At 64.6% G+C, this 55,651-nt stretch carries 54 protein-coding genes (1 of these 54 cut by a window edge); 14 read left to right on the top strand and 40 right to left on the bottom strand.

Annotation, left to right across the window (positions count from 1 at the left end; all coding sequences use genetic code 11):
- The 3 genes in view from I6F28_RS14550 to I6F28_RS14540 are tightly spaced (at most 15 nt apart) and all read right to left on the bottom strand, a layout consistent with a single transcriptional unit that may run on beyond the window.
- A protein-coding gene (locus tag I6F28_RS14550; RefSeq protein WP_225140181.1) for an antibiotic biosynthesis monooxygenase crosses the window boundary here: on the bottom strand, window positions 1-421 show its 5' portion. Its footprint begins 563 nt before the window's first position; only the first 421 of its 984 coding nucleotides appear in the window; its start codon is at window positions 419-421; its stop codon lies off the left edge, out of view.
- Between the two features lie 15 nt (window positions 422-436).
- Window positions 437-1,834: a guanine deaminase gene (gene guaD, locus I6F28_RS14545; RefSeq protein ID WP_225125813.1), complete on the bottom strand. Its 1,398-nt coding sequence runs from the start codon at window positions 1,832-1,834 to the stop codon at window positions 437-439.
- A 15-nt stretch (window positions 1,835-1,849) separates the two neighbouring features.
- Window positions 1,850-3,067: a multidrug effflux MFS transporter gene (locus I6F28_RS14540; RefSeq protein WP_225140180.1), complete on the bottom strand. Its 1,218-nt coding sequence runs from the start codon at window positions 3,065-3,067 to the stop codon at window positions 1,850-1,852.
- A 509-nt stretch (window positions 3,068-3,576) separates the two neighbouring features.
- Here I6F28_RS14540 and I6F28_RS14535 point away from each other — a divergent pair.
- Window positions 3,577-4,161 (top strand): DUF1349 domain-containing protein, encoded by a 585-nt coding sequence (locus tag I6F28_RS14535; RefSeq protein WP_225140179.1) that lies wholly within the window; start codon window positions 3,577-3,579, stop codon window positions 4,159-4,161.
- Between the two features lie 64 nt (window positions 4,162-4,225).
- On the opposite strand, the gene I6F28_RS14530 is transcribed toward I6F28_RS14535, so the two are convergent.
- On the bottom strand, window positions 4,226-4,828 hold the full coding sequence (locus I6F28_RS14530; RefSeq protein WP_036001244.1) for a TetR/AcrR family transcriptional regulator: 603 nt from the start codon (window positions 4,826-4,828) through the stop codon (window positions 4,226-4,228).
- A 199-nt stretch (window positions 4,829-5,027) separates the two neighbouring features.
- Between I6F28_RS14530 and I6F28_RS14525 the strand changes: the two genes are divergently transcribed.
- Window positions 5,028-6,272, top strand: coding sequence for an efflux RND transporter periplasmic adaptor subunit (locus I6F28_RS14525; RefSeq protein WP_036001246.1), 1,245 nt, complete (start codon window positions 5,028-5,030; stop codon window positions 6,270-6,272).
- A gap of 182 nt (window positions 6,273-6,454) precedes the next feature.
- Complete coding sequence (locus I6F28_RS14520) at window positions 6,455-9,643, top strand: efflux RND transporter permease subunit (protein WP_225140178.1); 3,189 nt, start codon at window positions 6,455-6,457, stop codon at window positions 9,641-9,643.
- 36 nt (window positions 9,644-9,679) lie between these two features.
- On the opposite strand, the gene I6F28_RS14515 is transcribed toward I6F28_RS14520, so the two are convergent.
- The 6 genes from I6F28_RS14515 to I6F28_RS14490 all read right to left on the bottom strand — a co-directional run bounded on the left by I6F28_RS14515 (window position 9,680) and on the right by I6F28_RS14490 (window position 14,692).
- On the bottom strand, window positions 9,680-10,192 hold the full coding sequence (locus I6F28_RS14515) for a hypothetical protein (RefSeq protein WP_036001249.1): 513 nt from the start codon (window positions 10,190-10,192) through the stop codon (window positions 9,680-9,682).
- 86 nt (window positions 10,193-10,278) lie between these two features.
- Window positions 10,279-10,725 (bottom strand): MaoC family dehydratase, encoded by a 447-nt coding sequence (locus I6F28_RS14510; RefSeq protein WP_036001252.1) that lies wholly within the window; start codon window positions 10,723-10,725, stop codon window positions 10,279-10,281.
- Between the two features lie 484 nt (window positions 10,726-11,209).
- Window positions 11,210-11,632 carry a hypothetical protein gene (locus tag I6F28_RS14505; protein WP_036001255.1) on the bottom strand — a complete coding sequence of 141 codons (423 nt, stop codon included), beginning with the start codon at window positions 11,630-11,632 and terminating at the stop codon, window positions 11,210-11,212.
- Between the two features lie 12 nt (window positions 11,633-11,644).
- A complete protein-coding gene (locus I6F28_RS14500; protein ID WP_007592399.1) occupies window positions 11,645-11,866 on the bottom strand; it encodes a hypothetical protein in 222 nt (73 codons plus the stop codon).
- Between the two features lie 113 nt (window positions 11,867-11,979).
- Window positions 11,980-12,798, bottom strand: coding sequence for a lytic murein transglycosylase (locus I6F28_RS14495; protein WP_036001257.1), 819 nt, complete (start codon window positions 12,796-12,798; stop codon window positions 11,980-11,982).
- A 40-nt stretch (window positions 12,799-12,838) separates the two neighbouring features.
- The gene (locus I6F28_RS14490) at window positions 12,839-14,692 is read right to left on the bottom strand and encodes a flavin-containing monooxygenase (protein WP_225140177.1); all 1,854 of its coding nucleotides are present in this window, start codon (window positions 14,690-14,692) and stop codon (window positions 12,839-12,841) included.
- A 177-nt stretch (window positions 14,693-14,869) separates the two neighbouring features.
- On the opposite strand from I6F28_RS14490, the gene I6F28_RS14485 reads away from it, so the two are divergent.
- The gene (locus I6F28_RS14485; RefSeq protein WP_225140176.1) at window positions 14,870-16,495 is read left to right on the top strand and encodes a long-chain fatty acid--CoA ligase; all 1,626 of its coding nucleotides are present in this window, start codon (window positions 14,870-14,872) and stop codon (window positions 16,493-16,495) included.
- Window positions 16,496-16,526: 31 nt separating this feature from the next.
- Window positions 16,527-17,738, top strand: a complete 1,212-nt coding sequence (locus tag I6F28_RS14480) for an acyl-CoA dehydrogenase family protein (RefSeq protein WP_225140175.1) — start codon at window positions 16,527-16,529, stop codon at window positions 17,736-17,738.
- 21 nt (window positions 17,739-17,759) lie between these two features.
- Here the strand turns inward: I6F28_RS14480 and I6F28_RS14475 are convergent, their stop codons facing one another.
- From I6F28_RS14475 to I6F28_RS14455, 5 genes are all read right to left on the bottom strand, one after another.
- Window positions 17,760-18,668: an amino acid ABC transporter substrate-binding protein gene (locus tag I6F28_RS14475; RefSeq protein ID WP_225140174.1), complete on the bottom strand. Its 909-nt coding sequence runs from the start codon at window positions 18,666-18,668 to the stop codon at window positions 17,760-17,762.
- A gap of 136 nt (window positions 18,669-18,804) precedes the next feature.
- Window positions 18,805-20,238 carry an amidohydrolase family protein gene (locus I6F28_RS14470; RefSeq protein WP_225140173.1) on the bottom strand — a complete coding sequence of 478 codons (1,434 nt, stop codon included), beginning with the start codon at window positions 20,236-20,238 and terminating at the stop codon, window positions 18,805-18,807.
- Between the two features lie 16 nt (window positions 20,239-20,254).
- On the bottom strand, window positions 20,255-21,280 hold the full coding sequence (locus tag I6F28_RS14465) for an ABC transporter substrate-binding protein (RefSeq protein WP_109144102.1): 1,026 nt from the start codon (window positions 21,278-21,280) through the stop codon (window positions 20,255-20,257).
- 39 nt (window positions 21,281-21,319) lie between these two features.
- The gene (locus I6F28_RS14460) at window positions 21,320-22,096 is read right to left on the bottom strand and encodes an ABC transporter permease (RefSeq protein ID WP_036001283.1); all 777 of its coding nucleotides are present in this window, start codon (window positions 22,094-22,096) and stop codon (window positions 21,320-21,322) included.
- Window positions 22,096-22,953, bottom strand: a complete 858-nt coding sequence (locus I6F28_RS14455) for an ABC transporter ATP-binding protein (RefSeq protein WP_225140172.1) — start codon at window positions 22,951-22,953, stop codon at window positions 22,096-22,098. The genes I6F28_RS14460 and I6F28_RS14455 overlap by 1 nt, the downstream gene beginning before the upstream one ends.
- A gap of 193 nt (window positions 22,954-23,146) precedes the next feature.
- Between I6F28_RS14455 and I6F28_RS14450 the strand changes: the two genes are divergently transcribed.
- Window positions 23,147-23,905, top strand: a complete 759-nt coding sequence (locus I6F28_RS14450; protein WP_057028867.1) for a GntR family transcriptional regulator — start codon at window positions 23,147-23,149, stop codon at window positions 23,903-23,905.
- Here the strand turns inward: I6F28_RS14450 and I6F28_RS14445 are convergent.
- Window positions 23,902-24,318 carry a nuclear transport factor 2 family protein gene (locus I6F28_RS14445; RefSeq protein WP_225140171.1) on the bottom strand — a complete coding sequence of 139 codons (417 nt, stop codon included), beginning with the start codon at window positions 24,316-24,318 and terminating at the stop codon, window positions 23,902-23,904. The two genes, I6F28_RS14450 and I6F28_RS14445, sit on opposite strands and share 4 nt — an antisense overlap.
- Before the next feature lie 150 nt (window positions 24,319-24,468).
- Here I6F28_RS14445 and I6F28_RS14440 point away from each other — a divergent pair, with 150 nt between their 5' ends.
- Window positions 24,469-25,704, top strand: a complete 1,236-nt coding sequence (locus I6F28_RS14440) for an amidohydrolase family protein (RefSeq protein ID WP_109144106.1) — start codon at window positions 24,469-24,471, stop codon at window positions 25,702-25,704.
- A gap of 196 nt (window positions 25,705-25,900) precedes the next feature.
- The gene (locus I6F28_RS14435) at window positions 25,901-26,224 is read left to right on the top strand and encodes a hypothetical protein (RefSeq protein ID WP_085968782.1); all 324 of its coding nucleotides are present in this window, start codon (window positions 25,901-25,903) and stop codon (window positions 26,222-26,224) included.
- Here the strand turns inward: I6F28_RS14435 and I6F28_RS14430 are convergent, their stop codons facing one another.
- The 6 genes from I6F28_RS14430 to I6F28_RS14405 form a co-directional block, all read right to left on the bottom strand.
- Window positions 26,225-27,148 carry a DUF1932 domain-containing protein gene (locus I6F28_RS14430; protein WP_225140170.1) on the bottom strand — a complete coding sequence of 308 codons (924 nt, stop codon included), beginning with the start codon at window positions 27,146-27,148 and terminating at the stop codon, window positions 26,225-26,227.
- Window positions 27,148-28,026: a substrate-binding domain-containing protein gene (locus I6F28_RS14425; protein ID WP_225140169.1), complete on the bottom strand. Its 879-nt coding sequence runs from the start codon at window positions 28,024-28,026 to the stop codon at window positions 27,148-27,150. Before I6F28_RS14425 ends, I6F28_RS14430 begins: the two co-directional genes overlap by 1 nt.
- Entirely contained in the window at window positions 28,023-28,736 is a 714-nt protein-coding gene (locus I6F28_RS14420; RefSeq protein WP_225140168.1) for a PIG-L deacetylase family protein, read from the bottom strand. Before I6F28_RS14420 ends, I6F28_RS14425 begins: the two co-directional genes overlap by 4 nt.
- A 64-nt stretch (window positions 28,737-28,800) precedes the next feature.
- Window positions 28,801-29,685 (bottom strand): amidohydrolase family protein, encoded by an 885-nt coding sequence (locus I6F28_RS14415; protein ID WP_225140167.1) that lies wholly within the window; start codon window positions 29,683-29,685, stop codon window positions 28,801-28,803.
- A gap of 31 nt (window positions 29,686-29,716) precedes the next feature.
- On the bottom strand, window positions 29,717-30,424 hold the full coding sequence (locus I6F28_RS14410) for a TetR/AcrR family transcriptional regulator (protein WP_225140166.1): 708 nt from the start codon (window positions 30,422-30,424) through the stop codon (window positions 29,717-29,719).
- Window positions 30,425-30,508: 84 nt separating this feature from the next.
- Entirely contained in the window at window positions 30,509-31,651 is a 1,143-nt protein-coding gene (locus I6F28_RS14405; RefSeq protein ID WP_036001308.1) for a mechanosensitive ion channel family protein, read from the bottom strand.
- A gap of 126 nt (window positions 31,652-31,777) precedes the next feature.
- Here I6F28_RS14405 and I6F28_RS14400 point away from each other — a divergent pair, with 126 nt between their 5' ends.
- Window positions 31,778-33,028 (top strand): DUF763 domain-containing protein, encoded by a 1,251-nt coding sequence (locus I6F28_RS14400; RefSeq protein ID WP_225140165.1) that lies wholly within the window; start codon window positions 31,778-31,780, stop codon window positions 33,026-33,028.
- 35 nt (window positions 33,029-33,063) lie between these two features.
- On the opposite strand, the gene I6F28_RS14395 is transcribed toward I6F28_RS14400, so the two are convergent.
- From I6F28_RS14395 to I6F28_RS14360, 8 genes are all read right to left on the bottom strand, one after another.
- On the bottom strand, window positions 33,064-33,306 hold the full coding sequence (locus tag I6F28_RS14395) for a hypothetical protein (RefSeq protein ID WP_036001316.1): 243 nt from the start codon (window positions 33,304-33,306) through the stop codon (window positions 33,064-33,066).
- A 24-nt stretch (window positions 33,307-33,330) separates the two neighbouring features.
- Window positions 33,331-33,594, bottom strand: coding sequence for a hypothetical protein (locus I6F28_RS14390; protein WP_036001319.1), 264 nt, complete (start codon window positions 33,592-33,594; stop codon window positions 33,331-33,333).
- A 15-nt stretch (window positions 33,595-33,609) separates the two neighbouring features.
- Window positions 33,610-33,837, bottom strand: coding sequence for a hypothetical protein (locus tag I6F28_RS14385; RefSeq protein WP_225140164.1), 228 nt, complete (start codon window positions 33,835-33,837; stop codon window positions 33,610-33,612).
- Window position 33,838: 1 nt separating this feature from the next.
- Window positions 33,839-34,039, bottom strand: a complete 201-nt coding sequence (locus I6F28_RS14380; protein WP_036001325.1) for a hypothetical protein — start codon at window positions 34,037-34,039, stop codon at window positions 33,839-33,841.
- Between the two features lie 14 nt (window positions 34,040-34,053).
- Window positions 34,054-34,239, bottom strand: coding sequence for a hypothetical protein (locus I6F28_RS14375; RefSeq protein ID WP_036001413.1), 186 nt, complete (start codon window positions 34,237-34,239; stop codon window positions 34,054-34,056).
- Between the two features lie 148 nt (window positions 34,240-34,387).
- Window positions 34,388-35,659, bottom strand: coding sequence for a cytochrome P450 (locus I6F28_RS14370; protein WP_036001328.1), 1,272 nt, complete (start codon window positions 35,657-35,659; stop codon window positions 34,388-34,390).
- A 101-nt stretch (window positions 35,660-35,760) separates the two neighbouring features.
- The gene (locus tag I6F28_RS14365) at window positions 35,761-36,084 is read right to left on the bottom strand and encodes a hypothetical protein (protein ID WP_036001330.1); all 324 of its coding nucleotides are present in this window, start codon (window positions 36,082-36,084) and stop codon (window positions 35,761-35,763) included.
- Between the two features lie 190 nt (window positions 36,085-36,274).
- Entirely contained in the window at window positions 36,275-37,048 is a 774-nt protein-coding gene (locus tag I6F28_RS14360) for a ferredoxin--NADP reductase (protein ID WP_036001332.1), read from the bottom strand.
- A gap of 157 nt (window positions 37,049-37,205) precedes the next feature.
- Here I6F28_RS14360 and I6F28_RS14355 point away from each other — a divergent pair, with 157 nt between their 5' ends.
- Window positions 37,206-38,402 carry an amidohydrolase family protein gene (locus I6F28_RS14355; protein WP_036001335.1) on the top strand — a complete coding sequence of 399 codons (1,197 nt, stop codon included), beginning with the start codon at window positions 37,206-37,208 and terminating at the stop codon, window positions 38,400-38,402.
- A 124-nt stretch (window positions 38,403-38,526) separates the two neighbouring features.
- Window positions 38,527-39,228 carry a hypothetical protein gene (locus I6F28_RS14350; protein ID WP_036001338.1) on the top strand — a complete coding sequence of 234 codons (702 nt, stop codon included), beginning with the start codon at window positions 38,527-38,529 and terminating at the stop codon, window positions 39,226-39,228.
- Between the two features lie 4 nt (window positions 39,229-39,232).
- On the opposite strand, the gene I6F28_RS14345 is transcribed toward I6F28_RS14350, so the two are convergent.
- From I6F28_RS14345 to I6F28_RS14305, 9 genes are all read right to left on the bottom strand, one after another.
- A complete protein-coding gene (locus I6F28_RS14345; RefSeq protein WP_036001342.1) occupies window positions 39,233-39,622 on the bottom strand; it encodes a hypothetical protein in 390 nt (129 codons plus the stop codon).
- Between the two features lie 162 nt (window positions 39,623-39,784).
- Complete coding sequence (locus tag I6F28_RS14340) at window positions 39,785-40,240, bottom strand: MarR family winged helix-turn-helix transcriptional regulator (RefSeq protein ID WP_036001344.1); 456 nt, start codon at window positions 40,238-40,240, stop codon at window positions 39,785-39,787.
- Between the two features lie 24 nt (window positions 40,241-40,264).
- The gene (locus I6F28_RS14335; RefSeq protein ID WP_225140163.1) at window positions 40,265-40,969 is read right to left on the bottom strand and encodes an ABC transporter ATP-binding protein; all 705 of its coding nucleotides are present in this window, start codon (window positions 40,967-40,969) and stop codon (window positions 40,265-40,267) included.
- Window positions 40,966-41,757 (bottom strand): ABC transporter ATP-binding protein, encoded by a 792-nt coding sequence (locus I6F28_RS14330; protein WP_036001349.1) that lies wholly within the window; start codon window positions 41,755-41,757, stop codon window positions 40,966-40,968. The genes I6F28_RS14335 and I6F28_RS14330 overlap by 4 nt, the downstream gene beginning before the upstream one ends.
- Complete coding sequence (locus tag I6F28_RS14325; protein WP_225140162.1) at window positions 41,754-43,643, bottom strand: ABC transporter permease; 1,890 nt, start codon at window positions 43,641-43,643, stop codon at window positions 41,754-41,756. The genes I6F28_RS14330 and I6F28_RS14325 overlap by 4 nt, the downstream gene beginning before the upstream one ends.
- A gap of 150 nt (window positions 43,644-43,793) precedes the next feature.
- Entirely contained in the window at window positions 43,794-44,996 is a 1,203-nt protein-coding gene (locus I6F28_RS14320; protein ID WP_225140161.1) for an ABC transporter substrate-binding protein, read from the bottom strand.
- A gap of 32 nt (window positions 44,997-45,028) precedes the next feature.
- Window positions 45,029-45,613 (bottom strand): amino acid synthesis family protein, encoded by a 585-nt coding sequence (locus tag I6F28_RS14315; RefSeq protein ID WP_025035619.1) that lies wholly within the window; start codon window positions 45,611-45,613, stop codon window positions 45,029-45,031.
- A 15-nt stretch (window positions 45,614-45,628) separates the two neighbouring features.
- Window positions 45,629-46,525 carry a UPF0280 family protein gene (locus tag I6F28_RS14310; protein WP_225140160.1) on the bottom strand — a complete coding sequence of 299 codons (897 nt, stop codon included), beginning with the start codon at window positions 46,523-46,525 and terminating at the stop codon, window positions 45,629-45,631.
- Window positions 46,522-47,979: a 6-hydroxynicotinate reductase gene (locus I6F28_RS14305; RefSeq protein ID WP_225140356.1), complete on the bottom strand. Its 1,458-nt coding sequence runs from the start codon at window positions 47,977-47,979 to the stop codon at window positions 46,522-46,524. Before I6F28_RS14305 ends, I6F28_RS14310 begins: the two co-directional genes overlap by 4 nt.
- 265 nt (window positions 47,980-48,244) lie before the next feature.
- Between I6F28_RS14305 and I6F28_RS14300 the strand changes: the two genes are divergently transcribed.
- A complete protein-coding gene (locus tag I6F28_RS14300) occupies window positions 48,245-48,727 on the top strand; it encodes a (2Fe-2S)-binding protein (protein ID WP_225140159.1) in 483 nt (160 codons plus the stop codon).
- Window positions 48,727-52,254, top strand: coding sequence for a molybdopterin cofactor-binding domain-containing protein (locus tag I6F28_RS14295; RefSeq protein WP_225140158.1), 3,528 nt, complete (start codon window positions 48,727-48,729; stop codon window positions 52,252-52,254). Before I6F28_RS14300 ends, I6F28_RS14295 begins: the two co-directional genes overlap by 1 nt.
- A gap of 116 nt (window positions 52,255-52,370) precedes the next feature.
- On the opposite strand, the gene I6F28_RS14290 is transcribed toward I6F28_RS14295, so the two are convergent.
- Entirely contained in the window at window positions 52,371-53,336 is a 966-nt protein-coding gene (locus I6F28_RS14290) for a catechol 2,3-dioxygenase (RefSeq protein ID WP_036001365.1), read from the bottom strand.
- A gap of 369 nt (window positions 53,337-53,705) precedes the next feature.
- Between I6F28_RS14290 and I6F28_RS14285 the strand changes: the two genes are divergently transcribed.
- Window positions 53,706-55,445, top strand: a complete 1,740-nt coding sequence (locus I6F28_RS14285; protein WP_036001369.1) for an ATP-binding protein — start codon at window positions 53,706-53,708, stop codon at window positions 55,443-55,445.
- Window positions 55,446-55,651 lie beyond the last annotated feature (206 nt).

Below are 55,651 nucleotides of genomic sequence, written 5' to 3'. Positions count from 1 at the left end.
CCTCCGCCGCCTGGATGCGCTGCTGCCATTTCAGGAACGCGTCCTCGAGTCCATCAGGGACTTTGAATGAGATGACGGCCGAGACCGCGCTGTCGCGCGGGACGCCGGTGTCGGGCAGGATATGGACGTCCTCCGAACCGACGAAGAAGCGCTGCACTTCCGCGATCAGCTTCGCCCGCACCTCGCTCTGCAGCCAGGCACGTGCCGCAGCGGGGCTCGCGAAACGCAGGATCGTCACCCAGTCCACATGCGCCGGCGGTTGCGGCGGCACCACTTCAAGGCTGAGGAAGCCTGGCCAGGCCTTGAGCACCTCGCCGACCTCACCGTTCCACCGGGCGAACGCAGCAAAGGCGTCGTCGGCGATGCGGCGCTGAATGACGAGAGCGACCGGCTGGCCGGCTGTTTCAGGAGATGCGCGCATCGGCAGCGGTCCGCCTCAGCCTTTCTTGTAGAGACGCTTGCCCATCACCCAGGTCTCGTCGACGCAGCGATCGTCGCCGACCATCATGACGGCGAACAGCATGCTCGCGGCCTCGTCCATCGTGCGCGGGCCGGCGCCGTCGGCGATCAGCGATTGATGCCACGCTTGCGCGACCTGTCCGCCGTTCGGATCGAGCGCGACGAAATCGGCCTCCTTGCCCGGCTCGAAGTTGCCGAGCTTGTCGTCGATGTAGAGGCCTTCGGCGCCGCCGAGCGTGATCGACCAGAAACCGCGATAGGGCGAGAGCTTGTTGCGCTCGGCTTCCGCGAGGTCCTTGCGCGCGGGATCGATGCTGCCGTCGAGCAGCGTGTTGTTGCACATGCCGACCTTGTAGGCGTCGTCGAGCACGGAGATCATCGAGAAGCGGTTGCCGCCGCCGACATCGGTGCCGAACGACATCTTGACGCGATGCTCGGGATCGGTGGCCCGGCCGAGGCGGAACAGGCCGCTGCCGAGGAACAGGTTCGAGCACGGGCAGAACACCACCGCCGCGCCCTTCTTCGACATGCGGCGGAACTCGTTGTTGGAGAGATAGACGCCGTGGCCGCCGGAGAATTTCGGACCGACCAGGTCGAACTTCTCGTAGACGCCGAGATAATCCTGGCAATCCGGATGCTCGACCAGCACGCCGCTGCATTCGGCCGGGTTCTCGGAGATGTGGGTGTTGACCCAGCAGTCCGGATGCTCGTGCTTGAGGCGCTGACACGCTCTCAGCAATTCCGGCGAGGCACCAAAGGCGAAGCGCGGCGTGATGGCGTAGAGATTGCGGCCCTTGTTGTGGTACTGCGCGATCAGCCGCTTGCTGTCGCGATAGAAATTTTCCGGCGTATCGATGAAATCGGCCGGCGCGTTGCGATCGATCCCGGTGAGGCCCGCGATGACGCGCATGTTGCGCCTGCTCGCTTCCTCGAACAACTCCTCGGTCGAAACAGGCGAGGAGCTCGTGAAGGCCTGGCAGGTGGTGGTGCCTGAGGCGAGCAGCGCATCGAGGAAACGCTTCACGCCCTCGCGCGCGTAGTCGCGATCCCGGTATTTGAGCTCTTCCGGGTAGACCCATTTCTGCAGCCACGGCAGGAGCTGCTCACCATAGGCCCCTAACACGCGCGTCTGCGGCAGATGGATGTGGCCGTCGATGAAGCCGGGAACGATGATGCGGTCCTTGATGTGGGTGACCTCGACGCCCGGATGGGCGGCGGCAATCTTGTCATAAGGACCGAACGCCTTGATCACGCCGTCAGTGACGACCATGAGACCATCCTGGTGAAAGCGCGCGGCGGCCGGCTCGTTGCCGACGTGCTTCCAGGGATCGTCGACGAAATCGAAGAACGTGCCGCGAATTCCGACCGTGGTCATGATTTGGTTCCTTATTTAACTGTGTGTCGCTTGCCGCGCCGACGGCAGCGAGATCGCGAGCAGCGTCCCCGCAATGGCGCAGAGTCCGAGATAAAGCCATCCGATCGGCGCCTGTGTCGCTTCGGGCAACACCGCCGTGATCGCCATGGCACCGCTCACGGCGAGATAGCAGAGCGCGCTGATGAGGCCGCCAACCAGGCCATGGTCGCGTTCGAACAGGCCAAGCGCCATGCCGTACATCATCGGGCACAGCACGCCGCAGCCGCCGAGCACCAGCGCGCCGCCGATCGTGATCGACGCAACATCGAGGCCGAGGGTCATGCCTGTTACCGTCAGGACCACCGCACCGGCGAGGAACAGCGCGAAGGCGCCGAAGCCCAGCAAGCGCGCCGGCATGACGCGCGCGAAATGCGCGCAGCCGAGCTCGCCGGCGAGATTGACCCCGCCAAGCCCGAGTGCGACGAGGCCGTAGATGGCCGCCGAATAGCCGAGACCGGTCTGGTAGAAGAACGGCGCGACGACGCCGAACGCCAGCTGCGCGCTGGCCGCCGCGACAAACACCAGCACGAAGGCGAGGAAGCCCGGGCGGACCAGCGCATCGCGCAAAATACCGGCAGTGCGGCGCGGATCGAACGGCGCGCGCCGCTCTGCCGGCAATGTTTCGGGCAGAAGAAATGCGACGATCGCGGCGACGATCGCCGCGGCGACGGCAATGACGACGAAGACGCCGCGCCACGAGGTCAGCTCGACGATGAAGCCACCGGCTGCCGGCGCCAGCACCGGCGCAAGGCCCCAGGCGGCACCCAACAAGCCGGAGATCGCGGTGAGCTCGCGGCCGCGGAAACAATCGGCTGCGACCGCATAGGCGACGACGAGACAAGTGCAGCCGCCGATGCCTTGCAGGAAGCGCAAGCCGAGCAGCAGCGAGGCGCTGGTGGCCATCGCACAGGCGATGCTCATCGCGATCAGGACCGACAGGCCTGCGAGCAGCACGTTGCGGCGGCCGAGAGTGTCCGAGGCGATACCGACCGGCACCAGCGCCAGAGACATGCCGAGCATGTAAGCGGTGACGGTGTTCTGCATCGACGCCGCGTCAGCTGCGAGATCCACCACCATCTGCGGCAGGCCCGGCGTATAGGCATCGAGCGGAACCTGGCTGAACGGCACGACGCACAACAGGATCGGCACGATCCCACTCCTGGCGCGACCGGCGTCCGAAGCAAGTGCAGTCATGGCTTACGGCCCCTCGACTCCCGCCGGCTCCGTCTTTTCGTGCGCGAAATGAGACACGATGCAGGCTGCGGATATTGACGCGCGGAACGTGCCAGAACTGTATGTAAAAACTCTTAGGGGTTCCCGTATCGATACGGTTTGCGGCGCTGGATGATCAGGCTCCGGGCACGCTCAAACAAAAATGCGAAAACAACCCCATGCACAGTACGAATCATTGAAGAATTTCGCGCCGCATGGTGCGGGTCCTGCCGGCGAAGGCCGTTTGACACGTCGGGCAGAACAGGCGCAAAGTTGCATGATCGCCGATCGTGAATCCGCAACTCGCGCCGACGCCCTTAACCGGTCGGAAGCCATGGCTGCTATCAAACGTGAGCCGGCCTCGACATCGGCACCACTGTCGATGGCGCGAGGCTGAACTCTGTGCACGCGCCCGATCGCAGTTTGCACGAGGCCATGCTTGTCCGGCAGATGGATCGAGCCACGGCAGGCATCGGCAATCGAGGTTGGAAATGACTCTCCTCAGAAGTGACGGCGTGTGGTTGAACGAACCGAAACGATGGACGGCAGAGGACGATCGCCTCCAGGTCGTGACGGACAAAGGCACCGATTTCTGGCGCGAAACCTACTACGGCTTTTATCGTGACAGCGGGCATTTCCTGGGCTTTCCAACCGGCGAGGCATTCACCGCCAGCTTACGTGTACAGGGCGACTTCCAGGCGCTCTACGATCAGGCGGGCATCATGGTGCGCATCGACGCGCGACATTGGGTCAAGGCCGGCATCGAACTGTCGGACGGCCGCGCCATGCTTGCAAGCGTGCTAACCGACGGGCGATCGGACTGGGCAACGGCACCCTATGAGCATGATGCCGGAGACTTCTGGGTCCGCGCAACCGTCGCCGACGGCGTCCTTCGTCTACAAGTCTCGGCCGATGGCAAGACCTGGCCTCTCATGCGGCTAGCGCCGTTTCCGGCAGCAAGCTCCTATCTTGTGGGCCCGATGGCCTGCACGCCCGAGCGGGCGGGACTGGAAGTCGTGTTCTCGAACTTTCGTCTGACACCGCCGCTTGGAAAGGACCTTCACGACCTGAGCTAAGCGGCCTTGCGATCTATCGCGCTCCCGAGCGGGCAGATCGTCGTTCAGCGCAGGCCACTCGTCTCTACCCCCTGGCCGACTGCGCTTCCACGGCCTGCACGGCGACATCAGCGACCTGCCGCAGCGCTTCACGATCGGCGCCTGAAGACGCCATCACGCCCATGCCGACCGCCACCGCCGAGACATAGCGCGCGAGCGCGGCCGGATCGGCGCTCTCCTTGAGATCGCCCTCCGCCTTGGCCCGGACGAAACGGTCGCGGAGCTGGTCCTCGTTCTGGGCGCGGCGGGCGGCGAGCTCGAAGGGGACGTTTTCTGAGCCGGTGCCGCAGGCGATGCCGCCCTGCACGAGCAGGCAGCCGGGCGGATTGGCGGGATCGGTCTGCTTGTCGGCGATGCCCATCAGCATCCGCTCCGCCACCTGGCGAGCGGTGGGCGCTGCGACCACCTCGTCCATCCAGATGTTGCGCAGCGTGGTGTAGCGGTCGAGCGCAGCCTTCAGCAGGCCTTCCTTGTTGCCGAAGCAGGCGTAGAGACTGGGCGGATTGATGCCCATGGCCTCCGTGAGCTGGGCAATGGTCGCGCCCTCATAGCCATGGCGCCAAAACACTTCCATCGCCTGGTCCAACGCCGTTTCGGCGTCGAATTCGCGGGGGCGTCCCATGCCCATGTGCCTGTCTCCTCGGATTCGGCGTGCTGTCTCAGCCTAACGCCGGATCCTATCTATTTGTTCTAGCTTTCTTTTTCTTGTGTCTTCCAATCGTCGCGGTATCGGCGTACAATTTTCTTAGTGATTGGTACATAAGTATCTTGCACTGCGGTATCCAGCTCCACATCTGTAGTGAACACTACATATCTGGAGCGCGCAAATGCATCCCTCCCAAAATACCTCCCGCACCGGCCATTTCCGCCGCCTTCTGGGCGGCGTCGCCATCGTGGGCGCCCTCGCCGCGGCCGGCTCGATCGTGACCGGCCGCTATTTTCATGCGGCGCAAGCGACCGCACCCGCGGCCGCAGCTGAACAAGCCGTTTCCGTCACCGTCGCGATGATCGAGCCGCGGCAGACCGTGCTGTGGGACGATTTCTCCGGCCGGCTCGAGGCGATCAACCGTGTCGAGCTCCGCCCCCGCGTTGCGGGTGCGATCATGTCGGCGAACTTCACCGAGGGCGCGCTGGTGAAGGCCGGCGACGTGCTGTTCAAGATTGATCCCGCCCCCTATGCGGCCGAGGTCGACAAAGCTGCCGCCCAGCTCGAGGCCGCCAAAGCGCGCGTCGTCTTCACCCAAAGCGAGCTCGAGCGTGGCGCACAGCTCGTCGGCAACGCCGTGGTCACCCGGCGGGACTACGACCAGCGCGACAACGCCAATCGCGAAGCAATCGCCAACGTCAAGGCGGCCGAGGCGACGCTGCAGACCGCAAAGCTCAATCTCGACTACACCGAAGTGCGCGCCCCCGTGGATGGCCGCGTCGGCAAGATCGAGGTCACCGTCGGCAATCTCGTCGCCGCCGGCACCGCCTCGCCGGTGTTGACCTCGCTGGTCTCGGTCAATCCGATCTACGCCTCGTTCGATGCGGACGAAGAGGTGGTGCTGCGCGCGCTGAACTCGATCGCCGATGCTTCCGGGCAACGCGGCAAGCTCGACCAGATCCCGGTCGAGATGACGACCTCGGGCGGCTTGTCCGCGAAGGGCAACATCCAGCTGATCGACAACCAGGTCAACGGCCAGAGCGGCACCATCCGTGTCCGCGCGGTGTTCCGCAACGACGATGGGCGTCTCATCCCCGGCCAGTTCGCGCGCGTGCGCATGGGCCAGCCGAAGCAACAGGCGCTGGTGATGATCGACGAGCGCGCGATCGGCACCGACCAGGACAAGAAGTTCGTGATGGCAGTCGGCGACGACAGCCGCGCCGTCTACCGGCCGGTCACGCTCGGCGGCGCCGTCGATGGGCTTCGCATCGTCACCTCGGGCCTGAAGTCCGGCGACCGCATCGTCGTCAATGGTCTGCAACGCGTGCGTCCGGGAGCCCTCCTCAAGACGGAGGTGGCGGCGATGGGCGCACGGGGGCCGCAGCAGGCGTCGAACCACAGCAACCAGGACGTGGTGCAGCGTTAATGCACCCCGTCATCCCGGGGCGCGCATCGCGCGAACTACGGTGCGCAATTGCGCACCTGAGAATCTCGAGCGTACGAAACTCCGATCACATCACCTCAGGATTCCGGGTTCGCGCTTCGCGCGCCCCGGAATGACGAGTGGAGGTCTCGGAGAACATCAGGATATTGCCCAGGGGCAAGGCCATGAATCTGTCAAAGTTCTTTATCGATCGTCCGATTTTCGCCGGCGTGCTGTCGGTCCTGATCTTCCTTGCCGGCCTGATCTCGCTGTTCGCGATGCCGATCTCGGAATATCCCGACGTCGTGCCGCCCTCCGTCGTGGTGCGCGCTACCTATCCCGGCGCCAACCCCAAGGTTATCGCGGAGACAGTGGCGACCCCGATCGAGGAGCAGATCAACGGCGTCGAGAACATGCTCTACATGTCGAGCCAGGCGACCACCGACGGCGCGATGACGCTGACGGTGACGTTCCGGCTCGGCACCGATCCCGACAAGGCGACGCAGCTGGTGCAGAACCGCGTGCAGCAGGCCGAGCCGCGCCTGCCGGCCGTGGTGCGCCAGCTCGGCATCATCACCAAGAAGTCCTCGCCCGACCTCACCATGGTGGTGCATCTGTTGTCGCCGAACGGCCGCTACGACATGACGTATTTGCGCAACTATGCCGTGCTCAACGTCAAGGACCGGCTGGCGCGGATCGACGGCGTCGGCGACGTCCAGCTCTATGGCGCCGGCGACTATTCGATGCGGGTCTGGGTCGATCCGCAGAAGGCGGCCGAGCACGGCCTGACCGCAAGCGACATCGTGCGCGCGATCCAGGCGCAAAACGTCGAGGCCGCCGCCGGCGTGGTCGGCTCCTCTCCGAATGTCAAAGGCATCGATCTCCAGCTCTCGGTCAATGCCGAAGGCCGCCTCGCCAACGAGGAGCAGTTCGGCGACATCGTGGTCAAGACCGGCACGCGCGGCGAGGTCGTCCGTCTGCGCGATGTCGCGCGCATCGAGCTCGGCGCGTCCGAATACGGCCTGCGCTCGCTGCTCGACAACAAGCATGCGGTGGCAATCCCGATCTCCCAGGCGCCGGGCTCCAACGCGCTGCAGATCTCCGACAATGTCCGCGCCACCATGGCGGAGATCAAGAAGAACATGCCGGAGGGCGTGTCCTACCAGATCGTCTACGACCCTACCCAGTTCGTTCGCTCCTCGATCGAGGCTGTGATCCACACGCTCTTGGAGGCGATCGCGCTGGTCGTGCTGGTCGTGATCCTGTTCCTCCAGACCTGGCGGGCCTCGATCATTCCCCTGCTGGCCGTGCCGGTGTCGATCGTCGGCACCTTCGCCGTGATGCACGTGTTCGGCTTCTCGATCAACGCGCTCACCCTGTTCGGCCTGGTGCTCGCCATCGGCATTGTCGTCGACGACGCCATCGTCGTGGTCGAGAACGTCGAGCGCAACATCGAGTCCGGGCTGTCGCCGCGCGATGCCACCTATCAGGCCATGCGCGAGGTCTCGGGCCCGATCATCGCGATCGCGCTGGTGCTGATCGCGGTGTTCGTGCCGCTCGCCTTCATCTCCGGCCTCACGGGACAGTTCTACAAGCAGTTCGCGCTAACGATCGCGATCTCGACGGTGATCTCGGCCATCAATTCCCTGACGCTGTCTCCGGCGTTGTCGGCGCTGCTGCTCAAGGGCCACAACGAGCCGAAGGACTGGCTGACGCTGATCATGGAGAAGAGCCTCGGCTGGTTCTTCCGCGGGTTCAACAAGGCGTTCACGCGGTCCTCGGAGAACTACAGCGGCAGCGTCGGCAAGGTGATCTCGCGTAAGTCCGCGATGATGGGCCTTTATGTGGTCCTCGTCGGACTCACCGCATTTCTGTTCCAGCAGGTGCCTGGTGGATTCGTGCCGGGCCAAGACAAACAGTACCTCGTCGGCTTTGCCCGCCTGCCCGATGGCGCCACGCTCGACCGCAGCGAAGAGGTGATCCGCAGGATGAGCGACATCGCGCTGACTCAGCCCGGTGTCGAGAGCTCGGTAGCCTTCCCGGGCCTGTCGATCTCCGGTTTCACCAACTCATCCAATGCCGGCATCGTGTTCTCGACGCTGAAGCCGTTCGACGAGCGCAAGGATCCCTCGCTCAGCGGCCCTGCGATCGCGGCCGAGCTGAACAAGAAATATGCCGGCATCCAGGAAGCCTTCATCGCCATGTTCCCGCCGCCGCCGGTCAACGGCCTCGGCACCATCGGCGGCTTCAAGCTGCAGATCGAGGACCGCGCCGGTCTCGGCTATGACGCCCTGAACGAGGCAACCACCGCCTTCATGGCGGCGATGCAGAAGGCGCCGGAGATCGCGGGCGTGTTCTCCAGCTTCCAGGTCAACGTGCCCCAGCTGTTCGCCGACATCGACCGCACCAAAGCGCTGCAGCTGGGCGTGCCCGTCACCGAGGTGTTCAACACGCTGCAGATCTACCTCGGCTCCTACTACGTCAACGACTTCAACAAGTTCGGCCGCACCTATTCGGTCCGCGTCCAGGCCGATGCGCCGTTCCGCGCCCGCGCCGACGACATCAGACAGTTGAAGGTGCGCTCGTCGTCCGGCGACATGGTGCCATTGTCGGCGCTGCTCAATATCCGCCAGAGCGCGGGGCCGGAGCGCGCGATCCGCTACAACGGCTTCCTCTCGTCCGATATCAACGCGGCGGCCGCGCCGGGCTTTTCATCGGGCCAGGCGCAGGAAGCGGCGACGCGGATCGCGGCGGAGGTGCTGCCGCCGGGCTTTGCCTTCGAATGGACCGACCTGACCTATCAGGAGTTCATCGCCGGCAATTCCGGCATCTGGGTGTTTCCGCTGGCGATCCTGCTGGTGTTCCTGGTGCTGGCCGCGCTCTATGAGAGCCTGACCCTGCCGCTGTCGATCATCATGATCGTGCCGATGGGCTTGCTCGCCGCGATGTTCGGCGTCTGGATCTCCAAGGGCGACAACAACGTCTTCACCCAGATCGGCCTCATCGTGCTGGTCGGCCTCTCCGCCAAGAACGCGATCCTGATCGTCGAATTCGCGCGCGAGCTCGAATTCGCCGGGCGCACGCCGATCCGGGCTGCGATCGAAGCCAGCCGCTTGCGGCTACGCCCGATCCTGATGACGTCGATGGCGTTCATCATGGGCGTGCTGCCGCTGGTGCTCTCGACCGGCGCCGGCTCGGAGATGCGGCGCGCCATGGGCGTTGCCGTGTTCTCGGGCATGATCGGCGTCACCGTGTTCGGCCTATTCCTGACGCCGGTGTTCTATGTGCTGCTCAGAACCGTCACCGGCATGAAGCCGCTGGTTCATCACGGCAGTGACATCAGCGCAGCGCCGGTCCAGGGGCCTGCCGAGTGAACAGCGTCCCGCCGCGGCACGCCCCCGGCGGGACCATCATTTCCGGTTCTCCTCGCAGAATTTCAGCGCCGCCAGCGCCTCGCCGGCCCGCGGGATCTGCATCTCGATGCTGTCATCGTCGTCGTCCTCGAAGTCCAGCGTGAGGCGCTTGGCCTTCGCGAGGCGGTCCATGATCGACTGGTCGTATGCGAAGATGCCGCGCACCGTGGTCTTGTCCATGACCTCCCACTTGGCCTTCTTCATGATGTCGGCATCGTCGGTGCCGACATCGGCCCGGAGGATCTCACCGGCCTTGTCCCATTCCCAACCGTCGTAGATCATCACGATCACGATCGCCTGCTCGGAATAGGTGATCACGATGACGTAGTCGCGGTTCTCGTCATCCTTGTCCTTGTAGCCGCGGCTGGCATTGCAATGGGTGTCCTGCGCCCGCTTCTCGATGGTCCAGTCGCCGACTTTGGATTGTTGCGCAAGCGCGGGCCTCGAGCTCGAGGCGGTTGCGCTCAAGACGCAAGCGAGAATTCCGGCGGCAAGAAGAGATCGTTTCATGTCGGCCTCCAGCGCGTTCCCCGCGCCGAGATGACCACCTCTCCCGGCGGCTCGCAAGAGGGCGAGGCGAACGGCCGGCGGCCGTCCTATCCCCGCCGCGGCACGATCGCGATCGGAGTGAAGGTGTAAACCTCCTCGCCGTTCTGGTTGAACATGGTCCATTTCACCAGCGCGATGCCTTGCGGCTTCGATTTCGACGGCGTCAGGCTCATGACCTCGCCGACCAGATGCAGGCGGTCGTTGGGCCGCACCGGCATGGTCCAGCGCAGGCCGTCCACACCGGCGCCGATCAGCGGATGCGGGCCGAACGGACGGGTCTGGATCGCAAGGTTCATGGCTATCGCGGCGGTGTGCCATCCCGAGGCGGCAAGCCCCTTGAACAGGGTCTGCTTCGCCGCCTCGTGGTCGAGATGCATCGGCTGCGGATCGAACTCGGCGGCAAAGCGCTTGATGTCGGCCTCGGTGACCACGACTTCGGGGGATTTGAACTGCATTCCGATGGTGAGATCGTCGAACCACTCGACCTGCGCCATGATTTTGCCTCGCAAAATGACGTGCCGCTCCCGAAGAGACGGCTCAAAATCGACTGAGCCATGAGGGATATAGCGGGCCCGCAGCGCACAAACCAGCGCAAGGTTCCTGACGAAACCCCTTTCCCGATGCGACGAAACACGCCTGAAACAGATGGCCGCTTAAGTAGTTGTCAAAATAAATACAGGGACGGCCACCATGCAGTTCATCCTCGACCTGATCTACGAATATTCGTGCTGCCAGAATCTCGTTGCCCAGCCGCTGCGGGAGGACGAGCTATGATCGAGCTGATCTCAGCCCTGCTCGCGCTGTGCAGCATCGGCGTCTTCGCGGCGCATGCGTTCGACGCTTACCGCACTACGCATTCCTGACCGTTCTGACGCTAAAGCGCGATGCGATTAGGATGAATCGTCATCGCGCTTTAGGTTGTTGTTTGAGCATGATCTTTTTGGAAAACCGCTCCGCACTTTTCCTCTGGATCATGCTCTAGAAAGGTCGCCGGTAGAAGTGCTCGGAATGCGTCGCCGGCGGAAACCGGTTGGCGAGCGCAAGCGCCCCTCTCTCGTCCGTCTCGAGCGCGATCTTCTGCGCCAACATCACATCGCCCGGTACCAGGAAGCCTGACGGGACGAAGCACCACCCCATCGTCGCGCGCCCCTCACTATCGACCTCGTGGACGTTGGCGGCTGTGCCGTAGTGGATGCGATAGGTCCGGCCGGTGTCGCAACCGACGACGTCGAAATACCGAAACTGCTCGAATTGAGCGCGCTGCGCCGGTGACAGCCATTCGGCCAGAAGCCGGCGGCCGCGCGCATCCGGCGTGTTCTCGCCGAAGAAGCGGCGATAGAGTTCACGCAGCGCATGCAGGCGCGCACGCGCCGGCGCGCGGAGCCAAACTGCCGCGATCATGAGCAGCTCAGATCAACCGCCGACCAGGCGGGGATAGAACAGCGTTTCCTGCGCGGTCGGATCGAACGATCGGATCCGGGTCACTTCGCCGGGTCCGGTTCGAAGCGCGGCGGTGAAGCCCGCTCCGGTCAGCTCACGAAAGCGCCGTTCGGCTCGCGCCAGCGCCTCGGCGTTGCCAGGATCAAACTCGTGGCGCGTATCGCCAGTTTGGTCCATCACGATCTGGGTAGCCATGTTGAGTCTCCTCATGCCCAGCCCTGAACTTGATCAAAGCAAACCTCGTGCCGTCGGTTCCAGAAGGCAACAACTTTCTCTCGCCGTCGCATCACACGTCGCTGAGCAAGAGCTCAGCGTGAGGCCGCGGCACTCCCGCCCTCGTCGATCTGCCGGCCCATCAGCGCGATCGCCTTCTGATAGACACCAGCGGCATTCCAAGCCTCGATGGCAGCGAAATTGGGCTCGCCCGGCTGGTATCCGGCTCCCGCACGCCAACCATGGGCTTTGAGGAAATTCGCGGTCGAGTTCAGCGCATTGGCCGCAACTTCGAGATTGCCGGTGCCGTAGGCCAGAATGCTCTTGGGCATGAACTGGGTCTGGCCGACCTCGCCATGCATGGAGCCGCGGGTCGATCCCGACAGCGTACCGCGGTCGATCAGCTTCAGGGCCGCATAGAGCTGGTCGGTGAAGAATTCGGGACGGCGGCAGTCATAGGCGAGGGTCGCAATCGACGACAGCATGTTCTGGTTGCCGCGCTGGCTGCCGAAGCCGGTCTCCATGCCCCAGATCGCGATCAGCGGCCCGGGCGGGACGCCATAGCGCTGCTCGATCGAGGCGAACAAAGCGGCCTGCGACTGCTTGAGCTGCCGGCCCTTGGCGACGATGGTGGTGGCGCCGCGCTTGGCCAGGAACTGGTCCAGCGTCAGCGAGAAGCTGCGCTGGCCGCGGTCGGCCGCGATCGTGGCGCTGGCATAGTTCGTTTGCATCAGCGCCGACAGTGCCGTGGGGCCGATGCCCTTGCCCTGCGCCTCCGCGCTGAACTCGCGCTTCCAGGCCTCGAAGCCGGCCGGCGAGCTGCCGCATTGCGCGGCCTCGGCGGAGGATGCCAGGCAACCGAGCAGCGTCATTGCGCCAAGAACCGCTCCCGCAACAGCCCTGCCCCTGATCATGCCCGACCTCTCCTGTCCTGTACCGCTCGGCGGCGCAATCTTACCCGCTGGAATGCGCCGACTCCATGGCCCGATCATAGGACAATTCGAGGCCTTCCAGGTTGCCCTCTTTGCGCCATTTGTCGAGCAGCCGCAGGAATGCCACCGGCCCGCGCCAATATTGGCTGTTTCTTGCCGCGATCGGATCGAACACGCCTTCGTTATTGTAGTAGCCCGGCGTGCATTCGGCGAGATAGGTCTGCCGACCGAGCGCGGCCTTGACGACCTCCTCGACCCAGGCGTTCTCGGCCGCAAGCGTCGGCTCCAGGGTGCGTGCGTTGCGCTCGCGCGCCTGCTTGATGACATAGGCGATGTGCTGCGACTGCTCGTCGATGATGTGCGGAAAATTGGCGCTCTGGCCGGCCTGCACGGTGACGATCAGGAAGCAGTTCGGAAAACCGCGGCTGTAAAAGCCGTGCAGCGTCTTGACGCCGTCCTGCCAGCGCTCGGACAGGCTCATGCCGTCGCGGCCATAAACCTCGAAGCCCATGCGCTGCGCGTAATCGGTGCCGACCTCGAAGCCGCTGGCATAGATCAAGCAGTCGAGCTCGTAGGCCTTGCCGCCGGCGACGACGGCATTCTCGGTGATGCGTTCGACGCCCTTCCCCCCGGTATCGACGAGATGCACGTTGGGACGGTTGAAGGTGTCCAGATATTCGTCGTGGAAGCACGGCCGCTTGCAGAACGCCTTGTACCAGGGCTTGAGCGCAGCCGCGGTCGCCTCGTCCTTGACCACGGTGTCGACGCGCGCGCGGATCTCCTCCATCTTGCGATAGTCGGCCTGCTCGATCACCTTCAGCGCTTCCTCGATCGAGGTCACCGGCTGCTTTTGCCGGCGCGGTGCCAGCAGGATTTCGCCGAGCAGGCCCGTCCAGCCGTCCTGCACCAGGTCCTGCTCGAACGGCTCGCCTGAAATCACGGCGGTAAAGTTGTCCATGCGCTCGCGCTGCCAGCCTGGCTTGAGGCTCTGCGCCCAGGTCGGGTCCGTCGGACGATCGTCGCGAACGCCGATTGCGGACGGCGTGCGCTGGAACACATAGAGCTCCTTGGCGGAGCGGCCGAGATGCGGCACGCATTGCACGGCGGTGGCGCCGGTGCCGATGATGCCGACGCGCTTGCCGGCAAGACCGGTAAGGCCACCATTCGCGTTGCCGCCGGTGTAGCCGTAATCCCAGCGGCTGGTATGAAAGCTGTGACCTCTGAACGTCTCGATGCCGGCAATCCCCGGCAGCTTCGGACGGCTCAGCGGACCGCCGGCGAGGATGACGAAGCGCGCGCGGATCTGGTCGCCCCTGTTGGTCTCGACCAGCCACCGCGCCTCATGCTCCTGCCAGGTCATCCGCGAGATGACGGTCTGAAACAGCGCGCGCTCGTACAGGTCGAAATGACGGCCGATGCGGCGCGAGTGCTCGTAGATCTCCGGCGCCCGGGCATATTTGCGCACGGGCATGTAACCGGTCTCTTCCAGCAACGGCAGGTAGATATAGCTCTCGGTATCGCAGGCGGCGCCGGGATAACGATTCCAGTACCAGGTGCCGCCGAAGTCGGCGGCCTTTTCCACGATGCGAAAATCCGCGATGCCGGCCTCGCGCAATCGCGCGCCACACAGCAGGCCGCCGAAGCCACCGCCGACGATGAGCACTTCGGTCGCTTCGTTGATGGCCGCGCGCGCAAATCCGGGATCGGCCCAGGGGTCGTCGAGATAACGGCCGAACTCGCCCGCAACCTCGACATACTGCGCCTTGCCCTCGGCGCGCAGACGGCGGTCGCGCTCGTCGCGATAACGGGCACGGAGGGCGGAAATATCGACCGTAGAAGCGCCGCTTGCATCGGTCTTGTGTCTTTCCGCTGACATTCGATTCCTCCCGCGCATGCTGCTTCGCCGGCAGCTCACCGCACGTTAGCGCCGAAAAAGCGCTGCATGCAATCACGCTGATTGTTTTTTGCGTGAACGCTGCGTGACGTTCCGCTAACCTCGAGCGCAAATCACGAGCCTACGCCATGCAACGACGTGGCTATCCGGAGGGAGACCATGCAGGGATTGATGATGGACATGCCGCTGCTGATCAGCGGCCTGATCCAGTATGCGGCCGATTATCATGGCGAAGCCGAGATCGTCGCACGCGAGATCGAGGGCGACATCCATCGCTACACCTACTCAGACGCGCATCCGCGCATCAAGCGCATGGCGCTGGCGCTGAAGCGGCTCGGCATGAAGCAAGGCGATCGCGTCGGAACGCTGGCCTGGAATACACACCGGCATTTCGAGATGTTCTACGCCGCGCCGGGCATGGGCTACGTGCTGCACACGGTCAATCCCAGGCTGTTTCCCGAGCAGCTCATCTACATCATCAACCATGCCGGGGACCGCCTGCTCTTCATCGATCGCGCCACGCTGCCGCTCGTGGAGGCGATCGCGCCGCAGCTAACGACGGTCGAAGCCTATGTCGTGATGTCCTCGCGCGAGCGGATGCCGGAGACGAATCTCGCGAACGTGCATTGTTACGAAGAGCTTCTGGAACGCGAGAACGATGCCGGCTTCGCCTGGCCGGAGTTCGACGAGAAGTCTGCCTCCACGATCTGCTACACGTCAGGCACGACGGGCAATCCCAAGGGCGTAATCTACTCGCACCGCGCCGCGATCCTGCAGACCATGACCTGCTGCAATTTCGACTTCCTGCCGGGACACGTCGAAGGCGTGCGCGAGGTGATGATGCCGATGGCGCCGCTGTTCCACGGCAATGGCTGGAACATGCCGTTCACCGCGCCCTATACCGGCTCCAAGCTGGTACTGCCCGGCCGCAACTACGAGCCGGACAAGCTCTATGAATTGCTGGAAGGCGAGAAGGTGACGCTGTCGGCGGGCGTGCCGAGCTTCTGGCTGATCCTGCTCGACTGGCTCGGACGGACCGGCAACAAATTCTCGGCCTTGCGCGCGACGTTGTCGTCGGGCTCGGCCCCACCGCGCGCCATGGTGGAGAAGCTGAAGCGCGAGTACAATGTCGATTACATCCAGGCCTGGGGCATGACCGAGGCGCTGGGCTGCTCGATGCCCGGCCTGCGGCCGGGCTCGGAGCATCTCAGCGAGAAGGAGAAATTCGACCGGCGCCAGGTCTCCGGCCGCGCCTGCTTCGGCACCGCCTTGCGCATCGTCGATGATGCCGGCAACGAGCTGCCGCGCGACGGCAAGACCGTCGGCCATCTGCGCGCCCGTGGCCCCTGGGTCGCCTCCGGCTACATGAAGCTGGACGAAGGCCTCGACCGCGACGGCTGGCTGATCACCGGCGACATGGCCGTGATCGACCCACAAGGCCACGTCACGCTGACCGACCGTTCCAAGGACGTGATCAAGTCCGGCGGCGAGTGGATCTCCTCGATCCAGCTCGAGGACATCGCCCTGTCCCACCCCGACGTGCTGCAAGCGGCCGTCGTCGCGATCAGCCACGAGAAATGGCAGGAGCGCCCCCTACTCCTCGTCGTCCGCAAGAAGGGCGCGACCGTCGACGGCAAGGCGCTGCTCGAGCACATGCGTCCGAAGATCGCGAGCTGGTGGCTGCCGGACGCTGTCGAATTCCTCGACGAATTCCCGATGACCGGCACCGGCAAGGTGCTGAAATCCGCTCTGCGCGATAGGTTCAAAGAGTACCGGGTCGCGTGACCCGCTCGCCGTCGATCAAGGAGACCAGAAAATGCTCTATCCGATGTCGCCGAAAGTCGTCGAGCTCAAGCGCAGGCTCGAAAGCTTCATGGACCGGCACATCTATCCGAACGAGGAGCGCTTCTACCGCGAGGCTGAAGAGCTCGGGCCGTGGAAGGTCTATCCGGTCGTCGAGGAGCTTAAGCCGCTGGCGCGCGCGGAGGGGCTGTGGAATCTGTTTCTGCCCGAGAGCGATCACGGCGCGGGCCTCTCCAATCTCGAATACGCGCCACTGTGCGAGGTGATGGGCCGTTCGCACCTTGCTCCTGAAGTCTTCAACTGCTCGGCGCCCGACACCGGCAACATGGAGGTGCTGGAGCGTTACGGCAGCGAGCGGGACAAGGAGCGCTGGCTGAAGCCGCTGCTCGCGGGCGAAATCCGCTCCTGCTTCGCCATGACCGAGCCGGCGGTCGCATCATCCGATGCGACCAACATCGAGAGCTCGATCGTACGCGACGGGGACCATTACGTCATCAACGGGCGCAAATGGTACACCACCAACGCGACCGACCCGCGCTGCAAGATCTGCATCTTCATGGGCAAGACCGACCCCGACAATCCCGACCGTCACAAGCAGCAATCCATGATCCTGGTGCCGATGGACACGCCGGGCATCGAGGTCAAGCGTCCCCTGCCCGTGTTCGGCTTCTACGGAGTGCCCGACCGCGCCTCCGAAGTGGTGTTCACCAATGTGCGCGTGCCCAAGGAGAACATGCTGCTCGGCGAGGGCCGCGGCTTCGAGATTGCGCAGGGCCGTCTCGGGCCCGGCCGCATCCATCATTGCATGCGGCTGATCGGCCTTTCCGAACGCACGCTGGAGAAGATGTGCCGCCGCGTGCGGAGCCGGGTCGCCTTCGGCAAGCCCGTCTCGGAGCAGACGGTGACGCAGGAGCGCATTGCGGAGGCGCGCATCATGATCGAGCAGGCGCGGCTACTGACGCTGAACGCGGCCCATGCGATGGACACGGTCGGCAACAAGGTGGCGAAGGCAGAGATCGCAATGATCAAGGTCGCCGTGCCCAACATGGCCTGTCAGATCATCGACTGGGCCATTCAGGCCCATGGCGGCGGCGGCACCTCGAACGATTTCGGCCTGACGCAGGCCTACGCCACCGCGCGTTTGCTGCGACTTGCCGATGGACCCGATGAGGTCCATCGCAACCAGATCGCGCGGCTCGAACTGAAGAAATACTCGAACGCGTAAGAAAGGCGCTCTTCCTTCGCTTCAGTTCACCACATAGACGTCAGGATCGGCGCTCGAGCTCGGTTTCTTGAAGGCGTTGCGCAAGGCTGATGACATCGGGACGTTGTAGTTGAGGCCGTTCGGCGGCGTCGGCGATTGCAGCCATTTCTTGTAGAGCACCTCGATCTCGGGGCTGGCATAAAGCTCCGCGGTGGCGCGATCGGCGAGCGCCTTGAACGGCGCATCCTCCCGCCGCAGCATGATGCCGTAGGGCTCAGGCTTGGAGAACGCTTCTTCGCTGATCATGTAAGCTTGCGGCTCCTTCGACCGCGCGATCGCGACCGCGAGCTGGACGTCGTCGAGCGCATAGGCCTGGGCGCGGTCGGTCTCCAGCAGCAGGAACGCCTCGGCCTGGTCCTTGGCCGGCATGATGTTGATGCCGAGATTGCGCTCGGTGTTGACCTTGGCGAGCTGCGTCAGGTTCACAGATCCCGCGACCGCCGTGACCGCCTTGCCCTTGAGATCGTCGATGGTCTTGATGCTCGCCGCCTTCCTGGCCGCGAACCGCGTCGCGCTGAGGAAGTGCGTGTTGGTGAAGGCGACCTGCTTCTGGCGGTCGGCATTGTTGGTGGTCGCCGAGCAATGCAGGTCGAGCGTGCCGTTGACCATCAAAGGAATCCGGTTCGAGGACGTCACCGCGACAGTCTCGACCGAAATGTCTGATATGCCGAGCTGCTTCTTCACGGCTTCGACGATACGGAGGCAGATGTCCATGGCAAAGCCGACCGGCTTCTGGTTGCCGTCGAGATAGCTGAATGGGACGGAGGCCTCCTGATAGCCCAGCGTGATCTTCTTGGTCTCCTTGACCTTCTGGAGCGTGCCCGTGAGGTCTTCGGCCGAAGCTGCGCCGGCAAGACATGTCAGGGCCAGGAGAATGGTCGGTAGGCGCATCAGGGGCTCCTCGAAGGGGATTGGTGTCGAACTATCGAGGAGCTGATAGCCTAGAGGTCGGTCATGCGCCAGACGAGGCTGCGTCTACCAGCTATCGCTGTTTGATATGCATTCCGTCGCGGCGCCCATCGGCGCGTCACTCGCAGGTCAGCTGCTGCTCGAACCAGCCGCTCAACCGATCCGACAGGGACGGCCACACCCGCCGGAAGCTGTCGAGCTTGCCGACATTGGCGCGGTACATCGCCCGCAATTCCCGCTCGACGGCCACCAGGTCGACGCTCGTGCAGCCCCCTTCCCTCACGATGGTCTTGCCGGCGACGACGACCTCCTTCACCAGCGACGCATTGCCGCGCGCGAACAGCAGCGCCATGGGATCGACCGGCATGATCTGGTCTCGATCGAGCCGGTCAAGATCGATCACGACGTAGTCGGCGGGATTGCCCGCGGCGAGCTCACCATTCCCGGGCGCCCCGGTCGCATGGCGTCCGTTGCGGATGGCGAGCGAAAACATCTCGGCCGGCGTCCATGTCGCCTTGAAGCCGAGGCCGCCGTGGACCATCTGCACCAGCCGCATCTCGCGCAAAATGTCGTCGTCCTCGTCCAAAGCCAGCCCGTCGACGCCGACGGCGATGGCACAGCCGCATCCGTGCGCGGCGGCGATCGGGGCGAGGCCCGAACGCAGGTGCATGTTCGAGCTGAAATTGGTGACGATGCGCGCGCCGGAGGCCGCGATCATCTCGAGCTCTTCGGGGCGGGCGTGAATGCAATGCGCCAGCGTCAGCCGCTCGGAGAGAAAGCCGACGTCGCGAAGCCAGCGCACCATGTCCGGAAAGTGCTGGTCGGCCCAGGCGCGCTGATAAACTGTTTCCAACAGATGCATGTGAATGCGGCGACCGGTCCGCGCGGAGTTCTCCGCGACGGCCTCCAGCAGCGGCTTCGAGCACCATTGCACACCGGCCGGCCCGAGCTGCACGTCGACCATCGGTCCGGCGATGGCTGCGGCAATTGCGTCGGTCAGCTCGATATAGGCCTTCGGCGACAGCGGCGCGCGAACGAAGAGATCCTCGATCGTCTTGCGATCGTCCCCGGGAAGCCCTGAAAGCACCGGCTCGGCATCACCGTAGACGATGGGGTTCTGGTCGCGCACCGCCATTGCAAACGCCATGCGAATCCCGACGTCGGATGCGGCCTTCGCGATGGTCTTAGCCTCGTCCAGCAGCGGCATCGTCCCGCTCGGACGCGTGTAATGGACCATCATCGCCGCGCAGCCTGCCTTGGCGGAACGGGCCAATGCCGAGACGGCTGTCAGATAGGGATCGACCGGCGAGCCCAGCGCGGTGCGCAAAATCCAGCTTTCCAGGGGCATGCCGACCGCACCGAAGGACGACGCCGTGGCACGGGCATGATCATGGGCGTTGACGAAGGCGGGGATGACGAAGGAGCGAGGCGCCGGCCCCGCTCCTTCCGAGATTTCGGTGATGACGCCCTCGTCGTGCCGCAGCACGACGTTCTCGCTGACGCCACGGTCAGGGCCACGGAACAGGCTGGTTGCCGAGATCTCCGTGGCCATGGCTGTTCCTCCAATCTCAGTTGGCAGTGTACACCAGTTCCCGCTCCGCGCGCGGCGGCAGGAATTCGCGCGAGAACACCTCCGCCGGCGTCGGCGCACGGGCGAGCTGATAGCCCTCGACCACGATGCCGATCGCGCGCGTCATCCGGTCGTCCTTGATGTCGCCGATGCCGATCTCCTTCATCTCCGGCGAGACGATCAGCTTCTCGAAGGAATATTGCAGCCGGCGCTTCTCCACCTCGGCGTTGATGAGGTTGTCGTAGTTCAGTGCCGCCTTCATGCCGGCATTCTGGTCCTTGGCAATCGCGATCGCACCCTTGTTGATGGCGCGCACCAGGCCCGCCACGGCCTTCGGATTCGAGGCGATCAGCTTGCGGGAGACCATCACGCCGTTGGAGTAGAGATCGAGGCCATATTCACCGAAGGAGAACCATTTGAAGTCCTTGTCCGGATCCTGGCGGTTGAGCACCAGATTGAAATAGCTGGTGATGTTGAAGACGAGGGCCGCATCGATGTCACCCTTGATCAGCATCGGCTCCTGCAGGTTCGGCGCCATGTTGGAGATCTTGATCTTCTCGCCGTCGAGCCCGTTCTTGCGGGTGAACACCGGCAACAAGCGCGTGGTCGGCGTGCCCTGCGCACCGCCGAGCGTGCGGCCTTCGAAATCCTTGATGGTGTTGATGCCGCTGCTCTTCTTGGCGACGATGGCGAACGGCGGCTGATTCCACATCATGTAGACCATGACGGGCGCCTCCTGCGGCTTGGTCGAGGCGTTCTGGATGATGGCGTTGACGTCGCCGAAGCCGGCGTCATAGGCGCCCGACATCACGCGCGTGACGGTGGCGCCGGAGCCCTCGCCCTGATCGATGACGACGTTGAGGCCTTCCTCTTTGAAGAAGCCGTTGTCCTTGGCATAGAAGAAGGCAGCGTCGCTGCCCTGGGTTTTCCAGCCTAGCGTGAACTTGATCGTGGTCTCCTGCGCGGTGGCGGCGCCTGCGGATAGCGCCAATCCAAGCAGCGCGGCGGTTAACTTCCTCAACATCGAGACCTCCTCAGCTTCGTTGCGTGACGGTTCAAGAAATCAGGTGGCGATCACGTCGTTCTTGCGCGTGGCCCAGCCGGTGACCTGTCCTTCGATCAGCGAGAACACGACGTAGAGCGCGACACCGAGCCCGGCGAGCACGAACAAGCCCGCGAACACCAGCGGCACGTTGAAATTGGAGGACGCGGTCATCATGACGTTGCCGATGCCGCGGTTGGAGGCGACCGTCTCCGACAGCACCGCGCCGACGAAGGCGTAGGAGATCGCGACCTTCAGCGAAGCAAAGAAGAACGGCATGGTGCGCGGCAGACCGACATTCCAGAGGATATCGAGCTTGCTGGCGCCGAGCGCCTTCAAGACGTCCTCGAGCTCGGGCTCCGTGGTGGCAAGTCCCGTCGCGATATTGACCACGATCGGGAAGAAGCAGATCGACAGCGCAGTCAGCACCGCCGGCACCGTGCCGGAGCCGAACCACAGCACAAAGATCGGCACCACCGCGACCTTGGGGATCGAGGAGAAGCCGATCAGCAGCGGATAGCAGGTGTCGTAGGCCGTCTTCGACACGCCGATGATCGCGCCGAGGGCGACGCCGAGCGCGACGCCAAGCACGAAGCCGAGCATGGTGGTGGCGAGCGTCTGCACGATGTGCGGCCACAGCACCGGGAAGCGCTGGACCAGCGTCACGAAGACCTGCGAGGGCCGCGGCAGCACCAGGTCGGACATGCCGGTCATCAGGCAGAACAGCTCCCAGGCGACGAAGAACAGCACGATCAGCCCCGCCGACCACGCTTTCTGCCTGACATCGATCCCGAACATCAGCCTGCCCCCTGCTCAGCGGCGCTGCGCGCATCCTCGATGAAGGCGCGCAGCTTCTGGTTCAGCGCGACGAAATCCGGCTCGAACGTCATCGCGACCGTGCGCGGCCGCGCGAAGTCGACCCGGCTGTCGTCGAGGATGCGGCCGGGACGCGCGCTCATCACACAGATGCGGCTGGCAAGGAAGCCGGCTTCGCGCAGATCGTGCGTGACCAGCAGCACCGTCGGCTTGTGCGTCATCCAGAGGTTCTGGAGGATCGCCCAAAGCTCCTCGCGCGTGAACTGGTCGAGCGCACCGAAGGGCTCATCCAGCAGCAGCATGCGCGGCTCGTGGATCAGCGCACGGCAGAGATTGGCGCGCTGGAGCATGCCGCCGGAGAGCTGCCAGGGATAGCGGTTGCCGAACCCTTTGAGGCCGACCTGCTCCAGCAGCGCATTGGCCTTGTCGCGGAATTCGGTCTTGCGCAGCTTGCGGAACTTCGAGCGGAACGGCTCGACGATCTTCAGCGGCAGCATGATGTTCCGCTCGATCGTCATCCACGGCAGCATGGTCGGGTTCTGAAAGGCCATGCCGACCCGCATCGCCCGTGCCGCCACCTCGCGGCCGCCGACGATGACGACGCCGCTGGTCGGCTGCACCAGGCCGCTGACCAGCCGCAAAATGGTCGATTTGCCGCATCCGGATGGGCCGACCAATGCGACAAACTCGCCGTCGGCGATCTTGAGCGTGGTCTTCGACAAAGCAGGCACGGCGCGGTCGCCGCGCCCGAAGGTCACCGAGGCCTCCGACAGCTCGATGGCGATCGTCGCAGAGCCTTCGGGAACGGGCTGGCCGTCGAACTGGGCGTTGGGTTGCATGCGCATCACGGAAAAAAGTGCATGCAAGCTGGATGCCAGCGATCGAGCCCCGCGAAATCAAAGGCCTAGCCGAATCCGCGCCAAACCGCCGGATTCGATTTAGGCAGTCCGGAGGCCAAACTGCATGCAATTGGAGCGCTGAATCGACGCGAGCCTGTGCTAAAGAGAGAGATCACTCCCAGGGGATTCGCCGATGGCGGCACGCGCCAGCAGCAAGACTTCTGAATCGTCGGACAAGGTCAGCGTGATCTGCCGCGCGCTCCGGCGCGCCATCATCGAGCAGGCGCTGGAGCCCGGCGCCAAGCTGCCGGAAGATGCGCTCGGCGAACGTTTCGGCGTCAGCCGCACCATTGCCCGCCATGCGCTGGGTCAACTCGCCGCCGAAGGCCTGGTCGAGCTCCGCCGCAACCGGATCGCCGTGGTGGCGACGCCGAGCTGGCAGGAGGCGCGCGATGCCTTCGACATCCGCATCGAGCTCGAACGCCTCGTCGTGCGCCAGCTCGCGGGCAAGCTGACCAAGGCGCAGATCGCCGAGCTGAACGCCCATGTCGATGCCGAGGATCGCGCCCGCGGCGGCACGGATGCGGTGTCGATCCGACTCGCGACCGAATTCCACATTCTGCTCGCCCATATGACGAACAGCCCGATTCTGGTGCGCTATGTCAGCGAGGTCGCCTATCGCTGCTGCCTGACGCTGTCGCTGTACAGCCGGCCGCATTCCACCGAATGCGCCATCAACGAGCACCGCGCCATCATCGCGGCGCTTGCCAAGGGCGATGCGGCCAAGGTGATGGAATTGATGCATCATCACCTGGATTCGGTGGCCAATCGTGCGCTGGTCGCTCCCACTCCGCAGCGTGGCCGCGATCTGCTCGACATCCTCGCACCCTATGCGGACGAGGTGACGAGCAATCGGGTGATCAAGCTGCCGAAGCTGGCTCGACGGAGTTAGGCCTCGATGCCGCGCTGGACGAGGATGCGCTCGGCGCTGTCGTTCCAGACATCCATCTTCACGATCTGCCCGTCCCTCACGACGAAGCGATCGACATAGCGGTTGCCCTCGAACGGCGTGCCGTCCATCCATTCGCCATAGAGCGTGCCGACGCTGTAGACGACGGTCTCGTCCGTGCCCGGGCAGACGTCGAACCGGTCCATCTTCTTCTTGACCCAGCGATAGCGTTTCGCGTTGAAGCCGGTCGGCCCGCGCGGATGGTCGAACGCGCGCCCGCCGGTGAACGTGATCACCGTGCCCGGCTTCATATAGGCCGCAGCGGCGTCGGGATCCGGTATCATCGAAGCGGTAAGATAGGCTTCGACAATCTCGGCGTCGGTCATCGGGCTTTCGGATTTTGCGGCAGTAGACATCGCGGGATTCTCTCCGGATGCCGCTATCTTACAATCCGGGCCTCAAAGTGCATGCACAATTTTTGGACAATCCAGCCCCAGCATTGCACACAATCTGGAGCTGCCCGCCCCCACGGCTTCCGCTAGGCTGCCACGGCTGAATCCAACGCCATGACCACCCAAGCCACCTTCGACCTGATCTTCCGCAACGCGCTGTTGCGCTCTTCCGCCGCACCGGTCGATATCGGGGTGAAGGACGGCCGCATCGCCGCGATCGCGCCCAAGCTGGCCTGCGAGGCCGCCGACGTCGATCTCGGCGGCCTCCTCGCCCTGCCCGGCTTCGTCGACACCCACATCCATCTCGACAAGGCCTGCCTGCTCGGCCGCTGCGGCCACGATCACGGCAGCGTCTCGGAGGCGATCCGCGCCGTCGCCGCGATGAAGAAGGATTTCACGATCGAGGACGTCTACGCACGCGGCGCAAGAGTGCTCGAACGCGCCATCGTCAACGGCACGACGCGCATGCGCACGCATGTCGAGATCGACCCTCGCATCGGCCTTCGCGGCTTCGAGGCGGTCAAGGCGCTGAAGCGCGATTACGCCTGGGCGATCGATCTCGAGCTCTGCGTCTTCCCGCAGGAAGGCCTCACCAATGATCCCGGAGCGGAGGAGCTGCTGATCCAGGCGCTTCGCGAGGGTGGTGAAGCCATCGGCGGCTGCCCCTACATGGACACCGACCCGAACGCGCACCTTGCGCGCATCTTCGACCTTGCCGGGGAATTCGACATCGACGTCGACCTCCATCTCGACTTCGACCTCGATCCCTCCTGGTGGCATCTCGACGAGGTCTGTCGCCAGACCGAGCAGCGCAATTATGGCGGACGCGTCGCGATCGGCCATGCCACGAAACTGTCGGCCTTGCCCCGCGAACGGATGAAGGCGGCCACTGCGCAACTGGCAAGGTCAGGCGTTGCGGTCACCGTCCTGCCCGCGACCGATCTCTATCTGATGGGGCGCGAGGCCACGCACAACGCGCCGCGCGGGCTGACCCTCGCCCACAAGCTTGCCGGCGACGGCGTGCTCTGCTCGGTCGCGACCAACAACGTGCTCAATCCCTTCACGCCGTTCGGCGATGCCTCGCTGCTGCGGATGGCGAACTTCTACGCCAACGTCGCGCACGCCTCTGTCAGCGACTTCGACACCTGCCTGGACCTCGTGACCGAGCTGCCGGCCCGGCTGATGAACCTCGCCGACTACGGCATCGAGGTCGGCAATCCCGCCGATCTGATCGTGCTCGATACCAGGGACAGCCGACTCGCGATCGCCGAGCTGCCCGACGTCCTGATGGGCTTCAAGCGCGGCCGGCAGACATTTGCACGGCCGCGGCCGACCCTGTTCAAGAGCTGAGCGCGTTTCGCGGCCGATATTTCGGGCATCGCGCGCACGACCTGATCGGCCGCGGGGCCACGGCAGTTCGATTTTACCGCCGGTCCGCGCCGACCCGAGTTCGGTAGAATCCCGGACCGTAGCTCAACGCATTGCGAGGCAGGCCGCGCCGCCGTAACTAGGACGTGCACTGACAATCTGCGTTCAGTGGGGAAGTATGAGTCTGTTCAGCGCATTCAGCAGCATCGATGATTCCGTCCACGCCCGAACGCCGACCGATACGGCGGTGAAGCGGCTGGACGGCATCGGCCACGTTCTCTCGGGCCTCGACATCTCGGCCATCCAGACGCAGGCCGACGTGAACCGTACGCTCTGGACGCTCGATGCCGCCAGCAAGTGCGTTCGCGCCGTGCTGGCGGAGTTCCGCACCCAGCCGGCCACCGAGCAGCTCGTCCGTAAATCCCGCAATCTGATCGACCTCATCGAACGCGCGCGTGACCAGGTCGGGAGCTTCGAATCCCGCGACCCGGTCCTGAGCTGACTATTTCGTCCGATTGATCTTCGCCAGGATCCGGTCCGCCTCGGTGCGCCAGTCCGCACTGCGGGCGAATTCGCTGCTGCCCCTCAACCCGAACAGCCCCTCATCGGCGAGATCAGCCATCCAGGCCTGCCGCTCGGCCGTGCCTTGCGCCGACCATGGCGTCAGCCCCGCCTCGCGCACGGTCTCGGCAACCTCCCGCACCTCTTCGGCCCGGCGGCGGCCGTGCTCGATCACGCGCTGGAAGCAATAGGCGCCCAGCTCCTCCCAATCGATCCCGGGGAACGTCTCCGCAAGCGAAGGCAACACCGCATCCTCGACACCATAGGCGCGCGCTGTCGTGAAGCTCTCGATGACCATGGCCTCCAGGCCCTTGATCATGATGCTGCGGCACATTTTGACGGCCGAGGACACGCCGAGCTTGTCACTGGCAACCTTGGCCGCGAAACCGATCGCGTTCAGCAGCGGCTCGAGCTCTCTCGCGCCGGGTCCGCCGAGCAGCAAGGGCACCTTGATGCGATAAGGCGGCACCGAGGTCATCACCGCGCCCTCGACATAGCGCCCGGCGGCACCGTCGATCAGCGCCGCCGCGCGCTGCTTGGCGCCGGGAGAGGCCGAGTTGAAATCGAGAAACCAGGTGCCCTGGTTGATCGCCGTCGCACAGGCCTCTGCGACCGGCACGGCCTGGCTCGCCGTGACGGCGGAGATGATGAAGTCGGATTTCGCGGTCAGCTCGGCGTGAGAGGTCGCAAGAGCGACAGCGAATTTCGCCGCATGCTCCTGCAGCGGCACACCCTGCTCGCCTCCGAGCTTGATATCGTAGGCTGAGACTTTGATGTCCTGCTGGCGCAAATCCTCAGCCAGTATCCTGCCGACCTCGCCATAGCCGACCAACCCGATCTGCCAGCGCCTGGGATCACCTGCCATCAGTTCAGCCCTCGTGTCGTCTCGTCGAAGAGTTCCTCTACCGCATAGCGGCGCGGGATCAGTGCCTGCTGGAATGCGTAGTCGACGATCAGCTCGAGCGGTTTTCTGTTGACCTCGATCCCGAACGGAACGAGGTCGGGCGTTGCCGCCGGCCCTGCCTGCGCCTTGCTCCGCTTCAAGAGATCATAAACGCCGGCGACCACGTCGGGGCGCGATTTCGCGAGGCTCTCGGTCACGACCACGAGATGATTGACCGGCACGACGCTGCGCCGCGCATACCATCGGGCGGCCTCTGCGGCCGGATCGGGAAACAACGGCTTCAGCTTGGGATCATCGGAGGTCTCGCCCAGAACGGCATCGAGCTCGCCGTCGCGCAGCATCTGCAGGATCTTCTTGTCCTTCGGCGCGCGCTCGGTGGTGTCGACATATTCGGCGACATGCGGATCCTCGAAGGTTATCCAGCGAATCCTGTCGAGATCGACGCCGCAATCGTTGGCGAGGATGCCCCTGATCCAGGCGCCCGTCGTGGTCGTGAAGGAGCGGATACCGACGCGCTTGCCTTCGAGATCAGTGGGCCCGAGCGTCCCATGCGCGGGATTATAGAGAGCGTAGGAATGCTGGAAGCGGCCGAGCATGGTCGCCGGCAGCAGCACCAGCGGCTTGCCGTGCGCTTTCGCCATCAGATAGGTGACGATCGCCATCTCGCAGACGTCGAAGGCCTGCTCGCGCACCATTGGCTTGAACGCCGTGTTGGTCGGCGTGTACGCGACGAAGTCGAGATCGAACAGGTCGGAGCGGAGCGCGCCGCTCTTCACCGCCTCGACGTGAGGGTGGCTGCCGAGCACGGCTTTCAGCCTGATGGTGCGGACCGGCGTCACGCCAACTCCTCCGCCACGGTCGGAAACAGGCGCTGATAGGCCTCACCATAGGTCATGGGAACGCCGGTGTTGCGGCTGCCTTGGATGCCGCGGTTCAGCGCGACGCGCTCGTAATAGCCCCAGAGATGTTTTTGCGCAGCGAGAATCTGGAACGCCTCATACTTCTCCTTCCAGACTTCGTCGATCTTGAGGATCGTGTCCGGCTTGTAATTGCACTGCTCGGGCTGATGCGGCTCGAACAGGAACACCGGCGGGGTCGAATATTTGTACTGCGCGCCGGGCTTGTGGCCCATGGCCTGCGCGACCACGCGCGTCTCCTGCGCGAAATGCGCGGCGTTCGGATGGTCGAAATTATAGGGGTCTTCCAGCGCATGCGTCAGGACGAAGCTCGGATTGAGCTCGCGGTAGATGTCCACCATACGATCGAAATGCGCCTCGGTGAGCTTCAGCGGATAGTCACCGCAATCGAAGAACTCGATTTCGGCGCCCAGTAGCCGGGCTGCCCGCTCCGCTTCGTCCTTGCGGCCGGCCTTGACCGATTCCAGCGTCGCGCCCTGCTCCTTCCAGGCGAACTGGCTCTCGCCGCGCTCGCCGAAGGACAGGCACACGATCTTCACGCGATAACCTTTCTTCGCGTGTAGCGCGATGGCGCCGCCGGCGCGCCAGACGAAATCGCCGGGATGGGCGGTGACGACGAGGCCTGTTTTCATGGGCTACTCCTTTTCGTTCGTATGCATCCGCCAGCGTCCGCAACGCATGTCGCGCAACGTCTCGTCACGCTTCGAACCCGAACAGGCGCGCGGGATTGTCGACCAGAATCTTCGTCTTGAGCTCCGGCTCCGGCGCGAACAGCGGGATCAAATCGACGAGATCGCCGTCATTCGGCATCACCCTGACGTTGGGATGGGGCCAGTCCGTGCCCCAGATGACGCGATCCGGCGCGGTCTCGACGATCTCTCGCGCGAACGGCACCGCATCGGTGAACGGCGGACCGATAGAGGACACCCGCTCCGAGCCGCAGATCTTCACCCAGCACTTGTCATCGCGCTGCATCAGCTCGATCAGGATCTTGAACGGCAGCTGGTCGAGCCCGTCTGCCGCCTTCACCCGGCCCATATGGTCGATGGTGTAGGTCAGGGGCAGCCTTGTCAGCATGTCGGCATATTCGGGCAGATCGATCGCATCGAAATGCAGGTCGATGTGCCAGCCGAGCGGCGTGACCATCGCGACGATGCGGTCGAAGACGCGCTTGTCGGGGACGCCGCCGAGATGGCGGACGAAATTGAAGCGGCAGCCGCGAAAACCGCCCTCGTGCAGGACGCGCAGGTCGCGCTCGGTGATGGTATCGTCGATGTTGGCGACCGCCCGGTAGGCGCCATTGCTCTCAGCGATCGCATCGAGCGCCACCCTGTTGTCGGTGCCGTGCACGCTGGCATTGACGATGACGGCGCGCTCCACGCCGAGCTTGGCATGCAGCGCGCGAAAATCGTCCAGCGGCGCATCCGGCGGCGTGTAGGAACGCTCCGGCGCGTAAGGGTATTTCGCGCCGGGCCCGAAGATGTGGCAATGCGCGTCACACGACAGCTTCGGCAGCCTGAACTTCGGCGTGCGCGTATCAGGATCGGGCGGTGGAATGGTCGGCGTGTACATCATCGTCATGAGGTGAACCGCCGAAGCGAGATTTCTTGTTTCACGCCTTGCCGGCGACGACCGGCCGCCGCCGCGCCGGCGCGGCCTCATCCAGCGCCGGCGCCTGGAAGGCGGCGACGGTGGCCTGCACCAATTGTTCGATGGCGCAAGCGGCATCGCTGCCGTCGGCCTCGCCGCGCGACAGGCGCGACACGCGCTCCGGCGTCACCAGCGAATAATAGAGTGCGCCGAGCAGGAAGTGACTGCGCCAGACGATGTCCGTGCGCGGAATGTGCGGCAGGCTCTCGTGCACCGCGTCGATGAAGGCGTGGCTGGTGTCGTCGAAGGTCTGCGCGATGATCTTTCGCGCGACCTCGTTACCTTCCGCCGACATCACCGCGCGCAGCCGCGTGAAACGCGCCCCGCCGCCGGCGAGATCGCTGCCCGAGGTGAAGGCCGGCACCACATAAGCCCGAACGATCGCCTCCAGCCGGTCCTGGAGATCGCGCACGCGCTTTGCGGCCGCGAGCAGCTCGGAACGGCGCAGATTCATCGGCCCGCAATGACGCCGGTAGATCTCCAGCAGCAAACCGTCCTTGGTCTTGAAATGATAGGTCACGCTGCCCGGATTTGCCCCGGCAGCTTGCGCAATGTCGCGCACCGATACGGCATTGAAGCCGTTGGTGGCGAACAGCTCCTCCGCGGCGGCGAGGATCGCCTCGCGCATGTTCGGCTTGCGGGCCGCTTCCTTGGTGGGCTTGCGTACCATGAGATTTGTACTATCGTACAAAAGATCAGGTCTCGTCAACAAGAACGTGGCAATGGCGGGACGACGCAGGCGCGTAAGCGCCGTTCAGTGACTGGCGCTCGCCCGCATCTTTTCCGGCGGTGCGGGACGCAGTCCGAGATCGCCCTCTCCGTCTCCCGACGGGATCAGGATGGCGCGGTCGCGCGGCAGCGCCTCCGGCATCTCGTCGCGGATGAAGGCGATGAGCTTCTCCCTGATCTCGCAGCGCAGGTCCCACGACTGCGGTGCGTTCCTGGCACTGACCAGCGCCCGAAGCTCGATGGTGCGCGAATCGGCATCGATCACCTGGAGATTCACCACCTCCCCGTCCCACAGCTTCGACTGCTTCACCGCCTCCTCCAGCCAGCGTCGGATGCGCGGGACGTCGGCGCGATAGTCGACATGCAGCGCGACGACGCCGATGAGGGATGCGGTGTCGCGCGTCCAGTTCTGGAACGGCTTTTCGATGAAGTAGGACAGCGGCACCACCATGCGGCGCCAATCCCACAGCCGGATCACGACATAGGTCGAGGCGATATCCTCGATCCAGCCCCATTCGTTCTCGATGATCACGGCATCCTCGATGCGGATCGGCTGGGTGATCGCGATCTGCAGGCCGGCGATCAAATTGCTCAGCAGCGGGCGCGCGGCAAGGCCGACGATGATGCCGGCAGCACCTGCGGAGGCGAACAGGCTGACTCCGTATTGCTTCACGGAGTCGAACGTCATCAGCGCGGCGGAGACCGTGATGATGACGATGATGGTGTCGGTGACGCGCTTGAACACGCGCACCTGCGTGACGTGCTTGCGCGCGACGAAATTCTCGGTGACATCGCGAAAGTTCTGCAAGTAGCGCGCCGCGCTCATGTCGACGATCCGGATCGAGATCCAGCCGATCAGCGCGATGAAGGCCACGACGAACAGCCGCGTCAGGGGGGTGCGGATCGTATCGTCGAGCGGCGCCAGCGGCAGCACCATTGCGACGGCGGCAAGGCAAAGCGCCATTTGCGCGGGGCCTGCCGTGCGCTCGATGAACACGCTCAAGAGCGGAAGCCGCGTTCCGAAAGCGCGGTTGAGCAGCCAGGTGGCAACCCGGTAGACGAGCAGGGCAAGAAGGATCGCGCCGGCAACCAGGGTGAGGCCGATGAACCATGACGGTATCCAGCCGAACATCCTGTCGATATCGGCCGTCAGAGCCTGCCAATCCATGGATCGTCCCCATCATTGCACTCACGCAACCCGCACAACGCATCCCGGCCGGCTTCGCTCCCCCGCCCCGTGCAATGCAGCATCCCGCAGGTGCAACCGTCGCTGAGCTGCGCTAGGCTTGCCGCCATGACTCGACGAACCGGCAGCGCCGATCTTCCTCTTCACACTGGCCGGGTTCCGCCCTGGCTGGCAAGTCGCATGTCCTCGCTCGGGGCGATCGTCACCCAGGCGATCGTGCATCATTACGGCCGCGACGCATTTCTACAGCGCCTGTCGCATCCATTCTGGTTCCAGTCGTTTGGCGCCGTGATGGGAATGGACTGGCACTCCTCCGGCATCACCACCTCCGTGATCGGCGCGCTGAAGCGCGGGCTCGGACCGCTCCAGGACGAGCTCGGGATTTACGTCTGTGGCGGTCGCGGTCAGCATTCGCGCAAGACGCCGGACGAGCTGTTGCAGCTCGGCGACCGCGTCGGATTCGACGGCGTCAAGCTGACCCGGGCCAGCCGTCTGGTCGCCAAGGTCGACAGCGCCGCAGTCCAGGACGGCTTTGACCTTTACCTGCACGGCTTCTTCGTCACCACTGAGGGCAAATGGACGGTGGTGCAGCAGGGCATGAACGGCGACAAGCGGCAGGCGCGGCGCTATCACTGGCACTCCGAGGCACTGAAGAGCTTTGTCGATACGCCGCACAGCGCAATCGACGGGCCGCAGCAGGGGGAGATCGTCAATCTCACCGATCATCGCGCCGATCTATCTCGGACGGCACAGCTCGAGCTGCTCTCCGACCTCGGTCCGGATCGCATCGTCTCCGAATTCGAGCGGCTCACGGGGACCCCGTCCACGCCGGCGCAAGGCATGCTGCCGCATCTGATCATGCCTCCGCATCATGATGTGCGGCCGAAGGACGTGTTCGCGCGCCGCCTGCACGGCACACTCGCCGCTGCAGCCGAACGCGGCCCGGCGGATTTTCCGGAGCTGCTGCTGACGCCGGGCGTCGGCGCGCGCACGGTGCGCTCGCTCGCGATGGTTGCCGAGGTCGTGCACGGCGCGCCCTATCGCTTCACCGACCCCGCCCGTTTCTCGCTCGCCCATGGCGGCAAGGACCGGCATCCCTACCCCGTTCCGATCAAGGTCTATGACGAGACCATCCGGGTGCTGAAGGGCGCGATCCACAACGCGAACCTCGGGCGAGAGGAAGAGATGCAGGCGATCAAGCGCCTCGACGACCAGGCGCGGCGGTTGGAGCGGACCGCGCGCGGGCCTTCGGTCGAGGCTTTCATCGCCGGTGAACGAGCGGCCTCACCGGATCTCGACGGCCGCTCGGTGTTCGGCTGGGAGCGCGACCTTGCGCCCACAAAAAAGCGGACCGGCTGAACACCGGTCCGCAAGTCGGCGGAAGGAACGCCCTCTCAGGTCTCGTCGGCCTCCGGCTTCTCATCGAGCCGGTTTGCTGCGTGGTCCTGATATTGTTCGGTCTGGATGGACTTGCCGTCCATGCCGCGAATGTCCGAATGCTGTTTCTTGTCTCGGTTGGACAGGACCATGTTGTCGCCGATCATCTCCTTCGGCACGTCGGTCAATGCGCCGGTGCCGTCGCCCTTGCCATGCATGCCCGATCTGAAGTGCGTCTTGCTGCCATGCCCACCAGGCATCAGTCTCTCCTCTCTTCCGATGATTTAGTGCTTCTGTTGTGCCGTCGTCGGTTTGGGCGGCTTGTGGCCGCTCTGGCCGGGATCGTTGTGCTTGTTGTGATCGCTCTCCTGGTTGAGACCGCCGCGGCTCACTGGAAACTCGCTGTGACGAGCTTCGGGGTTGGCACGATGGACGCGCGTATCTTGCGGGTTATGACCGGCGGCCTGTTCGAGTTCTCGCGCATCCGGAACATCTGGCTTCCGCTCGAGGATGCGCACTTGCTGTTCGTGAGTCTTCTTTCCCTGCATTGTGGGCCTCCAATCTTACCGGCCTCTTCGGGGCGAACCGCTCCGCGCGACATCCTTGTCGATACCGCCACCGGCGTTCACGTCGTTTTCGACGTCGCCTTCGATCGTGTTCTCGCCCAAGACGTCCTCGAGGTCGTCAGGCGAAACGCCTGCCCTGTTCGCGCCATTGGATCCGCCGATCAGGGGGTTGTCATGCAGGTCCTTCTCGGTCGGCGCGTACAGCTTGGGTTGCTTGTTGGCCATGTCACCTGCCTCCGCCCTTTCCGGCCTCGTCGTGCGTGTGATGGGAATCGCGCTCGCCACCGCCGCCGGAAACCCGGCTGTGGCTGCGCTGCGGATCGTCCGCCGGCGGCTTCTTCACCTGAAGCGGTGCCTTCGCGTTCTCATGCGAGGCGCCGGGTCCGCCCTGTCGAATGCTGTTCGGTGTCTTCGTGGATGTCGACATGAATGTCGTCCTCCTCAGCGATCTTGCTGATAGCCTTGGTTGGTCGTGTTCTGCTTGATGTTGCCCTGCTGTCCCTGCTGATCTGGATTCTGTACACGCTCCTGACCGTGCGGCATCTGATCGGCGGACATCTGCTTGCGATCGCCGGTTCCCTTGCGGCTCTGATTGTCCGGTGGAACAGGTGGCATCTTGCTGGCCATGATCTGGTCTCCCGTTAAGACGTCGATCTGCGACATGCGCCCCAAGGAACTCCCCTCCGCGTCATGTCGGGATGACAACAGCACGAACGGCACACCGTTCCTGGCCGATCACAACAGGCAAAGATTTTCCGAAAGGGCGCCGCCGACGTCAGTTCGCCGCGGTGAGGGAACGATCGTGCCTCGTTCCGCTGCGTGCAGTCGTCTCTGTTCCGCGGCCCTCTGCCGTGACGGGAAGCTTCGCGATCGCGCGCAAGCCCGGCCGCCTGCGCCAGCGGATTTCAGCGGCATCGACGGCAAGACTCAATTTCGGCCAACGCACGAACAGCGCCTCCAGCGCACAGGCCGCCTCGATGCGCGCGAGCTGATGGCCGAGACAGAAGTGGATTCCCGTGCCGAACGAGATATGGCGGTTCGGCTTGCGTTCGAGATCGAGGGTCTCGGGACGATCATGTACCGCGGGATCCATGTTCGCAGCGGCGAGCATCACCATGACGCGATCGCCCTTCTTCAGGCGCACGCCCTCGACCTCGACATCGCGCCGCACGTAGCGCGGCTTGGAGAATTGCACCGGTGAGACGAAGCGCAGAAACTCCTCGACTGCGAGCCCGACACGGCTCCAATCCTGTTCCAGCCAATCGCGCCGTTCGGGATTCCTGAGCAGCTCGTAGATGGAACCGCTGATGAGATGGGTGGTGGTTTCCGATCCCGCCCCGAGCAACAGAAACACCATCGAGACCATTTCATCCGGCGTGATCTGGCCGCCTTCGCGCTCGACCTGAATCAGCTCGGCAATCAGGCCCTCGCCGCCCTGGACACGCGCGATCTGCAACTGCTGCTCGAGGTAGGCGCGCATCTTGCGCACCGCGAACAGCAGGCGGAAGAAGCTGACGACATTCGTCAGCGAGGATATCGCGTTGGCCCAGGCGATGAACTTTGGACGATCTGCGAGCGGCAGGCCGAGCAGCTCCGAGATCACCGCGAGCGGCAGGATGCGCGCATAGCGCTGGACCAGATCGGCCGGGGATCCTTGCGCGAACAGCTCGTCGGCCAGACCGTCAGCGATGGCCCGGATGCGCGGCTCCATCGCAACGATCGCGCGGCGGCGAAACGCTTCGTCGACGATGCTGCGCAGCCGCGTGTGATCCGGCTCGTCCATCGTCAGCATGTTGTTGGCGATGGTCCTGACGAATCTCGGCATCCACCAGCGCAAGCCCGCGATGTCGCCATCCTCCTTGCGCAACGTGAAGGTCGCGCCGTCCTTCAGGACCTGCGCGGTGGCGTCATGAGTCGTGGTGATCCAGACATTGCCGACGATGGGAAACCGCGTCGCGACCACGGGTGCGGACATGCGCAATTTCGCGATCGCCTTGGGCGGATCGCGAAAGAAGGCCTCGCTGGTGAAATCGAGGCGCGCTGTCATGGGATCACCGGAACGATTGGTGGCGTATCACCGAGATGGTGCGCGGCGCGGCCGGCGCAAGGGCGCGTCTGCTCGTCGGCCGCGGGCGTGGCGAGCCGCGGCTATCCGCGCCCGGAGGAGCGCTGGCCGCTCTTGCGCTGCTGTTGGGTGTAGGCGTCCCAATGGCTCCAGCTGCCATTGCTGAGGCTCTGCAGGTCGGTTGCGAGTGGACGGCGCGTCCGTTTGTCGTGATCGGCGATGGCGCGCTCCGACTGTGCGATCTTGCGCTTGAGTTCCGCGATCGTCTTCTGCGTCTGGCCGTTGCGCTTCGAGGTGGCGATCTCGCCCATCGTGAAGCGCGCGGTCTCCAGCGCCTTCAGCTCGGCGCGGTTCTTCTTCAACTGAACCCGGTGCCAGGCGATGTTGCTGTCGCTGTCCGCAACCATGTGGGAACTCCGCTGATTCGGTCCCCCATAGTATCGTGCGCCGAATCGGCGCCGCAACGCCCCGGCGGTGGCGAAAATGCGATCTTCTCGCGCAGAAATTCCGGATCTGGAGCCCCGCAACGGGACCCTAGATTCTTATTTGGGCGGGTCTTCTTGACGCGAACCGGTATCCACTTCGCTCGAAAACGCTTCAGCGCTCGGCGAAGGCCTTCTCTACCACGAACTGGGCAGGCTCGCCGTGATTGCCCTCGACGAAGCCGCGCTCACCCAGGAGGACGCGGGTGTCCGCCACAAGGGCCGGGCTGCCGCAGATCATGACGCGGTCATGGGCGGCTTCCAGCACCGGCAGGCCGATATCGGCGAACAGCTTGCCTGAGGTGATGAGATCGGTGATGCGGCCGCGATTGCGGAAGGGATCGCGCGTCACGGTCGGATAGTAGATCAGCTGGTTCTGGATGTACTCGCCGAGCAGCTCGTCCTTCGGCAGATGCTCGGTGATCATCTCGCCATAGGCGAGCTCCTTGACGTGCCGACAGCCGTGCAGCAGCACCACCTTCTCGAACCGCTCATAGGTCTCGGGATCCTTGATCACGCTCAGGAACGGCGCAAGACCCGTGCCGGTGCCGATCAGGTAGAGGTTACGTCCCTCTTCCAGATTGTCGATCACCAGTGTGCCGGTGGCCTTGCGGCTGACGATGATCTCGTCGCCTTCCTTCAGATGTTGGAGGCGCGAGGTCAGCGGTCCGTCCGGCACCTTGATCGAGAAGAACTCCAGCGTGTCCTCGTAATTGGCGCTGGCGACGCTGTAGGCCCGCAGCAGCGGCTTCTCGCCGACCCTGAGCCCGATCATGGTGAATTCGCCGTTGCGGAAGCGGAAGGTCGGGGTGCGGGTGGTCTTGAAGGAGAACAGCGTATCGGTCCAGTGGTGGACGCTCAAAACGCTTTCTTGATTGAAATTGCTCATCTCACCTTCCCTGTCGCGTCGATTGCGGTTCCGAGGCCGGCAGCTATGCGTCGTTTGTACACGATCATTCGTATACTAATGAATAATCCGGCTTGATCCCGCGGTCAAGGCTGCCCAAGATCGGAAGCGTTGCAGTTAGGAATAAGGAGCCCCTTCCATGGCGCATGACGCACCCCAGGCCACCGGACCCTCGAAGCTGGTGATCCGCAATATCGGCCTGATCCTGTCCGGCGCTTTGGAAAAGCCGATCCTGGACGGCGACACCATCGTCGCCGAGAACGGCAAGATCAGCGCGATCGGCCGCTTCAAGGAGGTCAATACCGAAGGCGCCACCACCATCGTCGACGCCAACGGCACCACGGTGGCGCCGGGCCTGATCGACAGCCACGTCCACCCTGTCGCCGGCGACTGGACGCCGCGGCAGAACCAGATCAACTGGATCGACAGCTATCTGCACGGCGGCGTCACCACCATGATCTCCGCCGGCGAGGTGCACATGCCTGGCCGACCCCGCGACGTCGTCGGCCTCAAGGCCATGGCCGTGTTCGCCCAGCGCGCATTCTGGACCTTGCGTCCTGGCGGGGTGAAGGTTCACGCCGGCGCGCCGGTGATCGAATGCGAGATGGTGGAAGAAGACTTCAAGGAGATGGCCGCGAACGGCGTCAAGCTGCTCGGCGAGGTCGGCCTCGGCGGCGTCAAGGACGGCCCGACCGCGCGGAAGATGGTCGGCTGGGCGCGCAAATACGGTATCCAGAGCACCATCCACACCGGCGGCCCGTCGATCCCCGGCTCCGGCCTGATCGACAAGGACGTGGTGCTTGAGGCCGACACCGACGTGGTCGGCCACATCAACGGCGGCCACACTGCTCTGCCCGACGACCAGATCCGCTGCATCTGCGAGGGCTGCAAGCGCGGCCTCGAGCTCGTGCACAACGGCAATGAGCGCTCGGCCCTGTTCACGCTGCGCACCGCCCGCGAGATGGGCGACCTGCATCGCGTCATCCTTGGTACCGACGCGCCCGCCGGCTCCGGCGTGCAGCCGCTCGGCATTCTGCGCATGGTCTCGATGCTGTCCTCGCTCGGCGACCTGCCGGCCGAGATCGCATTCTGCCTTGCCACCGGCAACACCGCCCGGATGCGCCAGCTCGACTGCGGCCTGATCGAGGTCGGCCGCTCCGCCGACTTCGTCATCATGGACAAGGCCCAGCACTCGCCGGGCAAGAACATCCTGGAGAGCGTTCAGCTCGGCGATCTCCCCGGCATCGGAATGACCATCATCGACGGCATCGTCCGCACCCAGCGCAGCCGCAACACGCCGCCCGCCGGCAAGGTGCCGGAGGTGGTGGCGAAGTGATGCAGCCGGAGCGGCCCGCCGCTCGCACCGTCCCTCGAAGGCATTGAACAAGTCGCAAGCCTGTTGCGTCTAACGCAGGCAGCCCTCGGCGGCGGCAGTTCATTGTTCGACCATCGAGGCTGACATGAAGGACCCATCACGGATAGCCGTGGGCGTCGCTGGCGCGGTGGCGGGCTATATCGCGATCTTTGTGCTGTTTTCTCTCCTCGATGTCGGCAACCGTGCGGACCCGATCACATCGGGTCTGCTGGGACTGTTCGTCTACTCGCCCACCGGTGCAATCGCCGGCGCGGTCCTCGCCAATTGGCTCGTGACGCGTTCAGGCAAAAATGCAGGGCAGGACGCAGGCGTCGGCGGCGTCGCGCGGAACAGCTTGAAGTCGCTCGGCATCGTCGCCCTGCTCTGCACCGCCGGCCTCGGCGCCTACATTGCGTACGCATACGCGACCGCAACGCCCTGGCTCAACCGCAACGGCGCCAATCCCCTGCTCGTGTTCGAGGTCCGCTTTCCGGCGGGAGTAACGGTGCCAACATCGGCGCAGGACATCACCATCGAACTGCAAACCGACATCAACACCATGCCGGGCGAAGTCAGTCCGGCCGCGTTCTATCGCGATGGCGACCAGGCGGTTATCGCCGGCGAAGTCGAGCTGGCGTTTCGAACCTCGCACCGGCAGCTCGCCATCAACATCCAGGGCCAGCCGAGCCGGATCTATCCGATCGATTTGACGGCCCGCGCGCCGCATACGCCGGAATTCGGAACGTGGCGGCGGCTTGGTGACGGCAGCGAAATCCGCTACCGCGCCAAATGGCCGGGAAAGACGTAAGAGATCAGCGCTTCTTCGCAATCTCACAGCGCACATAGGTCTGGCGCTTGGCCCGCCCAACTGGACCGTTGTCCATCACCAGCCTGCCATCCGCAGCGACGGAGACGCGAGGATTGGAGCGGAATTTTTCGCCCTCGCCTTCGCAGGCCAGCTTCATTTTCCAGCCGAGCCTTCCGTCGGCCGTGATCTGGCTGGCGCGGCACCGCGTCTCATACCAGTACAGGCGATTGCCGCCCTCGATGCTCATGCGGTTGGGACTGTCCTCGTTGCGACAGTCCTTTTTGGTCGAGGCCCAGAAGCCTTCGTAAGGCTGCGCCGCCAAGGCGGGAGCGCATTGGCCGGCGAGCACGGCACCAAGACTCAAGACAACCGCAAAGCGCGTCGCAACTCTCATGACCAAAACCTCGATAAACCCTTCATCAAGGTTAGTCGCCAGTTCCGGCACCTTGTTCAACTGCCGTAGGGTGGTCAAACGGCGCGAAGTGCCGTGCCCACGATTTTTGCGACTCGAGAAAGGATGGCGGGCACGCTTCGCTCTGCCCGCCCTACGAAACCTTCACCTGAGCTTGTTCAGCAGCATCATCAGCGTCTCGCGCTCTTTCGCCTCGAGCGGCGCCAGCGTCTCGCGGGTGATCGCCAGCGCGTTCGGCGCCAGCTTTTCGGCAAGCTGCTGTCCGGCGCGGGTCAGGCTCACCAGCAGGCGGCGGCCGTCCTCGGGATCCTGGCTCGTCTCGGTGAGGCCGCGCGCGGTGAGACGATCGATCACGCCCTTGATGGTCGCGACGTCCATCGCCGTCAGGCGCCCGAGCTGGTTCTGCGAGCACGGCCCGGTCTCGGCCAGTTTCGACAGCGCCGCCCATTGCGTCGGCGTCAGATTGGTGCCGATGTCGCGGGCGAAGATCGAGCTGTGGCGCTGCCAGACCTGGCGCAGGATGAAGCCGACCTGTTCGTCGAGCACGTAAGGCGGTTTCGCCGGTTTGACACTTTTCTTTGCCGCAACGCTTCTCGCCATCCGTTCGCAGCCCTTCCCCTTGCCTCACAACGACAGATGCGCGTCGCGGATATCCGGGCGCGCGTCGAGCTCGGCCATGGTGCCGCCGAAGCAGATGCGGCCGCGCTCGATGATGTAGGCGCGATCCGAAATCAGCCGCGCGAAATGCAGATTTTGCTCGGAGACGACGATGCTGACGCCTTCCTTCTTCATGGTCAGGATGGCATCAACCATCTGCTCCACGATCTTCGGCGACAGGCCCTCCGACGGCTCGTCCAGCAGCACCAGCGAGGGATTGCCCATCAGCGTGCGCGCAATGGTGAGCATCTGCTGCTCGCCGCCGCTCATTCGTCCGCCCGGGCGGTTCTTCATCTCGCCGAGGTTAGGAAACAGCGCGAACAGCTTTTCGCGCGTCCAGTGCGGCGCGTTCGGACGCTTCGGCTGGCGGCCGACTTCGAGGTTTTCCTCGACGGTCAGGTCCGTGAAGATGCGACGCTCCTCCGGCGCGTAGCCGAGGCCCTCGCGCACGATCTCGTGCGTCGGTTTCGTCGAGACGTCCTTGCCCTCGAACGTGATGCGGCCGGAGCGCTGCGCGACGAGGCCGACGATCGAGCGGAACGTGGTCGACTTGCCGGCGCCGTTGCGTCCCAGCAGTGCCACCACCTCGCCCTCGCCGACCTCGAAGCCGATGTCGAACAGGATATGCGCCGGACCATAATGGCTGTTGAGGTCTTGCACCGTGAGCTTCATGTGGAGGCTCCCTCGCGGTGCCGGGCATCGTAGACAAGGCCCTCGCCGAGATAGACCGCCTGCACCTGGGGATTGCCGCGCACTTCGGCCGGCGAGCCCTCCGCGATCAACGTCCCGCGGTTGAGCACGAGGATGCGGTCGGCATGCTCGAACACCACGTCCATGTCGTGCTCGGTGAAGAGAACGCCGATGGATTTTTCCCGGGCAATGCGCGCGGTCAGCCGCATCAATTCGACGCGCTCGCGCGGTGCCATTCCGGCCGTCGGCTCGTCCATCAGCAGCAGCTTGGGCTGATTGGCGAGCGCAACCGCAAGCTCGAGCCGCTTGAGATCGCCATAGGCAAGCTCGCCGCAGGGCCGGTCCGCATAGCCGCCCATGCCGACCAGCTCGAGCAGGCGGCCGGCCTCGTCGCGATCGAACTTCGGCGCCGAGCCGAACAGATTGAACAGCTGCTTGCCGTGCGAGATCAGCGCGACCTGCACGTTCTCGCGCACGGTCATGGTGGCGAAGGTCGCGGTGATCTGGAAGGTGCGGCCGACGCCGAGCCGCCAGACCTCACGCGGCTTCCGGCCGGTGATCTCCTCGCCAAGCAGGCGAACGTGGCCGCTATCAGGCATGTTCTGGCCGTTGAGCATGTCGAAGCAGGTGCTTTTTCCGGCGCCGTTCGGCCCGATCAGCGCCAGGATCTCGCCGGCCCGCAGCGAGAACGAGACGCCTCGCACGGCATGGATGCCGCCATAGGATTTGGTCAGGCCTTCGACCGCGAGAAGTGGAGGTGCGACGCTCATTCGGCAGACTCGATCGGCTTGGCGAGCAAAGGTGATCCCGGCGGCGATGCTTTCTTGCGGCGCTGCGCCAGCATCTCCAGCGTGCCGACGATGCCCTTGGGGAAGACGACGACGATCAGCATGATGAAGCCGCCGAGCACGAGCTTCGACAGATCGGTCTGGCTCACCAGCCAGATGTTCAAAGCCTTGTAGACGATGGCGCCGATCACCGCGCCCGAGACCGTCTCGACGCCGCCGAGCAGCACCATGACGAGCGCGTCGACGGAGAGCGAAATGCCGAGATTGTCGGGGAACACGCTACCCTTGAGGTAGGCGAACAAGGCGCCGCCGATGCCGGCGGTCGTGCCGGCGATCACGAAGGCGGTCCACTGGATGCGCTTGGCATCGATGCCGATGGCTTCGCTGCGCAGAACCGAGTCGCGCGTGGCACGAAGCGCGTAGCCGAACGGCGAGAACACCATGGCCCGCAGCGCGACGGTCACCAGCGCCACGACGCCGAGCGAAAGCCAGTAGAAGCGCGACGGGCTTGCCGCCCAGCTCGACGGCCAGAGGCCGAGAATGCCGTTGTCGCCGCCGGTCACGTCCACCCACTGGAACGCGATCGACCAGACGATCTGCGCGAAGGCGAGCGTCAGCATCGCGAAATAGACGCCGGAGAGCTGCACCGCGAAGAAGCCGAACACGGCCGCGCCCATGCAGCCGAGCAGCGGCCCGAGCAGCAAGCAGACGATCATCGGAAGTCCCGCCATCTTGGCGAGGAAGGCGATGCCATAGGCGCCGAGCCCGAAATAGGCAGCGTGACCGAACGATGCGAGGCCGCCGACCGACATCAGGAAGTGCAGGCTGACGGCGAAGATCACGAAAATCGCGATCTCCGAGCCCACGGTCAGCAGATAGTTGCCGGCGAACAGCGGCAGCATGGCCGCGACGATCAGCGCCGCAAGCGCCATCAGCCGCTCGTTCGAGGTCAGCGGCCGCCAGGGATTGACGGTGAGACCCGGCGTCTTGCGCGCGGCCGCCTCCGGCTTGCCGAACAGGCCCCAGGGACGCACGATCAGCACCACCGCCATGACCAGGAAGACGAGAATGATCGAGATCTTCGGGAAGATCAGGATGCCGAAGGCATTCAGCTCGGAGACCAGCACCGCCGCGACGAAAGCGCCGACGATGCTGCCGAGGCCACCGATCACCACCACGACGAAGACTTCGACGATGATGCGCAGGTCCATGGCGTGGTGCACGGCATCGCGCGGGATCTGGAGCGCGCCGCCGAGCGCTGCCAGGAAGACACCGACAGCGAACACCGACGTGAACAGCCACTTTTGGTTGACGCCGAGCGCGGCCACCATGTCGCGATCCTGCGTCGCCGCGCGCACCAAGACGCCCCAGCGCGTGCGCTGGAACAGCAGCCAGAGAATGCCGAGCACGACGGGACCGAGCACGATCAGGAACAGGTCGTAGCTCGGAATGTTCTGGCCGAAGAAATCGATCGCGCCCCTGAAGCCCGGCGCGCGGCGGCCGACGAGATCGTCGGGCCCCCAGATCAGCACGACGAGATCCTCGACCATCAAGGTCAGGCCGAAGGTCGCGAGCAGCTGGAACAGCTCGGGCGCATGATAGATGCGCCGGAGCAGCACCATCTCGACGATGACGCCGATCAGCGCCACCGCGAACGCGGCCAGGACGATGCCGCCCCAGAAGCCGAACGCGCCGGACAAGCGCTCGGTCAGCGTGAAGGCGATGTAGGCGCCGATCATGTAGAAGGCGCCATGCGCGAAATTCACGATCCGGGTCACGCCGAAGATGATCGACAGGCCCGAGGCCACCAGAAACAGCGACGCTGCGCTGGCGAGACCGGTCAGAAACTGTACGACGTAAAAGGCCATCGGCGGTCCGGGTTGGTTAGGTCTCGGTGCTGGTCTTCATCCTTCGAGACGGCGCTCCGCGCCTCCTCAGGATGAGGTCCGGGACCCTCATGGTGAGGAGCGCGGCGACGCCGCGCGTCTCGAACCATGAAGGCCCCGGTCTCTGTTGTATCAATCCTTCGGACGCAACTTCGCGACTTCGGCATCGCTGGGCAGATAGTCCGCGCCTTTCTTGTAAGACGAGTCCACCATCACGCCCTTGCCGTCCTTCAGCGCGGTCTTGCCGACGAAGGCCCCGAGCGTCGACTGGTGGTCGATCTTGCGGAAGGTGATCTCGCCGAACGGCGATGGCATCGTAAGCCCCTCCGCCGCGGCAATCAGCTTCTCCGGATCGGTCGATCCTGCCTTGGCCAGGATCGCGGCGGCCGACTTGATGGTCTGGTAGCCGACGATCGAGCCGAGACGCGGATAGTCGTTGTACTTGGCCTGGTACGCCTTCAGGAACGCGTCATGCTCGGGCGTCTTGATCGAGTACCAGGGATAGCCGGTGACGATCCAGCCCTCCGGCGTCTCGTCCTTGAGCGGGTCGAGATATTCGGGCTCGCCGGTGAGGAAGGAGACGACCTCGCGCCCCTTGAACAGGCCGCGGGTGTTGCCTTCGCGCACGAGTTTGACGAGATCCGCGCCGAACGTGACGTTGAGGATCGCTTCCGGGTTGGCGGCGGCAACCGCCTGCACCACCGGGCCGGCGTCGATCTTGCCCTGCGGCGGCCATTGCTCGTCGACCCACTGGATGTCGGGGCGCTTCTCCGACATCAGCTTCTTGAACACCGCGACCGCCGACTGGCCGTATTCGTAGTTCGGCGCGATCGTCGCCCAGCGTTTCGCCGGCAGCTTGCTGGCAGCTTCCACCAGCATCGCCGCCTGCATGTAGTTGGAGGGACGCAGGCGGAAGGTGTATTTGTTGCCCTTGGACCAGGTGATGGCGTCCGTGAGCGGCTCGGCCGCGAGGAAGAACACCTTCTTCTGGTTGGCGAAGTCAGAGACCGCAAGACCGATGTTCGACAGGAACGTTCCCGCGAGCATCGCGACGCCCTCGCTCGAGACGAGCTCGTTGGCCGCGGTCTGCGCGTCCGCCGGCTTGCCGCCGTCGTCCTTGGAGATGACGACGAGCTTCTTGCCGTTGATGCCGCCGGCCGCGTTGACTTCCTCGACCGCAAGCTGCCAGCCCTTGCGATAGGGCTCGGTGAATGCCGGCAGCAGCGAATAGCTGTTGATCTCGCCGATCTTGATGTCCTGCGCCAGGGCCGAATGCGCCATGCCGCCTGCCAGAAGCGCGAAGGCCGCGCCGACGATAGTATTTCTTGCTCGCATCCCAACCTCCAATTTGAACTCGCCTACGACTTCTATCTCAGACCGTCTTCGCCCTTGATCTCCGCGACCGTCAGCCCGCCGACGCGCGGCAGCGGACGGCCGCTGTCGGTGACGGCGACAGCGACCATGATCTCGTTGGCGCGCGGCGCATCGTTGATCTGTACCTCCATCCCGTCGAAATGGCTGCGGACGAAGGCTGCGTCCTTGTGCCCCAGCGGAATGTCCAGGGTCGTGCCGGGGCCGCTGCGCTTCTTCGAGGACGGGATCAGCGCCGCGCCCTTCCCCAGAACTTTACGCACCGGCGCGCCCATCTTGGGGTGGAGGATTGCGGCGGCATGCTCCAGCTCGCCGTTCTCGCCGACGGCCGCGGCCTTGCCGTAGCTATGTGCCTTGGCGCCATCGATGCCGAGCGCCGCCACCGCGCGCTTCGATAAGAGCTCGCCCAGCTCCTCGCCGATCGCGATCAGCGGCGAAAGATCCTCGACATATTTTCCGGCGAAAGGATTTTCGATCACGGCGATCGCGGCGGCACGCCGGGTCGGCGGCGACACCTGGCGTCCCATCTCCATCTGCGTCTCTTCGACGACGGTGACGATCTTGCGGATGATCGCGCTCATGTTTCGCTTCCCTGTTCAGGCATGGACCGCGTTCTCCAGCACACGCGGGCGCGATCGTTGCTCTTCTATATCCTTTGTTCCGATGACAAGCATATCACCACAAAGCCGCAGCACGGCACCTTCGATCAGTCCGCGATCGAACAATTGCCGTGCACATTCCGCGCCAGATTCAAGCGCGGCGGCGATCTCATTGTGAGACAGCTCGCCGACACCGCGCGTCACGAGGCGCGCGCCCAGATCGCTGTCGGGCTGAAGCTCGTTCGCAGGCTGTCGGATGATTGCGGGATGCCCGGGCAGATCGACGGCATTGGCGATCACGGTCGCGGCCGCATCGGCCTGCGAAGCGGTTGCGGCCAGCACGGTCACGGCATCGGCGATCCCGAGCGAAAAGCTGCGGCCGTGCCGACCGCTGGTCGCGACGCCCCGCACCGGATCGTTCGCATCGATCCGCATCCTCCGCATCACGCCGTCGTGGTCGGGACGATCCATCAGGCCGACCGAAAAATGCTCGCCCACACCGAGATGCAGCGCGATGTCGCCGCCATTGTTGACGTAAATCCGATCGAGCGGTGCAGCGCGCAGCATCGCGGCCAGAATCTCCTCCGCGACGCTGCCGGCAACGGCCGCCATCGGCGTGATGAAGCAATCGGCGGCATAAGGCGCGACGGCAGCGTGCATGCGGCGGGCGACAACGCCCTTCAGCGAGGTCTTCTCCTCGACCGCCGTACGCAGCCCTGGCAATTCCGCGCAAAGCTCGTCGAGCAATCCAGTGAACCGCAGCGCCGCAGCCTCATAGGCGACCCGCACCGCATCCGTACGTCCCCTCGCCTCCACGATCAGATCGATCGGTCCATCCTGCAAATGCAGCCGCCGGCCATCAGACAGCAATGCGATTTGCGGGCGCCTGGTCATGTGCGAGGCCCCGGAATCGGGTTCTGCCAGGGCAATTGGCGGACATCGTCGCCGCTCTGCACCTCGGAGAGCGGCTTCACATAATCCATGTGGCCACCGAGCGCGGCATAGTCGGACAGCTTCATGGTGAATTCGATCGGCGCGACCAGGGCCGGTGTCGGCACATAGCCGAACGCGCCTGACGGCATCTGCGTCACGTCGACCATGTAGGTGATGCCGCCGCCGGGCCAGACATAGACCGGCGCGCCGCCGCTGGTGACGCGCGTCAGCGCATCCTTCACCGAGCGCGTCAGCCGCACCGGGTTGTCGGTGACGCCAGCGCGCAAGGAGCCGCCCGCGCCCGCCATGAACAACACCGTGCACAACGCGGGCTCGCAATTTTCCTGGATGCGCTCGACCGAGAACTTCAAGTCGTCAGGCATCTCGGTCTCGACCGGCTTCAAGGCCTGGTCGAGCACGTAATAGGATGAATGCTCTCCGGTGGTGGAGACCATCAGCATGGTCAGACCGGGCTTTGCTTCCTTGGCATCGAACGGGCCAAGGATCGACAGGGGATCTGAGATGTTGGTGCCGCCCCAGCCCGTGCCTGGATCGGCCACCTGGAAATAGCGGCCGGGCGTCGAGCGACGGCCCTTCATCTTGATGCCGGTGTCGGCGATGTCGAGCAGCTTGCCCGCTTGATGCTCGCTGAGCACGCCGGTGATGTGGTCATCGACCACGACGACTTCGTCCACCTTGCCGTGCCATTGCTTGGCGAACATGCCGATCGTCGCCGAGCCGCAGCCGACGCGCATGCGCTCTTCCTTCACGCCGTTGACGATCGGCGGCTGCCCGGCCTGCACCACCACGGTGGCGCCGCCATCGATGGTGAGCTCGACCGCCTTGCAATTGGCGAGGTCCATCAGCGTGTCGCAGGTGACGCGGCCCTCCTTCTTGGAGCCGCCGGTGAGATGATGCACGCCGCCTAGCGAGAGCATCTGCGAGCCGTATTCGCTGGTGGTGACATGGCCGACCGCCTCGCCCTGCGCGCGCACGGTCGCGGTCTCCGGGCCGAGATAGCGATCGGTGTCGATCTTCACCTTGATGCCGCAATAGGAGAAGATGCCCTCGGTGACGACCGTCACCATGTCGACGCCGTCGACCTCCGCAGAGACGATGAACGGCGCCGGCTTGTAGTCGGGATAGGTCGTGCCTGCCCCGATCGCCGTCACGAAAGTCGAGGGCTCATGGACGATGTTGCCGTCCCAGTCCTCGGTGCGGCTGAACGGGACGAGCTTGCCGCCATGAGAAACGGTACGCTCCAGGATGACATGCGGATCGACGCGGACGAGCTTGCCGTCGTGATTGGCATAGCGATCGCAGGCGCCCGCCGCGCCCGGCTTGATGTAGCACATCACCGGACAAGCATCGCAGCGGATCTTGTCGATGACGGCGCTCGTCGTTTCTGTCACCATGTCGGAGCCGGCGGACACCGCTGTTATCATTCGTATACGAACGATGTTGCGCGCGCTGCCCCGGGGCTGTCAAGCGGCGGTGCAGCGCAAAAGATGCCACTGCCGCATAAAACCTCATTTGCCTATCCGCCCTGTCCACAAAGAAGGCAACCGCGCTGCAGTGCGGCATGCATGGCTTGCACGTTTGTGTACAAACGGTATCGTCGCAGCGACGAATTTTCGCGATTGCATGATCTTGGATATCGTCTTGGGCTTGGGAACGAGGATGACGCAGACACCGATCCGCCTCACCGTGAACGGCAGGATCCACGAGGTCACGGCAGCGCGCGACACGCCGCTGCTCTACGTGCTGCGCAATGATCTCGCGCTGAACGGCCCGAAATACGGCTGCGGCTTGGGGGAATGCGGCACCTGTACTGTCCTGATCGACGGACTGGCGGCACGCTCCTGCGTGATTCCGGTGAGCGGCTGCGCCGGGCGCGACATCGTGACGCTCGAAGGCCTCGGCACAAGCGACAAGCCCGACGTCGTGCAGCAGGCCTTCATCGACGAGCAGGCCGCACAATGCGGCTATTGTCTCAACGGCATGATCATGACCACCAAGGCGTTGCTCGCGATCAACCCGCGGCCGACCGAACGGGAGGCCTTGGCGGCGCTGCGCTACAATCTCTGCCGCTGCGGCACGCATGTCGAGATCCTTCGCGCAGTGATGCGCGCATCGGGCCAGCTCACCGAGGCCGCAGATTGATGGCGTCCTTTGTTACGAACGGAGCTGAGCGTGCGGGTTCGCTCGTCGTCGCGCGCAGCGTGGACGAGGTCACATCGGAGACCTTCGTCCGCATCACCGCGGACGGTTCGGTCACGGCCTATAACGGCCATGTCGATCTCGGCACCGGCATCCGCACTGCGCTGGGCCAGATCGTCGCCGAAGAGCTCGACGTCTCCTTTGCGCGCGTTGTCGTCGTGCTCGGCAATACGGCATTGGTGCCGAACCAGGGCGCGACGATTGCGAGCGAGACCATCCAGATCACGGCCGTGCCGCTGCGGAAGGCCGCGGCGCAAGCGCGGCACTTTCTGATCGCGCGCGCGGCGGAACGCCTGGACTTGCCCGAAGCCGAGCTCAAGATCGAGGACGGACTCGTTCGCGGCCACGACAATCGCAGCGTCAGCTATGGCGAGCTCATCGGCGACGAAGCGATCCGCCTCGAGCTCGCCGATGACGTCGAGCTCAAGCCTGTCGGCGATTACGCGATCGTCGGCCAGTCGGTGCCGCGCGTCGATCTACCTGCTAAAGCCACGGGCGAGCTGACTTTCGTGCACGACGTCCGAGTATCAGGAATGGTGCATGGCCGCGTGGTGCGGCCGCCCTATGCTGGCGTCGATGCCGGACCGTTCGTCGGCACCAGCCTCATTGCGGTCGACGAATCCTCCGTGCGCGACATTCCCGGCCTTGTCGCCGTGGTGCGGATCGGCGATTTCGTCGGCGTCGTCGCCGAGCGCGAGGAGAATGCGATCCGTGCGGCAGAGCAGCTCAAGGTGAGCTGGAAGCCGACGCCGACGCTTACCGATCTTGGCGATGTCGAGACCGCCCTGCGTGCCAATCCATCGACGCCGCGCACGCTGATCGACAAGGGCGAGGTCGACAAGGCGATATCGGGCGCGGCCAAGCCGATGCAGCGCACTTACGTCTGGCCGTATCAGATGCACGCCTCGATCGGCCCTTCCTGCGCCGTCGCCGACTTCCAGGACGGCAACATCCGCGTCTGGTCGGGCACGCAGAACCCGCACGTGCTGCGCGGCGACCTGGCGCTGCTGATCGAGCGCCCCGAGAGCGAGATCGAGGTGATCCGGCTGGAGGCCGCCGGCTGCTACGGTCGCAACTGCGCCGACGACGTCTCCGCCGATGCGCTCCTGCTGTCGCGCGCCGTCGGCCGTCCCGTCCGCGTGCAATTGACGCGCGAGCAGGAGCACGCCTGGGAGCCCAAGGGCACCGCGCAGCTCATCGACGTCAATGGCGGCCTCGACGCTGACGGCAGCATCGCCGCTTACGATCTCGCCACGCGCTACCCCTCGAACGCCGCTCCGACGCTGGCGCTGCTGCTGACCTGTCGCATCTCCCCCGAGCCCACCGTGCTCCAGATGGGCGACCGCACCGCGATCCCTCCTTACGATTACGAGCACATGCGCGTCGTCGCCCACGACACGCCGCCGATCGTGCGGGCCTCCTGGTTCCGCGGCGTCTCGGCATTGCCGAACACCTTCGCGCATGAATCCTATATCGACGAGGCTGCAACCGAAGCCGGCGTCGATCCGATCGAATATCGTCTGCGCTACCTGAAGGATCAGCGCGCTGTCGATCTCGTCAATGCTGTGGCCGAGCGCGCGGGCTGGACGCCCCGCCCCGTTCGCGAGGAGAAGGACGGCGAGGTCGTGCACGGCCGCGGCTTTGCCTACGCGCTCTACGTCCACAGCAAGTTTCCGGGCTATGGCGCGGCGTGGTCGGCCTGGGTTGCCGACGTCGCGGTGAACAAGACGACCGGCGACGTCAGCGTGACGCGCGTCGTCGCGGGGCAGGATTCCGGGTTGATGATTAACCCGGACGGCGTGCGCCACCAGATCCAGGGCAACGTCATCCAATCCACCAGCCGCGCGCTGATGGAAGAGGTGTCGTTCGAGCGCGGCACGGTGGCCGCGCGCGAATGGGGCGCCTATCCCATCATCCCCTTCCCCGACGTACCCAAGATCGACGTCTTGATGCTGCCGCGGCAGGACCAGCCGCCGCTCGGCGTCGGCGAGTCTGCTTCGGTGCCGAGCGCAGCGGCGATCGCGAACGCCATCTTCGATGCCACCGGCGTGCGCTTCCGCGAGCCGCCGTTCACGCCTGAGCGAATCCTCAAGGGTCTGCGCGGCGATGCGGCGGTGACGCCGCAGGCTCTGCCCGCACCGGCGGCATCGCGGCCCTCCCGGGTCTGGGCGAATCCGTTCGCCAGGCGCGCCGGTATCGCTGCAGCGATCGCAGCCGTCTGCACCGCTGCCATCGGCATCGGTGCGGCGCTCCTTCCAGGTCGCGCAATTGCGCCGATCGCACGGCCCGACGCGTCGGTCTATTCCGCGGCGACCATCGCCCGCGGCGAGCAGCTTGCAGCGCTTGGCAATTGCGCGGAGTGCCATACCAGCATTGGCGGCGCGCTCAACGCCGGCGGCCGCGCATTGGAGACGCCATTCGGCACGATCTATTCGACCAACATCACGCCCGACGTCGAGACCGGGATCGGTGCCTGGTCCTATCCGGCCTTCGAGCGCGCCATGCGCGATGGCTTGCATCGCGACGGACGGCAGCTCTATCCCGCTTTTCCCTACACGCATTTTGCAAAGACCAGCGACGCGGACATGCAGGCGCTCTATGCGTATCTGATGGCGCAGCCTTCAGTGCGTGGGACGGCACCGCCGAACGAACTCGCCTTCCCTTACAATCTCCGCTCGTTGCTCGCGGGCTGGAATGCGCTGTTCCACGACACGAAGGAGTTCAAGCCTGATCCCGCCAAGTCCGATCAATGGAATCGCGGCGCCTATCTGGTCGAGGGACTCGGCCATTGCAGCGCCTGCCATTCGCCGCGCAACGCGCTGGGCGCCGAGCAACGCAACGCCTATCTCGCCGGCGGCTTCGCCGAGGGCTGGGAAGCGCCGGCGCTGACGTCGCTCTCGCACGCGCCGATCCCGTGGAGCGAGGATGAGCTCTACGCCTATTTGCGCACGGGCCATTCGCGTTACCACGGCGTTGCGGCCGGCCCGATGGCGCCTGTTGTCCGGGACCTCAAGGCTCTGCCCGACCAGGACATCCGGGCGATGGCGGTCTATCTCAACTCGTTCAATGACACGGCGGTCGACCAACAGGCGCAGGATGCGCTTGCCGCCAAGCTCGAAAGCACAACGGAAGTGACCGTCGCCTCCTCCGCGGGCGCGCGCCTCTATCAAGGCGCCTGCGCGGTCTGCCACGAGGTCGGCGGTCTGCCGCTGTTCGGCACGCGGCCCTCACTCGCGCTCAACAGCAACGTTCACAGCACGAAGGCGGATAATCTCGTGCAGGTGATCCTGCACGGCATTGCAGACCCAGTCTCCAGCGATCTCGGCTACATGCCCGCGTTCGGGAATAGCATGAGCGATGCACAGGTCGAGGAGCTCGTGACGTTTTTGCGCAAGCAGTTCGCGCCGGACAAGCCGGCCTGGACCGGCGTGCGCGAGACGATCTCGCGGGTGCGAAGTTCGACCCACTAACGTCATTCCGGGGCCCGAGCATAGCGAGGGAGCCCGGAATCCATACCCACCAGCCGGGGTTATGGATTCCGGGCTCGCCGCTTCGCGTCGCCCCGGAATGACACTGCGTGAATACGCTAGTCGTGCTTCACCTCCACCGGCGGCGTGCCGTGGGTGTGGAAGGACTCGATCGTCTTCAATCCCCAGGCCTGGCCCTTCTTGCGTTCCTCCTCGGTCCACACGATCGGCTTCCAGTCGGGCGCGAGAATGAGACGCGCGCCGGCATTGGCGACTTCGACGCGGTTGCCGCCGGGCTCATAGACATAGAGGAAGAAGGTCTGCTGGATCGCGTGCTTGTGCGGCCCGGTCTCGATGTGCACGCCGTTCTCGAGAAAAATGTCGGCGGCGCGCAGAATCTCCTCACGGCTGTCGAGCGCGTAGGTGACGTGATGGAAGCGGCCCGGCACGCCCGAGTGATCGAGCGAATAGGCGAAGTCGTAGCTCTTGTTCGACATCGTCAGCCACATCGCGGCCTCACGGCCGTCGTTGAGTACGATCTGCTCGGTGAGGCGGCAGCCGAGGTAATTCTCGAAGAACTCGCGGTTGGCCTTGATGTCGACGGCGAGGCAATTGAGATGATCGAGCCGGCGGACGTTGACGCCACGCGCCGGAAAGCGCTGCGCCTGGTTCTTTAGTGCGGGCTTGAGCTCCGGCGGCGCCTGATACCATTCGGTCTCGTAATAGAGCTCGACGATGTGGCCATCGGGGTCGCGGCAGCGGAAGGTCGGCCCCTGCCCCATGTCGCCGTCGATCCAGCCGATGTCGAAGCCGGATCCCTTCAGCGCGGCGACGCGCCGCTCCAGCGCCTGCTGGCTGCGCGCACGGAGCGCCATGTGGCCCATGCCCGAGGTCTTCGACGCCGTGAGCTTGAGCGAATAGCGCTCGTAATCGTCCCAGCCGCGCAAATAGACCGACTCGCCCTTCTGTCCGCTGACGGTCATGCCCATGACATCGACGAAGAACTTCAGGCTCTCGTCGGGCTTCGGCGTCAGCAGCTCCATGTGGCCGAGATGGGCAAGGTCGAGGATCGGTTCGGGCTGCATGGCTTCCTCCTGGAGCGGACGCGGGGCTTTCGGCGCGGCACCTCATTTGTACTAATGTACAAATCATTAGGTCCAGTCAACAAAGCAGCCGGTATTCTGCTGCGATCGGCGCCTGACCGCCGGCCTCCGGACGAGACGGGCAGCCTGCCCGAATGGTAAACTCTTCCTTAAGGACCATCTCACCTGAAAGGTCCGGAAAATGCAGCATTTTCCCGGCGATTTTGCCAATAAGCAGGCATTGGCGGCGAGGCTCCCGACCGAATTACCGCGGATTTAACGGAGCCGGCGCGTCCGGCGTTTAACCGTTTGTGCAGCGACGGCCGCGCATAGTCCGGGCAACTCCCCTTGCTCTTGCCAGGTTCATTCATCGTGACATCCTTTGGACGCGTGATTTCGGTTCGCGGATCGCTCGCCCGGGTTGGGCTTCTGGCGGAAAGCCGGATGCCGATCTCGGAGGTGCGGGCCACCGTCGGCCGGTTCGTCAGCATTCGCTGCGCCAGCTCGGTCATCGTTGCGATGATCACGGAGGTCTCCTGCGAAAATCTGTCGAGCTCCGACAATTACATTGCCATCGCCTCCGTCGACCTGCTCGGCGAGATCCTCAATGCCGCGGACAAGGCCAAATTTCAGCGCGGCGTCACTAACTATCCGACCATCGGCGATGCCGTCGACCTGATCACGAGCCAGGAGCTGCGCACGATCTACGCGCCGACCGGCTCGGACCAGATCAATGTCGGCTTCCTGCAGCAGGACCGCTCGGTCATCGCCTATGTCGACGTCGAGGAAATGCTGTCCAAGCATTTTGCCGTGCTGGGATCGACCGGCGTCGGTAAATCGACCGGCGTCTCGCTGCTGCTCAACGAGATCCTGAAGGCGCGGCCGAACCTGCGCATCTTCCTGCTCGACGTGCACAATGAATATGGCCGCTGCTTCGGCGACCGCGCGCTGGTGCTCAACCCGCGGAACCTGAAGCTGCCGTTCTGGCTGTTCAACTTCGAGGAAATCGTCGACGTGCTGTTCGGCGGCCGCGCCGGCGTGCCGGAAGAGCTCGACATCCTCGCCGAGGTGATCCCGCTCGCCAAAGGCGTCTACACCCAGTACCAGAACGCCGACCGCATCGGCCTCAAGCGCATCGATCCCAAGCAGATCGGCTATACCGTCGATACGCCTGTGCCCTATCGCCTGGTCGACCTGTTGTCGCTGATCGACGAGCGGATGGGCAAGCTCGAGAACCGCTCCTCGCGCATCATCTATCACAAGCTGATCTCGCGCATCGAGGCCGTGCGCAACGACCCGCGCTACGCCTTCATGTTCGACAACGCCAATGTCGGCGGCGACACCATGGCCGAGGTGATCAGCCATCTGTTCCGCCTGCCCGCCAACGGCAAGCCGATGACGGTGATGCAGCTCGCCGGCTTCCCGGCCGAGGTGATCGATTCCGTCGTCTCCGTGCTCTGCCGCATGGCCTTCGATTTCGGCCTGTGGAGCGACGGCGTCTCGCCGCTGCTGTTCGTCTGCGAAGAGGCGCACCGCTACGCCTCCGCCGACCGCAACATCGGCTTCGGCCCGACCCGCAAGGCGGTATCGCGCATCGCCAAGGAAGGCCGCAAATACGGCGTCTATCTCGGCCTCATCACCCAGCGCCCCGCCGAGCTCGACGCCACCATCATCTCCCAGTGCAACACGCTGTTCACGATGCGCCTCGCCAACGACCGCGACCAGGCGCTGCTGCGCGCCGCCGTGTCGGACGCCGCCGCGAACCTGCTCTCCTTCGTGCCGTCGCTCGGCACCCGCGAGGTGCTGGCGTTCGGCGAAGGCGTGGCGCTGCCGACCCGCTTGCGCTTCAAGGAGGTGCCGCCGCACCAATTGCCGCGCGGCGAGGCCACCATCTCGAGCGTGCCCTCCGTCACCTCCGGCCACGACATGCATTTCGTCAGCGCCGTGCTCGAACGCTGGCGCGGCGCCACCTCGCAGCGCGACGTGCCGAACGACCCCGTGTTCTCGGCACCGCCCGCGAAGACGATGTCCAGCGTCGAAGCCCCGATGCTGCAGCCCTCGATGGGCCTCGATCCGGACCGCTTCTCGCTGCTGAAGAAGCCGCTGCGGTAAGGCTTCGCTCCATCCACATCGTCATTGCGAGCGCAGCGAAGCAATCCAGAGTCTTTCCGCCGGGGGGACTCTGGATTGCTTCGCTGCGCTCGCAATGACGGAGGATGGAACGTCGTTCCCACCTGACACCTTCGTCGCGGCCACTTCGGACCGGCAGATTGAGCCCGCCCCACGCATCGACTATGGTTCCCGCCCCAAGCTGGAAC

It is taken from the genome of Bradyrhizobium sp. NBAIM14, from assembly GCF_020193895.1.
GTDB lineage: Bacteria > Pseudomonadota > Alphaproteobacteria > Rhizobiales > Xanthobacteraceae > Bradyrhizobium > Bradyrhizobium yuanmingense.
The sequence above is the reverse complement of the archived record's forward strand: the minus strand, read 5'-3'. Positions and strand labels throughout refer to the sequence as shown.

Bases quoted from the DNA above. Each gene is read 5' to 3' on its own strand.
- guaD (WP_225125813.1), bottom strand. From the start codon at position 1,834: ATGACCACGGTCGGAATTCGCGGCACGTTCTTCGATTTCGTCGACGAT.
- I6F28_RS14540 (WP_225140180.1), bottom strand. From the start codon at position 3,067: ATGACTGCACTTGCTTCGGACGCCGGTCGCGCCAGGAGTGGGATCGTG.
- I6F28_RS14535 (WP_225140179.1), top strand. From the start codon at position 3,577: ATGACTCTCCTCAGAAGTGACGGCGTGTGGTTGAACGAACCGAAACGA.
- I6F28_RS14530 (WP_036001244.1), bottom strand. From the start codon at position 4,828: ATGGGCATGGGACGCCCCCGCGAATTCGACGCCGAAACGGCGTTGGAC.
- I6F28_RS14525 (WP_036001246.1), top strand. From the start codon at position 5,028: ATGCATCCCTCCCAAAATACCTCCCGCACCGGCCATTTCCGCCGCCTT.
- I6F28_RS14520 (WP_225140178.1), top strand. From the start codon at position 6,455: ATGAATCTGTCAAAGTTCTTTATCGATCGTCCGATTTTCGCCGGCGTG.
- I6F28_RS14515 (WP_036001249.1), bottom strand. From the start codon at position 10,192: ATGAAACGATCTCTTCTTGCCGCCGGAATTCTCGCTTGCGTCTTGAGC.
- I6F28_RS14510 (WP_036001252.1), bottom strand. From the start codon at position 10,725: ATGGCGCAGGTCGAGTGGTTCGACGATCTCACCATCGGAATGCAGTTC.
- I6F28_RS14505 (WP_036001255.1), bottom strand. From the start codon at position 11,632: ATGATCGCGGCAGTTTGGCTCCGCGCGCCGGCGCGTGCGCGCCTGCAT.
- I6F28_RS14500 (WP_007592399.1), bottom strand. From the start codon at position 11,866: ATGGCTACCCAGATCGTGATGGACCAAACTGGCGATACGCGCCACGAG.
- I6F28_RS14495 (WP_036001257.1), bottom strand. From the start codon at position 12,798: ATGATCAGGGGCAGGGCTGTTGCGGGAGCGGTTCTTGGCGCAATGACG.
- I6F28_RS14490 (WP_225140177.1), bottom strand. From the start codon at position 14,692: ATGTCAGCGGAAAGACACAAGACCGATGCAAGCGGCGCTTCTACGGTC.
- I6F28_RS14485 (WP_225140176.1), top strand. From the start codon at position 14,870: ATGCAGGGATTGATGATGGACATGCCGCTGCTGATCAGCGGCCTGATC.
- I6F28_RS14480 (WP_225140175.1), top strand. From the start codon at position 16,527: ATGCTCTATCCGATGTCGCCGAAAGTCGTCGAGCTCAAGCGCAGGCTC.
- I6F28_RS14475 (WP_225140174.1), bottom strand. From the start codon at position 18,668: ATGCGCCTACCGACCATTCTCCTGGCCCTGACATGTCTTGCCGGCGCA.
- I6F28_RS14470 (WP_225140173.1), bottom strand. From the start codon at position 20,238: ATGGCCACGGAGATCTCGGCAACCAGCCTGTTCCGTGGCCCTGACCGT.
- I6F28_RS14465 (WP_109144102.1), bottom strand. From the start codon at position 21,280: ATGTTGAGGAAGTTAACCGCCGCGCTGCTTGGATTGGCGCTATCCGCA.
- I6F28_RS14460 (WP_036001283.1), bottom strand. From the start codon at position 22,096: ATGTTCGGGATCGATGTCAGGCAGAAAGCGTGGTCGGCGGGGCTGATC.
- I6F28_RS14455 (WP_225140172.1), bottom strand. From the start codon at position 22,953: ATGCAACCCAACGCCCAGTTCGACGGCCAGCCCGTTCCCGAAGGCTCT.
- I6F28_RS14450 (WP_057028867.1), top strand. From the start codon at position 23,147: ATGGCGGCACGCGCCAGCAGCAAGACTTCTGAATCGTCGGACAAGGTC.
- I6F28_RS14445 (WP_225140171.1), bottom strand. From the start codon at position 24,318: ATGTCTACTGCCGCAAAATCCGAAAGCCCGATGACCGACGCCGAGATT.
- I6F28_RS14440 (WP_109144106.1), top strand. From the start codon at position 24,469: ATGACCACCCAAGCCACCTTCGACCTGATCTTCCGCAACGCGCTGTTG.
- I6F28_RS14435 (WP_085968782.1), top strand. From the start codon at position 25,901: ATGAGTCTGTTCAGCGCATTCAGCAGCATCGATGATTCCGTCCACGCC.
- I6F28_RS14430 (WP_225140170.1), bottom strand. From the start codon at position 27,148: ATGGCAGGTGATCCCAGGCGCTGGCAGATCGGGTTGGTCGGCTATGGC.
- I6F28_RS14420 (WP_225140168.1), bottom strand. From the start codon at position 28,736: ATGAAAACAGGCCTCGTCGTCACCGCCCATCCCGGCGATTTCGTCTGG.
- I6F28_RS14415 (WP_225140167.1), bottom strand. From the start codon at position 29,685: ATGACGATGATGTACACGCCGACCATTCCACCGCCCGATCCTGATACG.
- I6F28_RS14410 (WP_225140166.1), bottom strand. From the start codon at position 30,424: ATGGTACGCAAGCCCACCAAGGAAGCGGCCCGCAAGCCGAACATGCGC.
- I6F28_RS14405 (WP_036001308.1), bottom strand. From the start codon at position 31,651: ATGGATTGGCAGGCTCTGACGGCCGATATCGACAGGATGTTCGGCTGG.
- I6F28_RS14400 (WP_225140165.1), top strand. From the start codon at position 31,778: ATGACTCGACGAACCGGCAGCGCCGATCTTCCTCTTCACACTGGCCGG.
- I6F28_RS14395 (WP_036001316.1), bottom strand. From the start codon at position 33,306: ATGCCTGGTGGGCATGGCAGCAAGACGCACTTCAGATCGGGCATGCAT.
- I6F28_RS14390 (WP_036001319.1), bottom strand. From the start codon at position 33,594: ATGCAGGGAAAGAAGACTCACGAACAGCAAGTGCGCATCCTCGAGCGG.
- I6F28_RS14385 (WP_225140164.1), bottom strand. From the start codon at position 33,837: ATGGCCAACAAGCAACCCAAGCTGTACGCGCCGACCGAGAAGGACCTG.
- I6F28_RS14380 (WP_036001325.1), bottom strand. From the start codon at position 34,039: ATGTCGACATCCACGAAGACACCGAACAGCATTCGACAGGGCGGACCC.
- I6F28_RS14375 (WP_036001413.1), bottom strand. From the start codon at position 34,239: ATGGCCAGCAAGATGCCACCTGTTCCACCGGACAATCAGAGCCGCAAG.
- I6F28_RS14370 (WP_036001328.1), bottom strand. From the start codon at position 35,659: ATGACAGCGCGCCTCGATTTCACCAGCGAGGCCTTCTTTCGCGATCCG.
- I6F28_RS14365 (WP_036001330.1), bottom strand. From the start codon at position 36,084: ATGGTTGCGGACAGCGACAGCAACATCGCCTGGCACCGGGTTCAGTTG.
- I6F28_RS14360 (WP_036001332.1), bottom strand. From the start codon at position 37,048: ATGAGCAATTTCAATCAAGAAAGCGTTTTGAGCGTCCACCACTGGACC.
- I6F28_RS14355 (WP_036001335.1), top strand. From the start codon at position 37,206: ATGGCGCATGACGCACCCCAGGCCACCGGACCCTCGAAGCTGGTGATC.
- I6F28_RS14350 (WP_036001338.1), top strand. From the start codon at position 38,527: ATGAAGGACCCATCACGGATAGCCGTGGGCGTCGCTGGCGCGGTGGCG.
- I6F28_RS14345 (WP_036001342.1), bottom strand. From the start codon at position 39,622: ATGAGAGTTGCGACGCGCTTTGCGGTTGTCTTGAGTCTTGGTGCCGTG.
- I6F28_RS14340 (WP_036001344.1), bottom strand. From the start codon at position 40,240: ATGGCGAGAAGCGTTGCGGCAAAGAAAAGTGTCAAACCGGCGAAACCG.
- I6F28_RS14335 (WP_225140163.1), bottom strand. From the start codon at position 40,969: ATGAAGCTCACGGTGCAAGACCTCAACAGCCATTATGGTCCGGCGCAT.
- I6F28_RS14330 (WP_036001349.1), bottom strand. From the start codon at position 41,757: ATGAGCGTCGCACCTCCACTTCTCGCGGTCGAAGGCCTGACCAAATCC.
- I6F28_RS14325 (WP_225140162.1), bottom strand. From the start codon at position 43,643: ATGGCCTTTTACGTCGTACAGTTTCTGACCGGTCTCGCCAGCGCAGCG.
- I6F28_RS14320 (WP_225140161.1), bottom strand. From the start codon at position 44,996: ATGCGAGCAAGAAATACTATCGTCGGCGCGGCCTTCGCGCTTCTGGCA.
- I6F28_RS14315 (WP_025035619.1), bottom strand. From the start codon at position 45,613: ATGAGCGCGATCATCCGCAAGATCGTCACCGTCGTCGAAGAGACGCAG.
- I6F28_RS14310 (WP_225140160.1), bottom strand. From the start codon at position 46,525: ATGACCAGGCGCCCGCAAATCGCATTGCTGTCTGATGGCCGGCGGCTG.
- I6F28_RS14305 (WP_225140356.1), bottom strand. From the start codon at position 47,979: ATGGTGACAGAAACGACGAGCGCCGTCATCGACAAGATCCGCTGCGAT.
- I6F28_RS14300 (WP_225140159.1), top strand. From the start codon at position 48,245: ATGACGCAGACACCGATCCGCCTCACCGTGAACGGCAGGATCCACGAG.
- I6F28_RS14295 (WP_225140158.1), top strand. From the start codon at position 48,727: ATGGCGTCCTTTGTTACGAACGGAGCTGAGCGTGCGGGTTCGCTCGTC.
- I6F28_RS14290 (WP_036001365.1), bottom strand. From the start codon at position 53,336: ATGCAGCCCGAACCGATCCTCGACCTTGCCCATCTCGGCCACATGGAG.